Annotated in this window: 55 protein-coding genes and 1 rRNA gene (1 of these 56 running past the window's edge); 30 read left to right on the forward strand and 26 right to left on the reverse strand. The window is 72.3% G+C overall.

The window, feature by feature from the left end:
- From rrf to ASH01_RS06285, 3 genes are all read left to right on the forward strand, one after another.
- Positions 1-88: ribosomal RNA gene (gene rrf, locus ASH01_RS06275) — 5S ribosomal RNA — on the forward strand; the annotation flags it as partial.
- Between the two features lie 160 nt (positions 89-248).
- Positions 249-644, forward strand: coding sequence for a cupin domain-containing protein (locus ASH01_RS06280; RefSeq protein WP_056773071.1), 396 nt, complete (start codon positions 249-251; stop codon positions 642-644).
- Complete coding sequence (locus tag ASH01_RS06285; protein WP_056773074.1) at positions 641-1798, forward strand: adenosine deaminase; 1158 nt, start codon at positions 641-643, stop codon at positions 1796-1798. Before ASH01_RS06280 ends, ASH01_RS06285 begins: the two co-directional genes overlap by 4 nt.
- A gap of 96 nt (positions 1799-1894) precedes the next feature.
- Here the strand turns inward: ASH01_RS06285 and ASH01_RS06290 are convergent, their stop codons facing one another.
- From ASH01_RS06290 to deoC, 5 genes are read right to left on the reverse strand one after another with little or no spacing between them, the layout of a single operon-like run.
- Entirely contained in the window at positions 1895-2590 is a 696-nt protein-coding gene (locus ASH01_RS06290; RefSeq protein WP_056773075.1) for an aspartate/glutamate racemase family protein, read from the reverse strand.
- Positions 2587-3303: a uridine kinase family protein gene (locus ASH01_RS06295; RefSeq protein ID WP_235509547.1), complete on the reverse strand. Its 717-nt coding sequence runs from the start codon at positions 3301-3303 to the stop codon at positions 2587-2589. The genes ASH01_RS06290 and ASH01_RS06295 overlap by 4 nt, the downstream gene beginning before the upstream one ends.
- A gap of 32 nt (positions 3304-3335) precedes the next feature.
- Positions 3336-4223, reverse strand: coding sequence for an aldehyde dehydrogenase family protein (locus ASH01_RS06300; RefSeq protein WP_056773078.1), 888 nt, complete (start codon positions 4221-4223; stop codon positions 3336-3338).
- Positions 4220-5692, reverse strand: a complete 1473-nt coding sequence (locus tag ASH01_RS06305) for an aldehyde dehydrogenase family protein (protein WP_056773080.1) — start codon at positions 5690-5692, stop codon at positions 4220-4222. The genes ASH01_RS06300 and ASH01_RS06305 overlap by 4 nt, the downstream gene beginning before the upstream one ends.
- 60 nt (positions 5693-5752) lie before the next feature.
- Positions 5753-6739, reverse strand: a complete 987-nt coding sequence (gene deoC / locus ASH01_RS06310) for a deoxyribose-phosphate aldolase (protein ID WP_082619521.1) — start codon at positions 6737-6739, stop codon at positions 5753-5755.
- A gap of 55 nt (positions 6740-6794) precedes the next feature.
- Between deoC and ASH01_RS06315 the strand changes: the two genes are divergently transcribed.
- Entirely contained in the window at positions 6795-7448 is a 654-nt protein-coding gene (locus ASH01_RS06315) for a PH domain-containing protein (RefSeq protein ID WP_056773083.1), read from the forward strand.
- Positions 7449-7552: 104 nt separating this feature from the next.
- Here ASH01_RS06315 and ASH01_RS06320 read toward each other — a convergent pair whose 3' ends face one another.
- Both ASH01_RS06320 and ASH01_RS06325 read right to left on the reverse strand, forming a co-directional pair.
- On the reverse strand, positions 7553-9238 hold the full coding sequence (locus tag ASH01_RS06320) for a phospho-sugar mutase (RefSeq protein WP_056773086.1): 1686 nt from the start codon (positions 9236-9238) through the stop codon (positions 7553-7555).
- Positions 9238-10071, reverse strand: coding sequence for a purine-nucleoside phosphorylase (locus tag ASH01_RS06325; RefSeq protein WP_056773089.1), 834 nt, complete (start codon positions 10069-10071; stop codon positions 9238-9240). The genes ASH01_RS06320 and ASH01_RS06325 overlap by 1 nt, the downstream gene beginning before the upstream one ends.
- Before the next feature lie 101 nt (positions 10072-10172).
- Between ASH01_RS06325 and ASH01_RS06330 the strand changes: the two genes are divergently transcribed.
- Complete coding sequence (locus tag ASH01_RS06330) at positions 10173-11576, forward strand: NAD(P)H-quinone dehydrogenase (RefSeq protein ID WP_056773093.1); 1404 nt, start codon at positions 10173-10175, stop codon at positions 11574-11576.
- Between the two features lie 91 nt (positions 11577-11667).
- Here the strand turns inward: ASH01_RS06330 and ASH01_RS06335 are convergent, their stop codons facing one another.
- On the reverse strand, positions 11668-11889 hold the full coding sequence (locus ASH01_RS06335) for a hypothetical protein (RefSeq protein WP_056773095.1): 222 nt from the start codon (positions 11887-11889) through the stop codon (positions 11668-11670).
- Positions 11890-12009: 120 nt separating this feature from the next.
- Here ASH01_RS06335 and ASH01_RS23580 point away from each other — a divergent pair, with 120 nt between their 5' ends.
- A complete protein-coding gene (locus ASH01_RS23580; RefSeq protein ID WP_056773096.1) occupies positions 12010-12546 on the forward strand; it encodes an antitoxin in 537 nt (178 codons plus the stop codon).
- A gap of 88 nt (positions 12547-12634) precedes the next feature.
- Here the strand turns inward: ASH01_RS23580 and ASH01_RS06345 are convergent, their stop codons facing one another.
- On the reverse strand, positions 12635-14419 hold the full coding sequence (locus ASH01_RS06345) for an acetyl/propionyl/methylcrotonyl-CoA carboxylase subunit alpha (protein WP_056773106.1): 1785 nt from the start codon (positions 14417-14419) through the stop codon (positions 12635-12637).
- A 118-nt stretch (positions 14420-14537) separates the two neighbouring features.
- Between ASH01_RS06345 and ASH01_RS06350 the strand changes: the two genes are divergently transcribed.
- From ASH01_RS06350 to kynA, 3 genes are read left to right on the forward strand one after another with little or no spacing between them, the layout of a single operon-like run.
- Positions 14538-15380 carry an aldo/keto reductase gene (locus ASH01_RS06350; RefSeq protein WP_056773220.1) on the forward strand — a complete coding sequence of 281 codons (843 nt, stop codon included), beginning with the start codon at positions 14538-14540 and terminating at the stop codon, positions 15378-15380.
- 39 nt (positions 15381-15419) lie between these two features.
- Positions 15420-15932, forward strand: a complete 513-nt coding sequence (locus tag ASH01_RS06355) for a DUF3806 domain-containing protein (protein WP_056773111.1) — start codon at positions 15420-15422, stop codon at positions 15930-15932.
- A gap of 22 nt (positions 15933-15954) precedes the next feature.
- Entirely contained in the window at positions 15955-16830 is an 876-nt protein-coding gene (gene kynA, locus ASH01_RS06360) for a tryptophan 2,3-dioxygenase (RefSeq protein ID WP_056773122.1), read from the forward strand.
- Between the two features lie 97 nt (positions 16831-16927).
- On the opposite strand, the gene ASH01_RS06365 is transcribed toward kynA, so the two are convergent.
- The 4 genes from ASH01_RS06365 to ASH01_RS06380 all read right to left on the reverse strand — a co-directional run bounded on the left by ASH01_RS06365 (position 16928) and on the right by ASH01_RS06380 (position 19746).
- Positions 16928-17626 (reverse strand): helix-turn-helix domain-containing protein, encoded by a 699-nt coding sequence (locus ASH01_RS06365; protein ID WP_162263865.1) that lies wholly within the window; start codon positions 17624-17626, stop codon positions 16928-16930.
- Between the two features lie 306 nt (positions 17627-17932).
- Positions 17933-18388: a SufE family protein gene (locus ASH01_RS06370; protein WP_056773129.1), complete on the reverse strand. Its 456-nt coding sequence runs from the start codon at positions 18386-18388 to the stop codon at positions 17933-17935.
- Between the two features lie 25 nt (positions 18389-18413).
- The gene (locus ASH01_RS06375; RefSeq protein ID WP_056773135.1) at positions 18414-19292 is read right to left on the reverse strand and encodes a sulfurtransferase; all 879 of its coding nucleotides are present in this window, start codon (positions 19290-19292) and stop codon (positions 18414-18416) included.
- A 31-nt stretch (positions 19293-19323) separates the two neighbouring features.
- Entirely contained in the window at positions 19324-19746 is a 423-nt protein-coding gene (locus ASH01_RS06380) for a MerR family transcriptional regulator (protein ID WP_056773138.1), read from the reverse strand.
- A gap of 85 nt (positions 19747-19831) precedes the next feature.
- Here ASH01_RS06380 and ASH01_RS06385 point away from each other — a divergent pair, with 85 nt between their 5' ends.
- From ASH01_RS06385 to ASH01_RS06395, 3 genes are read left to right on the forward strand one after another with little or no spacing between them, the layout of a single operon-like run.
- Positions 19832-21010 carry an acyl-CoA dehydrogenase family protein gene (locus ASH01_RS06385; protein ID WP_056773141.1) on the forward strand — a complete coding sequence of 393 codons (1179 nt, stop codon included), beginning with the start codon at positions 19832-19834 and terminating at the stop codon, positions 21008-21010.
- A complete protein-coding gene (locus ASH01_RS06390) occupies positions 21007-22614 on the forward strand; it encodes an acyl-CoA carboxylase subunit beta (protein WP_056773143.1) in 1608 nt (535 codons plus the stop codon). The genes ASH01_RS06385 and ASH01_RS06390 overlap by 4 nt, the downstream gene beginning before the upstream one ends.
- Complete coding sequence (locus ASH01_RS06395; protein WP_235508756.1) at positions 22568-23875, forward strand: hypothetical protein; 1308 nt, start codon at positions 22568-22570, stop codon at positions 23873-23875. The genes ASH01_RS06390 and ASH01_RS06395 overlap by 47 nt, the downstream gene beginning before the upstream one ends.
- Here ASH01_RS06395 and ASH01_RS06400 read toward each other — a convergent pair.
- The 6 genes from ASH01_RS06400 to ASH01_RS06425 form a co-directional block, all read right to left on the reverse strand.
- Positions 23866-24543 (reverse strand): Maf family protein, encoded by a 678-nt coding sequence (locus ASH01_RS06400; protein WP_056773222.1) that lies wholly within the window; start codon positions 24541-24543, stop codon positions 23866-23868. The two genes, ASH01_RS06395 and ASH01_RS06400, sit on opposite strands and share 10 nt — an antisense overlap.
- A gap of 94 nt (positions 24544-24637) precedes the next feature.
- A complete protein-coding gene (locus ASH01_RS06405) occupies positions 24638-27094 on the reverse strand; it encodes a carboxypeptidase regulatory-like domain-containing protein (RefSeq protein ID WP_056773148.1) in 2457 nt (818 codons plus the stop codon).
- Positions 27095-27244: 150 nt separating this feature from the next.
- Entirely contained in the window at positions 27245-28939 is a 1695-nt protein-coding gene (locus ASH01_RS06410) for a DUF885 domain-containing protein (protein ID WP_056773151.1), read from the reverse strand.
- Positions 28940-29013: 74 nt separating this feature from the next.
- Positions 29014-30699: a Stk1 family PASTA domain-containing Ser/Thr kinase gene (pknB, locus tag ASH01_RS06415; protein WP_056773154.1), complete on the reverse strand. Its 1686-nt coding sequence runs from the start codon at positions 30697-30699 to the stop codon at positions 29014-29016.
- 54 nt (positions 30700-30753) lie between these two features.
- Complete coding sequence (locus tag ASH01_RS06420; protein WP_056773157.1) at positions 30754-30981, reverse strand: acyl-CoA carboxylase subunit epsilon; 228 nt, start codon at positions 30979-30981, stop codon at positions 30754-30756.
- Positions 30978-32642, reverse strand: coding sequence for an acyl-CoA carboxylase subunit beta (locus tag ASH01_RS06425; RefSeq protein WP_056773224.1), 1665 nt, complete (start codon positions 32640-32642; stop codon positions 30978-30980). Before ASH01_RS06425 ends, ASH01_RS06420 begins: the two co-directional genes overlap by 4 nt.
- 24 nt (positions 32643-32666) lie before the next feature.
- Here ASH01_RS06425 and ASH01_RS06430 point away from each other — a divergent pair, with 24 nt between their 5' ends.
- The 8 genes from ASH01_RS06430 to purE all read left to right on the forward strand — a co-directional run bounded on the left by ASH01_RS06430 (position 32667) and on the right by purE (position 39839).
- A complete protein-coding gene (locus ASH01_RS06430) occupies positions 32667-33557 on the forward strand; it encodes a biotin--[acetyl-CoA-carboxylase] ligase (RefSeq protein WP_056773227.1) in 891 nt (296 codons plus the stop codon).
- Between the two features lie 7 nt (positions 33558-33564).
- Positions 33565-34713: an adenylate/guanylate cyclase domain-containing protein gene (locus tag ASH01_RS06435; protein ID WP_056773160.1), complete on the forward strand. Its 1149-nt coding sequence runs from the start codon at positions 33565-33567 to the stop codon at positions 34711-34713.
- Positions 34714-34733: 20 nt separating this feature from the next.
- Positions 34734-35579 (forward strand): enoyl-CoA hydratase/isomerase family protein, encoded by an 846-nt coding sequence (locus tag ASH01_RS06440; RefSeq protein ID WP_200961764.1) that lies wholly within the window; start codon positions 34734-34736, stop codon positions 35577-35579.
- Between the two features lie 108 nt (positions 35580-35687).
- Positions 35688-36365 carry a response regulator transcription factor gene (locus tag ASH01_RS06445; protein WP_056773162.1) on the forward strand — a complete coding sequence of 226 codons (678 nt, stop codon included), beginning with the start codon at positions 35688-35690 and terminating at the stop codon, positions 36363-36365.
- Positions 36366-36367: 2 nt separating this feature from the next.
- Positions 36368-37396: a sensor histidine kinase gene (locus tag ASH01_RS06450; RefSeq protein WP_056773164.1), complete on the forward strand. Its 1029-nt coding sequence runs from the start codon at positions 36368-36370 to the stop codon at positions 37394-37396.
- 41 nt (positions 37397-37437) lie between these two features.
- Positions 37438-38091: a GtrA family protein gene (locus ASH01_RS06455; RefSeq protein WP_056773166.1), complete on the forward strand. Its 654-nt coding sequence runs from the start codon at positions 37438-37440 to the stop codon at positions 38089-38091.
- A gap of 21 nt (positions 38092-38112) precedes the next feature.
- Complete coding sequence (locus ASH01_RS06460; protein ID WP_056773171.1) at positions 38113-39309, forward strand: 5-(carboxyamino)imidazole ribonucleotide synthase; 1197 nt, start codon at positions 38113-38115, stop codon at positions 39307-39309.
- Entirely contained in the window at positions 39306-39839 is a 534-nt protein-coding gene (gene purE / locus ASH01_RS06465) for a 5-(carboxyamino)imidazole ribonucleotide mutase (protein ID WP_056773176.1), read from the forward strand. Before ASH01_RS06460 ends, purE begins: the two co-directional genes overlap by 4 nt.
- A 55-nt stretch (positions 39840-39894) precedes the next feature.
- Here purE and ASH01_RS23345 read toward each other — a convergent pair whose 3' ends face one another.
- The 3 genes from ASH01_RS23345 to ASH01_RS06475 all read right to left on the reverse strand — a co-directional run bounded on the left by ASH01_RS23345 (position 39895) and on the right by ASH01_RS06475 (position 41044).
- A complete protein-coding gene (locus ASH01_RS23345) occupies positions 39895-40038 on the reverse strand; it encodes an alpha/beta fold hydrolase (RefSeq protein ID WP_200961765.1) in 144 nt (47 codons plus the stop codon).
- A 63-nt stretch (positions 40039-40101) separates the two neighbouring features.
- Positions 40102-40572, reverse strand: coding sequence for an alpha/beta fold hydrolase (locus ASH01_RS06470; protein WP_200961766.1), 471 nt, complete (start codon positions 40570-40572; stop codon positions 40102-40104).
- A 7-nt stretch (positions 40573-40579) separates the two neighbouring features.
- On the reverse strand, positions 40580-41044 hold the full coding sequence (locus ASH01_RS06475) for a CoA-binding protein (RefSeq protein ID WP_056773179.1): 465 nt from the start codon (positions 41042-41044) through the stop codon (positions 40580-40582).
- 74 nt (positions 41045-41118) lie between these two features.
- Between ASH01_RS06475 and ASH01_RS06480 the strand changes: the two genes are divergently transcribed.
- On the forward strand, positions 41119-42138 hold the full coding sequence (locus ASH01_RS06480; RefSeq protein WP_056773183.1) for an LLM class F420-dependent oxidoreductase: 1020 nt from the start codon (positions 41119-41121) through the stop codon (positions 42136-42138).
- A gap of 86 nt (positions 42139-42224) precedes the next feature.
- Here the strand turns inward: ASH01_RS06480 and ASH01_RS06485 are convergent, their stop codons facing one another.
- The 3 genes from ASH01_RS06485 to ASH01_RS06495 are packed head-to-tail and all read right to left on the reverse strand — an operon-like array spanning position 42225 to position 44832.
- Positions 42225-43013 (reverse strand): SDR family oxidoreductase, encoded by a 789-nt coding sequence (locus tag ASH01_RS06485; protein WP_056773184.1) that lies wholly within the window; start codon positions 43011-43013, stop codon positions 42225-42227.
- Entirely contained in the window at positions 43010-43795 is a 786-nt protein-coding gene (locus ASH01_RS06490) for an acylneuraminate cytidylyltransferase family protein (protein ID WP_056773186.1), read from the reverse strand. Before ASH01_RS06490 ends, ASH01_RS06485 begins: the two co-directional genes overlap by 4 nt.
- Positions 43792-44832, reverse strand: a complete 1041-nt coding sequence (locus ASH01_RS06495) for a Gfo/Idh/MocA family protein (RefSeq protein ID WP_235509548.1) — start codon at positions 44830-44832, stop codon at positions 43792-43794. Before ASH01_RS06495 ends, ASH01_RS06490 begins: the two co-directional genes overlap by 4 nt.
- 100 nt (positions 44833-44932) lie before the next feature.
- Here ASH01_RS06495 and ASH01_RS06500 point away from each other — a divergent pair, with 100 nt between their 5' ends.
- The 9 genes from ASH01_RS06500 to ASH01_RS06540 all read left to right on the forward strand — a co-directional run bounded on the left by ASH01_RS06500 (position 44933) and on the right by ASH01_RS06540 (position 56124).
- On the forward strand, positions 44933-46369 hold the full coding sequence (locus ASH01_RS06500) for a lipopolysaccharide biosynthesis protein (RefSeq protein WP_056773233.1): 1437 nt from the start codon (positions 44933-44935) through the stop codon (positions 46367-46369).
- A gap of 66 nt (positions 46370-46435) precedes the next feature.
- Positions 46436-47854 carry a hypothetical protein gene (locus ASH01_RS06505; protein WP_235509549.1) on the forward strand — a complete coding sequence of 473 codons (1419 nt, stop codon included), beginning with the start codon at positions 46436-46438 and terminating at the stop codon, positions 47852-47854.
- Positions 47851-48495, forward strand: a complete 645-nt coding sequence (locus ASH01_RS06510) for a NeuD/PglB/VioB family sugar acetyltransferase (protein WP_056773192.1) — start codon at positions 47851-47853, stop codon at positions 48493-48495. Before ASH01_RS06505 ends, ASH01_RS06510 begins: the two co-directional genes overlap by 4 nt.
- A complete protein-coding gene (locus ASH01_RS06515) occupies positions 48492-49550 on the forward strand; it encodes an N-acetylneuraminate synthase family protein (RefSeq protein WP_056773196.1) in 1059 nt (352 codons plus the stop codon). Before ASH01_RS06510 ends, ASH01_RS06515 begins: the two co-directional genes overlap by 4 nt.
- 8 nt (positions 49551-49558) lie before the next feature.
- Entirely contained in the window at positions 49559-50779 is a 1221-nt protein-coding gene (gene neuC, locus ASH01_RS06520) for a UDP-N-acetylglucosamine 2-epimerase (protein ID WP_056773199.1), read from the forward strand.
- On the forward strand, positions 50776-51831 hold the full coding sequence (locus ASH01_RS06525; RefSeq protein WP_056773201.1) for a nucleotidyltransferase family protein: 1056 nt from the start codon (positions 50776-50778) through the stop codon (positions 51829-51831). Before neuC ends, ASH01_RS06525 begins: the two co-directional genes overlap by 4 nt.
- A 68-nt stretch (positions 51832-51899) precedes the next feature.
- Complete coding sequence (locus ASH01_RS06530) at positions 51900-52997, forward strand: SDR family NAD(P)-dependent oxidoreductase (protein ID WP_235509550.1); 1098 nt, start codon at positions 51900-51902, stop codon at positions 52995-52997.
- On the forward strand, positions 52994-54175 hold the full coding sequence (locus ASH01_RS06535; RefSeq protein WP_056773204.1) for a DegT/DnrJ/EryC1/StrS family aminotransferase: 1182 nt from the start codon (positions 52994-52996) through the stop codon (positions 54173-54175). The genes ASH01_RS06530 and ASH01_RS06535 overlap by 4 nt, the downstream gene beginning before the upstream one ends.
- Positions 54176-54237: 62 nt before the next feature.
- Positions 54238-56124: a Na+/H+ antiporter gene (locus ASH01_RS06540; protein WP_056773206.1), complete on the forward strand. Its 1887-nt coding sequence runs from the start codon at positions 54238-54240 to the stop codon at positions 56122-56124.
- 13 nt (positions 56125-56137) lie between these two features.
- Here the strand turns inward: ASH01_RS06540 and recQ are convergent, their stop codons facing one another.
- Positions 56138-56675, reverse strand: the 3' end of a protein-coding gene (recQ, locus tag ASH01_RS06545) for a DNA helicase RecQ (RefSeq protein WP_082619486.1). 1430 nt of this gene lie beyond the right edge of the window; 538 of the gene's 1968 nt are visible here — the last part of the coding sequence; its start codon lies beyond the right edge, outside the window; it ends in the stop codon at positions 56138-56140.

The following is a 56675-nucleotide window of genomic DNA, read 5'->3' on the forward strand; positions in this document are numbered from 1 at the left end:
CGGCTCCATTCCGAACCCGGAAGCTAAGCCCTTCAGCGCCGATGGTACTGCACTGGTGACGGTGTGGGAGAGTAGGACGCAGCCGGACAACCATTCACGACAACCCCGCCAACACCGTTGGCGGGGTTGTCGCATTTCCATGCCCTTTTGACGGTGTGGCTCTGCCGTTCCGACACCGGTCCGATCCCCGTCGGGCCGCTCACCGCCAGGGGATGGGGCGTCCGAGTCGGAGGGACTAGGGTTGGTCCGTGCCTGAACTCATCCCCTCCCCGACCCGCATCCCCGTTCCCGGTGGCAAGGTCATCGACGAGCACATCGGTGCCGTCAACACTCCTGACGCCCGTCTGCAGGGCTCGGTCTCGGTCGCTCGCATGGTGGCGCCGGCCGGATGGTCCGAGCCCTTCCAGGCCCCCGAGTTCGACGAGATCACGCTCGTCCTCGCCGGCACGGTGCTCATCGACCACGACGGCGGCACGCTCGAGGTGGGCGCGGGCCAGTCGGTGATCACGCGCGGCGGTGAGCGCATCCGCTACTCGTGCGGTCCCGAGGGCGCGGAGTACGTCGCCGTCTGCCTGCCGGCCTTCAGCCCGGACTCGGTCCATCGCGAGGAGGACGCCGACACGGCGGCCGGGGATGCGTCGTGAGCTCGGATGACGTGCTGCGCGCTCCCAAGGTCCTGCTCCACGATCATCTCGACGGCGGCCTGCGCCCCCAGTCGATCATCGAGCTGGCCGCGGACGTCGGCTACGACGCCCTGCCCGAGACCGAGGCGGCCGCCCTCGGCACGTGGTTCCGTGAGAGCGCCGACTCGGGGTCGCTCCCGCGCTACCTCGAGACCTTCGACCACACCCTGGCCGTCATGCAGACGCGCGAGGGCCTGTTCCGGGTCGCGAGCGAGTGCGCCCAGGACCTGGCTTCCGACGGCGTGGTCTACGCCGAGAGCCGCTATGCGCCGGAGCAGCACCTGACCCGGGGTCTGACGCTCGAGGGAGTCGTCGAGGCCGTCAACGCCGGTCTGCGCGACGGAGAGGCCAAGGCGGCGGCCGCCGGTCACCCGATCCGGGTCACCTCGCTGCTCACGGCGATGCGCCACGCGGCGAAGTCGACCGAGATCGCGGAGCTCGCGATCCGCTACCGCGACGAGGGCGTGTCCGGCTTCGACATCGCCGGCGCAGAGGCCGGCTATCCGCCCACCCGTCACCTCGACGCGTTCGAGTACCTCCGCCGCGAGAACTTCCACTTCACGATCCACGCCGGGGAGGCTTTCGGTCTGCCGTCGATCTGGGAGGCGATCCAGTGGTGCGGCGCGGACCGTCTCGGTCACGGTGTCCGCATCGTCGACGACATCACCATCGACGGCGCACCCTTCGCGCAGTGGGTCGAGGGGAACAAGGACGAGGCCGACGCGCTGACGTCGCTCGAGCTGGGCCGCGTGCGTCTGGGGCGCCTGTCGGCCTACGTGCGCGACAAGCGCATCCCCCTCGAGATGTGCCCGAGCAGCAACCTGCAGACCTCCGCGGCGCCGTCGATCGCGCTGCACCCGATCACGCTGCTGCGTCGCCTGCGCTTCCGCGTCACGCTCAACACCGACAACCGGCTCATGAGCGACACGTCGATGAGCAAGGAGGCGGCCCTGCTGCGCGACGAGGCCGGCTGGACCCTCGAGGACCTGCGTTGGGTGACGATCAACGCCATGAAGTCGGCCTTCATCCCCTTCGACGAGCGTCTGGCACTCATCGACGACGTCATCAAGCCAGGCTACGCAGCCCTCGGCTACCAGGCCCCGCCCATCGCCTGAGAGCGTCCGTACCTCGCCCGGTCCGAGGTGACCGTGACGCCCGCTGGGGGCGCGCGATCACCTCGAACCGGCCGTGTGGCGTGAGGGACAGAGGGGTCAGTCGTCCGCGAGCGCGGCGTCGACGGCGGCCTCGACGTGCAGGCGCGTCGTCGGGAAGACCGGCACGTCCGCGTCGGACTGGTCGACGAGCAGCTCGATCTCGGTGCAGCCGAGGATGACACCCTCGGCGCCGGCAGCGACGAGCCGCGCGATGACGTCGCGGTAGGCCTGCCGGGACTCCTCGGTCACGACGCCGAGGCACAGCTCCTCGTAGATGATGCGGTGGACCACCGCGCGGTCGCCGCCGTCGGGCACGAGCACGGTGAGCCCGTGACCAGCGAGACGGTCGCGCAGGAAGTCCTGCTCCATCGTGTAGGAGGTGGCGAGCAGACCGACTCGTACGAGGCCCGCAGCGCGCACCGCCCGCGCGGTCACGTCGCCGATGTGCAGCAGGGGGATCGAGACGGCAGCCTCGATGGCGGGAGCCACCTTGTGCATGGTGTTGGTGCACAGCACGAGCAGCTCGGCCCCGCCGGCCTCCAGTCCCGCGGCCGCCGTCGCGAGCAGCGCGCCGGCCTCGTCCCAGCGGTCCTCCGCCTGGAGCCGCTCGACCTCGGCGAAGTCGACGGAGTGCAGGAGCAGTCGCGCCGAGGCCAGACCGCCGACCCGCTCACGGACCAGCTCGTTGGCGAGGCGGTAGTACTCCGCGCTCGACTCCCAGCTCATGCCTCCGAGCAGACCGACGAGCCTCACGTCGAGGCACCGACCCCGAGGAGGGTGCCGAGCTCGGACTCCGCCTGTCGGGGATGCAGGCAGCGGGCGCCGTCTGCGCGTGCCTGTGCGACGACCCGGGGCTCGTCGCGCCACAGGGCGAGCCCACGCCGCACGAGGATGTGCGGCGGCTTGCGACGCTCTGACAGGTCACGCACGAAGCGGCGCAGGGCCGTCAGGCTGCGGTTCTGGCGCACGCACAGGGCATCGGCGAGCAGTCCCTCCCGGCGCAGCGGCTCGACGAGACGTCCCGCGAAGAGCCCCTCGGCGAGGACGAAGTCGGTGGGGCGGGCCTCCACGACGTGCCGACCCGTCACCGCAGAGGCGCCGATGTCGTAGACGGGCACCTCGACGCGGCCGTCGTCGACCAGCGTCCGCAGCGCCTCGACTGCGGCCTGGGCGTCCCACGAGTCGGCGTGGTCCCAGTCGGGGATGCCCAGGGGGGAGCGGGGCAGCTGCGGGTCGCTGGCCTCGCGGTAGAAGTCGTCGAGCCGCACGACCGGCCACCCGTGGGTGGTGCTGAGGCGTGCCGAGAGCCGGCTCTTGCCGGCTCCGCTCGGTTCGGTCAGGAGGATGACGCGGCGGCGGTCACGGCCGGTCCCGCCGGTCGCCGGCGCACCGGCGGGGTCGGCGCCGGTCCGACCCGCGGGCTGCTCGCCCGCGGTGTCGCCCGAGCGGTGGTCGACCGACGCCACCTCGCCCTCCTCCACCAGGTCCAGGGACCGGGTCAGAGACCCTTGGGGTGCCAGACGGTCTTCGTCTCGACGAAGGCCCGGATGCGACCGAGACCGGGGTCGGCGTTCCAGTCGGGCTCGACGGGAGCGCCGTCGGCCAGAGCCGGTCGGTAGACGCGCTTGAGGTTGCCGGCGGCCTCCGCCTCGAGCGCGGCCCAGTCGACGCCCTCGGCGCCGGCGACACCGGTGAGGTCGATGGCGTTGACGTCGCGGTGCGCCGCGAGCCACGTGGCGACCTCGGCGGTCTGTGCCGTGACGATGTTGACGACGCCACCGGGCACGTCGGACGTCGCGAGCACCTCGCTGAAGGTCACCGCCGGCAGCGGACGAGCGGCCGACGACACGACGACGGCCGTGTTGCCCGACGCGATGACCGGGGCCACGACGGACACGAGCCCGAGCAGCGAGGAGGCTTGCGGCGCAAGCACTCCCACGACACCCGTCGGCTCGGGAGCCGACACGTTGAAGAACGGTCCGGCGACCGGGTTGAGGTTGCCGAGAACCTGGGCGATCTTGTCGGTCCACCCGGAGTACCAGACGACACGGTCGATCGCGGCGTCGACGACGGCACCCGCCGCGCGAGCCGTCAGGCCCTCGCTCGCGGCGACCTCCTCGACGAACTGGGCGCGGCGACCCTCGAGCACCTCGGCGACGCGGTAGAGCACCTGCCCGCGGTTGTAGGCGGTGGCACCAGACCAGCCGGGCAGGGCGGCACGCGCGGCGACGACCGCGTCGCGGACGTCCTTGCGCGAGCCCATGGCCGCGTTGGCGAGGAACTCGCCAGAGGCAGAGACGACCTCGTAGGAGCGCCCGGACTCGCTGCGCGGGAACTTGCCCCCGATGTAGAGCTTGTAGGTCTTGCGCACGTCGAGGCGGCTCATCGGGCGGCTCCCGTCAGGGTCGAAGGGGCGGTGGTGACATAGGCCTCGAGGCCGTGGCGACCGCCCTCGCGGCCGTAGCCCGACTCCTTGTAGCCGCCGAACGGCGAGCTGGGGTCGAAGCGGTTGAAGGTGTTGGCCCAGACGACGCCGGCCTTGAGCTGGTCAGCCATCCAGAGGATGCGCGAGCCCTTCTCGGTCCAGACACCGGCGGAGAGGCCGTAGGCGGAGTTGTTGGCCTTCGCGACCGCCTCCTGGGGCGTGCGGAAGGTCAGAACGGTCAGGACCGGGCCGAAGATCTCCTCGGTCGCGACGCGGTGCGTCTGCGAGACGCCGGTCAGCAGCGTGGGCGGGTACCAGAAGCCCTTGGTGGGCAACGTGCATGCCGGGCTCCAGCGTTCGGCACCCTCGGCGACCCCCGCGTCGACGAGCATCGTGATGCGGTCGAGCTGCTCGCGCGAGTTGATCGCGCCGAGGTCGCTGTTCTTGTCGAGGGGGTCGCCGACGCGCAGCGTCTGCAGGCGCCGCTTGAGCTTGGCGATGACCTGGTCGTGGATGTTCTCCTGGACGAGCAGGCGCGAGCCGGCGCAGCAGACCTGGCCCTGGTTGAAGAAGATGCCACCGACGATGCCCTCGACGGCCTGCTCGATGGGCGCGTCGTCGAAGATGATGTTGGCGGCCTTGCCACCGAGCTCGAGGGTGGCCTTCTTGGCGGTCCCGGCGATCGACCGGGCGATGATCTTGCCGACCTCGGTCGAGCCGGTGAAGGCGATCTTGTCGACGTCAGGGTGCTCGACGAGCGCCTGACCGGTGCGGCCGTCACCCGTGACGATGTTGACGACTCCGGCGGGCAGGTCGGCCTGCTGGCACACCTCGGCGAAGAGCAGCGCACTGAGCGGAGTGGTCTCGGCGGGCTTGAGCACCACCGTGTTGCCGGTGGCCAGCGCCGGCGCCACCTTCCACGCGAGCATGAGCAGCGGGAAGTTCCACGGGACGATCTGTGCGACGACACCGTGCGCGCGGGCCGGCGCGTCCCCCGGAGCACCCAGCCCGGCATACTCCAGCTTGTCGGCCCAGCCTGCGTGGTAGAAGAAGTGCGCGGCGGCGGTCGGCACGTCGAAGTCGCGGGTCTCCTTGATCGGCTTGCCGTTGTCGAGCGACTCGAGGACGGCGAACTCGCGGGCGCGCTCCTGCAGGATGCGGGCGATGCGGAAGAGGTACTTGCCGCGCTCGGCGCCGCTCATCCGGCCCCAGACGCCCTCGTAGGCGCGGCGGGCCGCGGCGACGGCCTTGTCGACGTCCTTGGGGCCGGCCTGGCTCACCTCGGCGAGGACCGTCTCGTCGGCGGGGTTGACGGTGGGGAAGGTCGCCTTGGGACGCGTGAACGCACCGTCGATGAAGAGACCGTAGGACTTCTCGATCGTGACGATGGCGCGCGACTCCGGCGCTGGGGCGTACTCGAACTTCGGCATCAGGGTGTCTTTCGTGGGCGCTGTCGTGTGAGGCGCGGTCGGTCAGTCAGGCAGTCACAGTCAGTCGATCGTCACGTAGTCGGCGCCGGAGTAGGCACCCGTGGCGAGCTTCTGACGCTGGAGGATGAGGTCGTTGAGCAGGCTCGAGGCACCGAAGCGGAACCACTCGGGCGAGAGCCAGTCGTCGCCGGCGATCTCGCTGACCATGACGAGGTACTTGATGGCGTCCTTGGTCGTCTTGATGCCACCGGCCGGCTTGACGCCGACCTGGCTGTCGGTGAGGTCGCGCCAGTCGCGCACGGCCTCGAGCATGATGAGCGTGACGGGCAGGGTGGCGGCGGGCTGCACCTTGCCCGTGGAGGTCTTGATGAAGTCACCGCCCGCGAGCATCGAGAGGTACGAGGCGCGGCGGACGTTGTCGTAGGTGACGAGCTCGCCGGTCTCCATGATGACCTTGAGGTGCGCCGTGCCGCAGGCCTGCTTGACCTCGGTGATCTGGTTGAAGACGGTGAGGTAGTCACCCGAGAGGAACGCACCGCGGTCGATGACCATGTCGATCTCGTCGGCGCCGGCCTCGACGGCGTCGCGGGTGTCGGCCAGCTTGACCGGCATGCTGGCGCGACCGGACGGGAAGGCCGTCGCCACCGCGGCGACGTGGATGCCGCTGTCGCCGAGCGCGGCCTTCGCGGTCGCGACCATGTCGCCGTAGACGCAGATGGCGGCGGGACGCGGCGTCGTGGGGTCGAGCGGGTCGGGCACGAGGGCCTTGGCGCACAGGGACCGGACCTTGCCGACCGTGTCGGAGCCCTCGAGAGTGGTCAGGTCGATCATCCCGATGGCGGTGTCGATCGCCCAGGCCTTGCTCGTCGTCTTGATCGAGCGGGTGCCGAGGGACGCGGCCCGCGCCTCGCAGCCGACCTGGTCGACTCCGGGCAGGCCGTGCAGCCAGGAGGTGAGGGCATGGTTCGTCAGGCGCGACACCCCGAGGACGTCCCGCGCCTGCGCGGTGAGGTCCTGCGCGGTGCGCGTCGTGGTGCTAACTGTCACCACGGGAGTCTATCCACCTATCGAGACGGCCCGTGACGCGTGAGAGAGTCTGTCCGTGAGCCCCGACGTGTCCCCGCTGCCCTCCGACTCACCCGCCGAGGAGCATCCCGAGCGCGTCGCCCTGCGCGATGCCCGCACGCTCCGGCCCGGCTCGTCGGTCACCGTCGGCGTCATCGGCGCGGCGGCCGGCGTCGCCCTGCTCGTCCCCGGAGTGCTGACCGAGCCGCGCAGCTGGACGCTCATCTCGACCGTGGTGCTCGCACTCGTGCTCCTGTGGCTCTTCGTCGTGCGCCCCTGCGTCGTCATCCACGCCGAGGGGATCCGACTCGTCAACCCGCTGCGGGTCGTCGACGTCACGTGGCCGGCCATCAGCGAGGTCAGGTCACGCTGGGCGCTCGAGGTCGTGGCGGACGGCCGCCGCTACACCGCGTGGGGGGTGCCGGCCGACCCCGGTCGTCCGAGGTACGGCCGCGGCATGCTGACCGTGGGCGCCAACAAGGTGCGGGGCAAGGGGACCACCGAGGAGCCGGCGAAGTCGAAGGTCGAGGCGCAGGCCGTCGCGGCCGAGGTCGAGGCCCGGATGAGCGCCGACCGCAAGCGCAAGGACGGTCGGACGCCACGCATCGCGCACCAGGTCTGGGACCCGGCGTCCGTCGGCCTGCTCCTCGTCGGCCTCGCGTTCTTCGTCATCGGCACGTTCGTCGTCTGACGGGGCCCGCTCTGACGGGGCCCGCTCTGACGGGGCCCGCTCCGACGGGCCAGGGTGACCCGGCCCCACGCGTACGCCGTCGATGGCGTACGCGTGGAGCGGCGTCACAGGGACGTGAGGCGTTCCAGGTCGGCCCGGACCCGGGCGAGGCGCGTCTCGGCGACCGCACGGGACTCCCCGAGCGACGCCGGACCGGCCACCGGCTCGATGACCTCGAGGTAGACCTTCACCTTGGGCTCGGTGCCGCTCGGGCGGACGATGACCCGCGAGCGGTCGGCGAGGTGGTAGCGCAGTCCCTCGGTCGGCGGCAGCCCACCGTCGCCCTCCGCGAGGTCGTCGACGCGGGCGACGTCGACGCCGGCCACGGTGGTGGGTGGCTCGGCGCGCAGGCGGCCCATGAGGGTGTCGGTCTGGGCGAGGTCCGAGACGCGCACCGCAAACGAGTCGGTCGCGTGGACGCCGTGCTCGATCGCGAGGTCGTCGAGCAGGTCGATGAGGGTGCGACCCTGCGCCTTGAGGCCGGCCGCGAGCTCGGCGAGCAGGAGGGCGGCGCTGACGCCGTCCTTGTCGCGGACGAGCTGCGGGGCGACGCAGTAGCCGAGCGCCTCCTCGTAGCCGTAGCGCAGCCGGTCGACGCGGGAGATCCACTTGAAGCCGGTCAGCGTCTCCTCGTGGGCGAGCCCGGCCGCCTTGGCGATCGACGCGAGCAGGCGCGAGGACACGATGGAGTTGGCGAAGACGTCGCGGCGCGAGACACCTCGCTGCACGATGTGCGCGCCGAGCAGTGCCCCCACCTCGTCGCCGCGCAGCATCCGCCAGTCGCCGAGCGCCGGGTCGAGCACGGCGGCGGCGCAGCGGTCGGCATCGGGGTCGTTGGCGATGACGAGGTCGCAGCCGACGGCGCGCGCACGGGCGAGCGCGAGGTCGATCGCACCCTTCTCCTCGGGGTTCGGGAAGGCGACGGTCGGGAAGTCCGGGTCCGGCACGGCCTGCTCGTCGACGACGACCGGGGCCGCGAAGCCCGCCTGGACGAAGGCCGTGTGCACCGTGCCGTGGCCGACGCCGTGCAGGCTCGTGTGGACGATGCGCAGGTCGCGCGGTGAGTGCGGGTCGACGACGCTGACGACGGCGTCGACGTAGTCCTCGAGGAGGTTGTCGCCCAGCGTTTCCCAGCCCTCCGACACGCGGGGCACGTCGGCCACCCGTTCGACGCGACCGATGTGGGCGGCGATCTGGGCGTCGGCCGGCGGCACGATCTGGCTGCCATCGCCGAGGTAGACCTTGTAGCCGTTGTCCTGAGGCGGGTTGTGGCTCGCCGTCACCATGACGCCGGCATCGGCGCCGAGGTGGCGGATCGCGAACGCGAGGACCGGCGTCGGAAGGGGCTGGGGCAGCAGCAGCGCCCGACCGCCGGCCGCGACGACGACCGCGGCCGTGTCGCGGGCGAAGACGTCGGAGTTGTAGCGCGCGTCGAAGCCGACGACGACGGTCGGCGCCTCGCCGGCGCGCCCCTCGTCCTTGAGGTATGCCGTGAGGCCGGCTGCCGCGCGGATGACGACGCTGCGGTTCATCCGGTTGGGGCCGGCGCCGAGGGCCCCGCGTAGGCCCGCGGTCCCGAACTCGAGCAGGCCCGCCATGCGGTCGGCGAGGTCGGCGGCGGCCTCCGCGTCTCCCGCGGCGGCCCGCCCGAGGACGGCATCGAGCTCGTCACGCGTCGTCGGGTCGGGGTCGTCGTCGCGCCACGCGCGCGCCGCGGCATACAACGTCTCGGTCGTGTCGACGGTCGTCATCAGAGACGCCCCACGACTGCTGCGAGCAGACGGCCGCACCGTTCGGCGGCGGCCTGGCCGGCCTCGAGCACCTCCGCGTGGCTCAGCGGCTGGTCCGAGATGCCCGCGGCGAGGTTGGTGACGAGCGAGATGCCGAGGACGTCGAGCCCGGCCTGACGCGCGGCGATCGCCTCGAGGCTCGTCGACATGCCGACGAGGTCGCCGCCGATGACCTTGGCCATCTGCACCTCGGCCGGGGTCTCGTAGTGGGGGCCCCGGAACTGGACGTAGACGCCCTCGTCGAGGTCGGGGTCGACCTCGCGGGCGAGGTCGCGCAGCCGCGGGGTGTAGAGGTCGGTGAGGTCGACGAAGTTCGCACCCTCGATGGGGGAGTGCGCGGTGAGGTTGATGTGGTCGCGGATGAGGACCGGGGTGCCGGGCGCCCAGGCCGGGTTGAGGCCGCCGCACCCGTTGGTCAGGACGATCGTCGAGCAGCCCGCGGCCTTCGCGGTGCGCACACCGTGGACGACCGCCCGCACGCCGCGTCCCTCGTAGAAGTGGGTGCGGGTGCCGAAGACGAGGGCCCGACGGCCGGTGTCGCCGATCGCGACCGAGCGCATGCTGCCGGAGTGGCCGGCGACGGCGGCCTTGTGGAAGCCGGGGACGTCGGCGTTGTCGACGGTCGCGAGCGTCTCACCGATGAGGTCGGCGGTCTGGCCCCAGCCCGAGCCGAGCACGAGCGCGACGTCGTGGTGGTCGACGCCGGTGCGCTCGGCGATGACGGCGGCGGCGTCGGCGGCGACGTCGAAGGGGTCGGTGGAGGGGTCGCTGAGATCGCGGTGGGAACTGGTCACGCTCAGGACTCTAGCGAGGTCGTCGCGGCGCAGGAACCGCTCCCCGGGCGGCGGCTCGGGGGCCGGCCGGGCCTCGGCGCGGGGGATGGTTGGATGGTCCCGTGATCACGCGCGAGACATCCGTTGTCATCATCGGCGGCGGCCCCGGCGGCTACGAGGCGGCCCTCGTCGCGGCCCAGCTCGGGGCGCGGGTCACGATCGTCGAGAAGGACGGCCTCGGCGGCGCGGCGGTCCTCACGGACTGCGTGCCGAGCAAGGCCCTCATCGCGACCGCCGACTACATGTCCGACTTCGAGACGGCCTCGCGCCTCGGCGTGCGTCTGCAGGACGACGACGGTGACGAGGTGTCCGACGCCGTCGCCCAGGCGCACACCGTCAACGACCGGATCCTCGAGCTCGCGGCCGCCCAGAGCGCTGACATCCAGGGCAGCCTCGAGCAGGTCGGCGTCACGGTCCTGCGCGGCACCGCCCGGCTCGCCGGTCGCGAGCGCGTCGTCGCCGAGCTCGCCGACGGCACGACGCGGGAGCTCACCGCCCACGTCGTCCTCGTCGCCACGGGCGCTGCGCCCCGCGTCATGGACACGATGCGGCCCGACGGCGAGCGCATCCTCACCTGGCAGCAGATCTACTCCCTCGAGGAGCTGCCCGAGCGCATCATCGTCATCGGCTCCGGTGTCACCGGCGCCGAGCTCGCCCAGGCCTACCTCGGCCTCGGCTCCCAGGTCGTCCTCGTCTCCTCCCGTGACCGGGTGCTGCCCGGCGAGGACGCCGACGCCGCCACCGTCATCGAGGACGTCTTCCGCAAGCGCGGCATGGAGGTCCTCAACAAGTCGCGTGCGGCCTCGGTCGAGCGCACCGCCGACGGCGTCGTCGTGACCCTCGTCGACGGCCGCACGGTCGAGGGCTCGCACGCGCTGCTCGCCGTCGGGTCCGTGCCCAACACTGCGGGCCTCGGCCTCGAGGAGGCCGGCGTCGAGCTCAGCCCCTCCGGACACGTCCAGGTCGACCGCGTCTCGCGCACCAGTGCCGGCGGCGTCTACGCGGCGGGCGACTGCACCGGGGTGCTGCCCCTCGCGTCGGTCGCGGCCATGCAGGGCCGCATCGCCATGTGGCACGCGCTCGGCGACGCCGTGTCGCCGCTCAACGTCCGGGGGGTCGCCGCCAACATCTTCACCGAGCCCGAGATCGCGACGGTCGGCATCAGCCAGAACGCCGCCGACGAGTCACCCGAGGTCGAGTCGGTCACCCTGCCGCTCGCCCGCAACCCGCGCGCCAAGATGCAGGGCATCAGCGACGGCTTCGTCAAGCTCTTCTGCCGCAAGGGCTACGGCACGGTGCTCGGCGGCGTCGTCGTCGCGCCGAAGGCCTCAGAGCTGATCTACCCCGTGGCGCTGGCCGTGCAGAACCGGCTCAGCGTCGACCAGGTGTCGAGCACCATCACGGTCTATCCCTCGCTCTCCGGCTCGATCGCCGAGGCGGCGCGCCAGCTGCACCAGTCCGACTGACACCCGCGCGGGACGACGCGGGACGACGCGGGACGAGGCGCAGGCCAGCGTCGCCGCGGGACCCGGGCGGACGGCATACGCCGTCGGTGGCTCAGGGCTGCTCGTCGCCCGGCGCCGGCCGGTCTGCCGGACCGCGCTCGAGGTCTGCGCGCCGGTCCTCCTCGGCCCACCGCTCGCGTCGGCGGCGCGAGACCACCTGGCGCAGCTTCTTCTGGAGCGGGTAGAGGATCGCCGCCACGACGATGAGGATGACGAGGTTCGCCACGGAGAAGACGGGCTGCTCGGCCGTGGCAGTGGTGAGGGTCGCAAACACACGTGCAGTGTGCCAGAGGCGTAGCGTCGGGACGGTGGCGGCGTCGTCGCCACGTCAGGGAGGTCGCCCGGGCCGCGGGTCGGACGTTCCTGGGCAGGTCGGACCGTGGAGGCACACGCAGTGAGCGACTGGATCCAGAAGGCCAAGGACTTCGTCAAGGGTCACCCCGAGCAGGCCGAGCAGGGTCTCGACAAGGCCGAGGAGCTCATCAACGAGCGCACCGGCGGCAAGTACGCAGACCAGGTCGACCAGGGCACCGACACGCTCAAGGAGAGCCTCGGGCTGCCAGCCGACGCGGAGGGCACTCAGCCGCCCGGCGCCCCTGAGCCGCCGGCCCCGCCCGCGCCGGCGCCGAGCCCCGCCCCGGCTCCGACGCCCGAGCCGGCTCCGACCCCGGCGCCTGCGCCCACACCGGAACCCGTGCCCACCCCGACCCCGGCGCCCGCTCCGGGACCCACCGAGCCGAGGCCCCCGGTCGACCCGACCGACCCGGCCCCCGTCGACCCCCACCTGCCCGGTGGACCAGGACCGTCGGAGATCCCGCCAGCCGGCGAGCCCGCGGGTGAGCAGGACCTGCCCGGCGTCCCCGACCCCAACCTGCCCGGATCGGGCGAGGGTGACATCACCCTCGGCGACCCGCCCGCCAGGCAGGGCTGACGCGAGCGCCGCTCACCCGGGGGCGCACGCACGAGGGCCGACCTGCCTCGCGGCAGGTCGGCCCTCGTCGTTGTCCGTTCTGCGTCGTTCAGGCCTCGACGACGTCCGCGATCTCGGCGAGCACGGCGCCCGACGTGACGGTCTCGCCGACCTTCGCGGTCAGGCCGGAGACGACACCGGCCTTGTGGGCGGTGATCGGCTGCTCCATCTTCATCGCCTCGAGGACGATGATGAGGTCACCCGCCGCGACGGTCGCACCCTCCTCGACGGCGATCTTGACGATGGTGCCCTGCATCGGGGCCGTGAGGGAGTCGCCGGAGGCGGCGCCACCGGACTTGCCACCGCCAGACCGCTTGGGCGCCTTCTTCTTCGCCGCGGAGGCGCCCCCGCCACCACCGAGCGAGAGGCCGCCCGGGAGCGAGACCTCGAGGCGCTTGCCGCCGACCTCGACGACGACGGTCTGGCGCTCCTCCGCCTCGGCCGTGTCGGCCGCCGGGCCGGCATACGCCTCGATGGTGTTGTCGAACTCCGTCTCGATCCAGCGGGTGTGGATCGTGAACGGCGCGCCGTCGGCCGGTGCGAAGGCCGGGTCGGCGACGACCGCGCGGTGGAAGGGGACGACGGTCGGCATGCCCTCGATGGTCAGCTCGGCCAGCGCCCGACGGGAGCGCTCGATGGCCTGCTCGCGGGTGCGGCCGGTGATGACGAGCTTGGCGATCATGGAGTCGAACGCGCCGGCGACCGTGTCGCCCTCGACGATGCCGGCATCCCAGCGCACGCCGGGGCCCTGCGGCACGACCATGCGGCTGACGGTGCCCGGGGCCGGGAGGAAGCCCCGGCCGGCGTCCTCGCCGTTGATCCGGAACTCGATCGAGTGGGCGTGGGGCTCGGGGTCGCCGTAGTCGAGGGACTCGCCGTTCGCGATGCGGAACTGCTCGCGCACGAGGTCGATGCCGGTGACCTCCTCGGTCACGGGGTGCTCCACCTGCAGGCGCGTGTTGACCTCGAGGAAGCTGATGTCGCCGGCCGGCCCGACGAGGAACTCGCACGTGCCGGCGCCGACGTAGCCGGCCTCCTTGAGGATCGCCTTGCTCGCGCGGAGCAGCTCGGTGTGCTGCTCCTCGGTGAGGAAGGGTGCGGGGGCCTCCTCGACGAGCTTCTGGTTGCGGCGCTGGAGCGAGCAGTCGCGGGTCGAGACGACGACGACGTTGCCGTGCTGGTCGGCGAGGCACTGGGTCTCGACGTGGCGTGGGTGGTCGAGGAAGCGCTCGACGAAGCACTCGCCACGGCCGAACGCCGTCACGGCCTCGCGGACGGCCGAGTCGTAGAGGTCGGGGATCTCCTCCATCGCGCGGGCGACCTTGAGGCCGCGTCCGCCGCCGCCGTAGGCCGCCTTGATCGCCACGGGCAGGCCGTGCTCCTTCGCGAACTCGACGACCTCGTCGGCCCCGGAGACGGGATCCTTCGTGCCGGGCACGAGCGGTGCGCCGGCCTTCGTGGCGATGTGGCGCGCCTTGACCTTGTCGCCCAGCGAGTCGATGGCCTGCGGTCCGGGGCCGATCCAGACCAGCCCGGCGTCGATGACGGCCTGGGCGAACGACGCGTTCTCGGCGAGGAAGCCGTAGCCGGGGTGGACCGCGTCCGCCCCGGCCTGACGGGCGACGTCGAGCAGCTTCTCCTGGACGAGGTAGCTCTCACCGGGGGTCGAGCCCCCGAGGGCGTACGCCTCGTCGGCGACCTTGACGTGCAGGGCATCCCGGTCCGGGTCGGCGTAGACCGCGACCGAGGCGATCCCACTGTCCGCGCACGCCCGCGCGATGCGGACGGCGATCTCACCACGGTTTGCGATCAGTACCTTGCTGATGGGTGCCATGGATCGGACTCTATCGGGCTGACGTCACGTCAATTCGGCGTCCTCCGGCGTATTCCCGGTCGTCTCGGAGTGAGGTCGCGCACACCGCCTCGGTCCGCCTCGACCTAGCGTGGACGGCATGACGACACACGAGTCCGCCCCGACCCTCGACCTCGGCCACGCCTCCACCCCCGGCCTGGCCATCCCGCAGATCGGCTTCGGCGTCTGGGAGGTCCCGGACCGTGCCGTCGACGCCGCCTTCGGGCAGGCCCTCGACGACGGCTACCGCCACATCGACACCGCCCGGATCTACGGCAACGAGGAGGGCGTCGGCCGGGTCCTCGCCCGCGAGGACGTCGACCGCGACGGCGTCTTCGTCACGACGAAGGTCTGGAACGACGACCACACGAACGTCCCCGCCGCCTTCGACGCGTCGATGCAGCGCCTCGGCATCGAGGTCCTCGACCTCTACCTCATCCACTGGCCGGCGCCCCAGCAGGACGCCTACGTCGACGCGTGGCGGGCGATGCTCGAGCTCCAGGGCGAGGGCCGGGTCCGCTCGGTCGGTGTCTGCAACTTCCAGGTGCCCCACCTCCAGCGCCTGCTCGACGAGACCGGAGTCCTGCCGTCGGTCAACCAGGTCGAGCTGAGCCCCTACCTCCAGCAGCGTGAGCTGCGCGCCTTCCATGCCGAGCACGGCATCGTCACCGAGGCCTGGAGCCCGCTCGCCGTGCGCGCCGGCCTGCTCGACGACCCGGTCGTCCGCGACCTCGCCGCCAAGCACTCGGTCACGCCGGCCCAGCTCGTGCTGCGCTGGCACGTCGAGCTCGGCAACGTCGTGCTGACGCGGTCGGTCACCCCGGCCCGCATCGCGGAGAACGTCGAGATCTTCGGTTTCCGCCTCGGCGACGACGACCTCGAGGCCCTCGCGGGACTCGACCGGGGCACGCGCACCGGCCCCGACCCGGACACCTTCGGCTGACCTGACCCGGGGTGGGTCCGAGCCACTAGATTGGCGGGCATGGGACTGTTCTCGCGCAAGGGCAAGGACGACACCGACGAGCCCGCGGGCCTGGAGCCCGGCGTCGGCGAGGACCCGGACGACGCGCTCAGCCCCGACGTCACCGGGCGCCCGGTCGCGGTGCCGCTCGGTGACGAGGAGCGCGACCGCATCGCCTCGGCGCTCGAGCACGCCGCCGCTGAAGGGGTGGACGTCGACGACCTCGCGTCGATCGGCGCCCACTACGACACGGCCTACCGCCGCTGGGCCGACGAGGGTGGCTCGGGAGAGGGGCCGGACGTCGTCGTCGAGACGTATGCCGTGGCCATCGGCGAGCACCTCGCGCGCCACAGCGCGCGGGACTGGGCCGTCGTCACCGACGTCTTCGGCACCGACCTCGGCCTCGTGGCGGCACGTGCCGACACGGTGGTCGTGCCGCACAACCTCGTCGGTGCGCGGTGGATGCGCGGCGAGACCGGCTGGGTGCCGGGCGTCGTGTCCCACCTCGTCAGCATCCGTCCGCGGTCGCGCTGACCCCACCCCTAAGATCGCCGGCATGGACAGTGCCGCCCCGGGAGGGCCCGACCGACGCAGCAAGCGCGACCTGGAGGAGGGGATCCAGCGCGACTTCACGCGCAAGATGTCCTACGGCGACTACCTGCGGCTGGACACCCTTCTCAGCGCGCAGCAGCCGCTGAGCGAGCCGCCCCAGCACGACGAGCTGCTCTTCATCATCCAGCACCAGACGTCGGAGCTGTGGCTCAAGCTCCTCATCCACGAGCTCCGTTCTGCCAGAAGCCTGCTCAGGGACGACGAGCTGGCGCCGGCGCTCAAGAGGCTCGCCCGCGTCAAGCACATCCAGCACACCCTGACGGACCAGTGGTCGGTGCTCGCGACGCTGACGCCGAGCGAGTACGCGCAGATCCGCCCCTTCCTCGCCGCGAGCTCGGGCTTCCAGTCGGCGCAGTACCGCGAGGTCGAGTTCCTCCTCGGCAACAAGAACGCCGACATGGTGGCCGTGTTCTCGCATGACGAGGGCGCCCGCTCGGCGCTCGACGCGCTGCTGCACGAGCCCAGCCTCTACGACGAGTTCCTCGCCTACCTCGGTCGACGTGGGTATGCCGTCCCGGCAGGCCTGCTCGACCGTGACTGGACCCAGCCCTACCGCCACGACGAGGGGCTCGTCGACGTCTTCGCGGCCGTCTACGCCGAGCCGAACGAGCACTGGGGCGTCTACGAGACGTGCGAGGAGCTCGTCGACCTCGAGGACAACTTCCAGCAGTGGCGCTTCCGCCACCTCCAGGTCGTGCAGCGCACGATCGGGCAGAAGACCGGCACCGGCGGCTCGACGGGAGTCGACTTCCTGCGCCGCGCCCTCGACCTGACCTTCTTCCCCGAGCTCTACGAGGTGCGCACCCGCATCGGGGGTTGACCCACGCGTCGTCCGTTGCTCCCGCGCTCTGGTGTTGCCTGAGGGGGTCGGTGTGCCCGAGCGCCGCCAGACACCGTGGGCGACGATCATCCGAGCACTACACGATGGGCGGCGGAGTGCCGAGGCGCCCCGCCGGGCCCAGGCGCGCGTCGTCGCCTTCGTCTTCGCCGGGGAGCGCGAGGCGTCTGCGGACCCTGAGGCCGCGCGGCTCGCACTGGCAGGGACATGCAGCGGTGCACAGCTCCTCGAAGCAGACGTCGAGGCACGCGCACTCGACGTCGGCCATCGGTGGTGCGTCGATACGAGGCTGCCGCCCTCGCATGAGGCGATGGCGCAGCGTGAGCGCCGCCTCAGTCGGATGGTCGGTCGGGCGTCCTCTGAGGGGTGCGGCCTCGGCCAGCTCGTCCCGGGCGGCCCGGTGGCGGAACCAGCCCCGAGCCTCGGGCCGGTCGTAGCGCGGGAAGGCCCAGCGTTCGAAGGGCACCTCGTCCGGAGGGGCGACGTCGAGGTGGGCAGGGAACCGTCGCCCCTGGTTGTCCCGCACGGTGTCGACCGGCACGGGCATCACCTCGTTCCCGTCACCGTCGACGACGGCGAGGTGGAGCCCCGCGAGCGCGAGGATCTCCGCGAAGATGCCGAAGCCAGGCGCCACGGAGCCGGTCTCGTAGCGACCCACGGTGCTCGACGAGACTCCCACCCGTGCTGCGAGCTCGCGCTGGCTGAGGTCGGCGAGTCGGCGTGCCCGCACGACGTAACGCGCAACCACGTCCTCTGCCTGCATCCGTTCCGGGCTCATGGTCGTGATCATCGGCGTCGGTGCCGACACTGCAGCGAGGTCGTACGTTCACGATCCACAGGCGAGCGACACGTCCCGGGGGGTGTGGACAGATCGCCACGTCACTGCCCCGCCCCGTGGGGCAGTGACGTAGCGAGCGCGGGTGGTTGCCCAGCAGGTGGCCGGGCTCGGCGGCTACGTCAGTGCCCCGCTGGGTGGGGCACTGACGTAGCGCGTGCGGGTGGGTGCCCGGCGGGCGGTGGGGTTGGCGGCTATGTCAGTGCCCCGCTGGGTGGGGCACTGACATAGGGGCGGTGAGTGGCGGGGTCAGACGGCGGTCTTGGCGCGTACCTGGCGCTTGATGCGGCCGAGCATGGCCACCATCCCGCGCATGCGCAGGGGTGACACGGCCTCGGCGAGACCGAAGCGCATCGGGGCGTCGTCGGGGACGCCCAGCACCTCGGCGGCCGAGAGGCCGTCGAGACCCTCGTGCAGGATGCCGGCGAAGCCGCGGGTCGTCGGGGCCTCAGCGGGTGCGTCGAAGAAGAGGCTGACGACCCGGTCCTCGAGCGAGGGGCCTTCGGCGACCTCGACCGTGAGGAAGAGCGGCGACTGGCACTCGTCGACACGTTCGAGCTGGTCGAGGTGGCCGGCATAACGCTCGGGCAGTCCCGGTAGCTCGTCGCTGAACTCCAGCAGGAGCTGCAGCTTGAGGTCGTTGCTCGCCGAGCGGAAGTCCTCGGCGATCTCGGCCAGGGAGGCCGGCAGCGGGGTGTCGCTCACGAGGGGCTCCTGTCTCGCGTCGGGGTCATTTCTCGATGGGCACGCGCACGGCGTTGCCCCACTCGGTCCACGAGCCGTCGTAGTTGCGCACGGCCTCGAAGCCGAGCAGGTGGGTCAGGACGAACCACGTGTGCGACGAGCGCTCGCCGATGCGGCAGTACGCGACGACGTCGTCGGACGGCGTCAGGCCCTGCTCCTCGAGGTAGATCGCCTCGAGGTCCTCGCGCGACTTGAACGAGCCGTCCTCGTCGGCAGCGCGCGCCCACGGCACCGACTTCGCGCCGGGGATGTGTCCGCCGCGCATCGCCCCCTCCTGGGGGTAGTCGGGCATGTGGAGCAGCTCACCGGAGTACTCGCCGGGGGAGCGGACGTCGACGAGGGGCTTGCCGAGGTGCGCGAGGACGTCGTCCTTGAACGCGCGGATCGGGGCGTCGTCACGCTCGGCGACGGGGTAGTCCACGGCCGTCGGGGACGCCACCTCGCGAGTCAGCTCGCGGCCCTCCGCGACCCACTTCGCCCGGCCACCGTCGAGCAGCCGGACGTCATCGTGGCCGAAGAGGCTGAAGACCCAGAGGGCGTAGGCCGCCCACCAGTTGCTCTTGTCGCCGTAGATGACGACGGTCGTGTCGCGGCTGATGCCGCGCTGACCCATCACCTCGGCGAACCGGGCGCCGTCGACGTAGTCGCGCGTCACGGGGTCGTTGAGGTCGACGTGCCAGTCGATCTTGAGCGCGCCGGGGATGTGACCGGTCTCGTAGAGCAGGACGTCCTCGTCGGACTCGAGCAGCACGATCCCGTCCGGGCCGCCGATGCCGCCGGCCGAGACCTGCTCCGCGAGCCACTCGGTCGTGACGAGCCGCTCGGGGTGGGCGTAGGCGGAGATCTTCGTGTCTTCAGCGCTCATGTCCCCATCGTGTCACGCGGGGCCCGGCCCCTCACACGTGGTCGAGGCGCCCGAGGTCGTCGCGACAGCGGCGCTCGAACTCGCCGAGCTCGGCGATGGCGTCCTGCACGTCCCGCAGCCGCTGCTCGAGGTCGGTGCGGCGCTCGTCGATCTGGTCCAGGACGTACTCGAGCTGGGTGCGACGACCGCGCGGGGCGTCGAAGAGGTCGATGATCGTGCGGATCTCCTCGAGCGGGAAACCGAGCCGCTTGCCGCGCAGGATCAGGCCGAGGCGCGTGCGGTCGCGGCGGTGGTAGACGCGCTGCGTGCCGCGACGCTCGGGGGAGATGAGCCCGAGGTCCTCGTAGTGGCGCACCGTCCGGTGGGTGACGTCGAACGCCTCGGCCACCTGGGCGATGGTCCACGTCTCGCCGGTCCGCGAGGACCGGTGCGTGGTCGAGGTGTCACTTGTCATGGGGTCGATAGTGCTTTACGTTTACGTCAACGTCAAGCACGCGTCACGAGCGCGTGATGGCCGCCACCCCTTCAGGAGAACAGCGATGTTCGAGCTCAGCCAGGACCACGAGGACTTCCGGATGGTCGTCCGCGACTTCGCCGAGAAGGAGGTCGCGCCCCACATCGCCAAGTGGGACGCCGCCGCCTACTTCCCGGCCGACCTCGTGCCGAAGATGGGTGACCTCGGGCTGTTCGGCCTCGTCGTGCCGGAGGAGTACGGCGGCGCAGGGGAGTCCGGCGACTTCACCAGCCTCTGCGTCGCCATCGAGGAGCTGGGCCGCGTCGACCAGTCGATCGGCATCACGCTGTCCGCGGGCGTGGGGCTCGGCATCAACCCCATCCTCACCTACGGGACCGAGGAGCAGAAGCAGCGCTTCCTGCCCGACCTCGTCGCCGGCCGCGCCCTCGCCGGCTTCGGCCTCACCGAGCCCGAGGCCGGCTCCGATGCCGGTGCGACCCGCACGCGAGCCGTCCGCGACGGCGACGAGTGGGTCGTCAACGGCGCCAAGGCCTTCATCACGAACTCCGGCACCGACATCACGTCCGTCGTCACCGTGACCGCGCGCACCGGCACGAACGAGGACGGCTCGCCGCAGATCTCGGCGATCATGGTGCCCGCCGGCACCCGGGGCTTCGTCGTCGAGCCGGCGTACCACAAGCTCGGCTGGCACGTCTCCGACACCCACGGCCTCACGTTCGAGGACTGCCGCGTCCCCGCCGACCACCTCCTCGGCGCGGAGGGGGAGGGCTTCAAGCAGTTCCTCAAGACCCTCGACGACGGGCGCATCGCCATCTCGGCACTCGCCGTCGGCTGCGCCCAGGCCTGCCTCGAGCTCGCCACCGACTACGCGAAGACCCGCGTCGCCTTCGGCCGCCCGATCGGCGTCAACCAGGGCGTCTCGTTCCAGTTGGCCGACCTCGCGGTCATGGTCGAGGGCGCCCGGCTGCTGACCTACAAGGCGGCGTGGCTCAAGGACGAGCTCCACGCCGGCAAGCGCTCCGTCAAGGAGGTCAAGCAGGCTGCCGCCATCGCCAAGCTCTACTCGACCGAGGCGGCCGTCACGGCCACCCGGATCGCGACGCAGGTCTTCGGCGGCAACGGCTTCATGGAGGAGTACCCCGTGGCCCGCTTCTACCGCGACGCCAAGATCCTCGAGATCGGCGAGGGCACGTCCGAGGTCCAGCGCATGCTCATCGCCCGCGGGATGGGTCTGCCGGCATGACCGGGACCGCACCGAGCACCACCCCCGGCACCACGCCGAGCCCTGACCCGCACGGCGACCCGCACGGCGACCCGCGCGTCGCCGACGTCCGGACCCGTCTCGCGGCCGCCCACACGGCGTCCGCCAGCGCGCCGGAGAAGGCCCAGGCCAAGCTCGACGCGCAGGGCAAGATCTACGTCCGCGACCGCATCGCGCTGCTCTTCGACGAGGGCTCGTTCGTCGAGGACGGCCGCTACGCCAACGCCCTGGCGCCGGGTCTCCCGGCCGACGGCGTCGTCACGGGACGCGGCACCGTCGACGGACGAGCGGCGATCGTCATCGCCAACGACCCGACCGTCAAGGCCGGCTCCTGGGGCGCCCGGACCGTCGAGAAGATCGTCCGCGCCACCGAGATGGCACTGCGTGAGGAGCTGCCGGTCTTCTGGTTCGTCGACTCGGCAGGCGCCCGCATCACCGACCAGGTCGAGATGTTCCCCGGCCGCCGCGGCGCCGGGCGCATCTTCCACAACCAGGTGGCGCTCTCGGGCAAGGTGCCGCAGATCTGCTGCCTCTTCGGTCCGAGTGCCGCGGGCGGCGCCTACATCCCCAGCTTCTGCGACCTCATCATCATGGTCGAGGGCAATGCGTCGATGTACCTCGGAAGCCCGCGCATGGCCGAGATGGTCGTCGGCGAGAAGGTCTCCCTCGAGGAGATGGGCGGCGCCCGGATGCACTGCACGGTCTCCGGTGTCGGTGACCTGCTCGCCCACGACGACGCCGAGGCCATCGAGCTGGCCAAGCTCTACTTCTCCTACGTCCCCGGCAGCTGGCGCGACCACCCGCCCACGTATGCCGCCGAGGAGCCCGCGACGCCGCTGACCCGTGCGACCGTGCCCGAGCGGGAGTCGGTGCCCTTCGACGTCCACGAGGTCATCGACGGGCTCGTCGACGACGACTCCTTCTTCGAGCTCAAGCCCCTCTGGGCCGGCGAGCTCGTCATCGGCTTCGGCCGTCTCGAGGGCCAGACCGTCGGCATCGTCGCCAACAACTCGATGGTCAAGGGCGGCGTGCTCTTCACCGACAGCGCCGACAAGGCCGCGCGCTTCATCTGGCTGTGCGACGCCTTCAACATCCCGCTCGTCTACCTCGCCGACGTGCCCGGCTTCATGATCGGCTCCGAGGTCGAGCGCGGCGGCATCATCCGTCACGGCGCCAAGATGGTCAGCGCCGTCTCGTCCGCGACCGTGCCGCAGTTCTGCGTCGTCGTCCGCAAGGCCTACGGGGCGGGGCTCTACGCCATGGGCGGACCCGGTTTCGGACCTGACGCCACGATCGCGCTGCCGACTGCGCGCATCGCGGTGATGGGGCCGGAGGCTGCCGTCAACGCCGTCTACGCGAACAAGATCGCCGAGATCGCCGACCCGGACGAACAGGCACGATTCGTGGCAGACCGGCGGCGGGAGTACGAGGAGGACGTCGACATCGAGCGTCTCGCGGCCGATCTGGTCCTCGACTCCATTATCGAGGCGGATGAGCTGCGCTCGGACCTGGTGCGCCGACTGGCTTATGCTTCCCGGCGTGACCGTCACTTCAGCGAGCGCCGACGCTCCGTCCCGCCGGTCTGAGCCGCGCCTCGGTCACAGGCTCGAGCACCCCGACCGGGACCTCGAGCGGAAGCAGCCGTTCTGGCGCCGCTTCCCGGTCTGGTTCCCGTTCGCGGTCTTCGCCGTCTCGCGTCTCTTCGTCTGGGTCGCCGCGACCTACCTCTCGCGCTACCAGATCCCGCTGCCCATCGGCACGGCCAACATCCGCATCTTCTACCCCTCGCCCGCCGACCCCGGCTACGCCGCGGTCATGACGGGCTGGGACGGCCAGTGGTACCGCGTCATCGCCGAGCAGGGCTACCCCGCGGTGCTGCCCCGGGTCGGCTGGGGCGGCATCGACATGAACCCGTGGGCCTTCTTCCCGGTGTTCCCGATGACCGCCGGACTCATCATGAAGGTCACCGGCCTGCCCTTCGCCGTCGTCGCGCCGACGCTGTCGATCGTCATCGGCTTCGCCGCGATGCACGTCCTCTTCAAGCTCGTCGACCAGGCCGTCGGTCGCTGGGAGGCGATCGTCGCCGTCGTCGCCACGTGCTTCTTCATCGCGTCGCCGGCCTTCTCGGCCTCCTACACCGAGTCGACGGCCCTGCTGGGCGTCGTCACCGTCCTGTGGCTGCTCCGCAAGCGGCAGTACTGGTGGGTGGCTCTGGCGCTCCTCGTCCTGTCCCTGAGCCGCAACGTCGTCATCGCGATGGTGCCGGTCATCATCGCCCACGCGGTCGTCCGGTGGCGGCAGGGTGACGAGGGCGAGCACCCGGTGCGTCTGCGCGTCGGGTTGGCGGCGCTCGCCGCATACGCGGGGGCCCTGACCTTCCTCTGGCCGACGATCGTCACGATCGCGACCGACACGCCCAACGCGTACAACGACACGATGCTCGCCTGGAACATCGAGACGAAGATCAAGCTCTACCTGTGGTGGAACCTCCTCTACGACTACTGGGGGGTCGTCGGGCAGGTCGCGGGCGTGTTGGGCATCGCCGCGTTCACGTGGTTCATGCTGACGAAGAACTCGTGGCGCTGGGGCCCGGAGATCTGGGGCTGGGCGGGCGCCTATCCGGCGTACATCATCCTCGTGACGAGCACGACGCCGAGCCGCGTGCGCTACGCCCTGCTCGCGTTCCCGATGACGCTCGTCATCGCGTGGTTCCTCAAGCTGCGCTGGTGGCGGCGCTACCGCTACTGGCTGCTCGGGCTCATCGTCGTCATCGGCGCGGCCCAGATGTGGTGGTGGACCGAGCACTACCTCGTCATCGAGAACCTCACCGACGACCTCTACCCCTGACCGTCGCCCCTCGCGACCCCGCCGACGACGTCGAACCACTCGACCCCGGCATCGGCCAGGAGGTCGCGCAGCAGCGGCAGGGACAGGCCGACGACGTTGTGGTGGTCGCCCTCGACGGCCGTGACGAACGCGCCGCCGAGACCGTCGATGGTGAAGGCCCCGGCCACGGTGAGCGGCTCGCCCGTGGCGACGTAGGCCTCGATCTCCTCCTCGGAGAGCTTCGCGAAGTGGACGGTCGTGGACGCCGTCGCGCCCAGCGTGGCGCCGCCGCTGCCGCGCTCGTCGACGAGCCAGTGGCCCGTGTGCAGCACCCCTGACCGGCCTCGCATCCGGCGCCACCGGGACACGGCCTCCGCGGCGTCACCCGGCTTGCCGTGGACCTCCCCGTCGAGCTCGAGCACCGAGTCGCAGCCGAGCACGACGACGCCAGCGTCGACGCGGGCCGCGACGTCCTCGGCCTTGGCGCGGGCCAGCAGCAGCGAGATGTCGGCCGGCTCGAGCGGGCCGTAGCGATCCGTCGCCTCGGCGACGGTCAGGTCCTCGTCGACCTCGCTCACGACGACGACCGGCTCGACGCCGGCGGAGCGGAGGGTCGCCCGTCGAGCCGGGGAGGCGGAGGCGAGGACGAGCTGGACGGCGGGCACGTCGGGGAGGGGACTCGGCGGCATGACGCCATGGTAGGCGGCGCGGTCGCTGTCGGGAACGCCGACGGCGCCGCCCCCGGGGAGGCAGCGCCGTCGATCGCCCACGTGGGACCGAGCGTCAGCCGATGGCTGCCGTCTGCGTCGAGTAGACGGACCTCGTGAGGTAGCCGGACTTCGCGCCGGTGACGCGGACCTTGACGTACGTGCCCTTGTCGGTGCTCGTGAGCTTGTACGTCTTCGCGGTGGCCCCCGAGATCGCCGCGCCCGACCGGTACCACTGGTAGGTCAGGGTCGTCGGGGCCGGGCTCCACGTGCCGGGGTTGGCCGTCAGGGTGTAGCCGACCCGCTGCGTGCCCGACAGGGTCGGGGTGGGCGCCGTGAACGAGCCGAGCACCGCGGTCGTCGCCGCAGACGTACGGGCGACCGTCGTGTAGCCGGGCTTCGTGCCCGTCACCCTGACGGTCATCGTTTTGGTCTGGTCGGTGGCCGTCAGCTTGTACGTGCTCGCCGTGGCGCCGGAGATCGCGACGCCCGAGCGGTACCACTGGTAGGCCAGCGTGACCGGCGCCGGGCCCCACGTCCCGGGGACCGCCGTGAGGGTGTAGCCGACGGCCTTGGTGCCGCTGATCGTCGGCGTCGGGGCGGTGAGCGTGCCCGCGGCGACGGCCGTCGTGGCCGCAGACGTCTTCGACGTCGAGGCGTAGCTCGCCTTGGAGCCGGTGACCTTGACGGTCATCGCCTTCCCCAGGTCGCTGGCGGTCAACGCATACGTGGTCGCCGTGGCACCCGAGATCGCGACGCCCGAGCGGTACCACTGGTAGGCGAGGGTGACTGGAGTCGGGCCCCACGTGCCCGCGGCCGCGGTGAGGGTGCTGCCGACCTTCGCCGTGCCCGTGACCGTCGGTGTCGTGCCGGAGACGGTGCCGGCCAGCACGACCGGACCGGTGGCGTTCACCTGCAGCGTCGCGCCGTCGAGGTAGGCGCTCATCCGCAGCGTGATGCGCTGGCCCACCATGGCGCTCGTCAGGGCCAAGGGGGACAGGCCGCCCCACATGGTGTCCTGCGGCACGCCCCCCACGACCCAGGTGTAGCTCGGCGACCAGTCGCCGGCAGGCGAGATGGCGCCGTGCGAGGCGTTGAGCGACGTGCCTGCGACGCCCGATCCGGTGATCGTCAACGGGCTCGCCAGCGTCGGCGCCGTCGACCGGATCTCGACGCCGTTGGAGTAGTACTGGGCGCTGCGGTAGCCGCTCAGCGTCCCGGTGACCCGGGCGAAGACGTACGTCCCCAGCAGGTCGCTGGTCACGGTGAACGTGCGACCGGTCGCACCCGGGATCGCGACGAAGCCGGTGCCGGCGCCGTTCGGCTTCATCCACTCGTAGGTGAGAGCCACGCCGGAGGGGGCCCACGTGCCCGGGTCGACCGTGAGGGTGCTGCCGACGGTGGGGGTGCCGCTGACGAAGGGCTCACGGGCTGTGAGGCCCTTGCCGGCGACGGGGAGGACGATCGTGAGATCGCGTCGCCGTGTCTCGGTCGTCACGGTGAACGGGGTGGCCGTGGCCTCCGTCGTCGCCCCGTCCCAGCAACGGTCCTGGTACCGGGTCGCGGGTGCCCAGTTGTCGTACCACGTGTCCGAGACGCAGAACTTGTACGTCGTGCCGACCTCGGTGCCCACGGCGACGGTGCCGCCTGCGGAGGTGAGCTTGGGGCCGTACTGCTGGCCCAACCAGTCGCCCTCGGCGGGACGGTACTCGAGCAGGTCCCAGTTGATGTTCTGCAGGGGGTTGCCCGCGGAGTCGGTGACCTTGACGACGACGCCGGTCCACGGGTCGAGGACGAAGTTCACGCCGGTGACCGTCACGCCCGCGGGCACCGACCAGTCGACGTAGTCGGGCGTGCTCGCGGTGCCGTTCCAGGACTCGTTCTCGTAGAGGTTCTGGCCCGAGGTGTCCTCGGCCATGAGGTTGCTCGGACCGGCCTCGACGCCGGTCAGCGTGAAGGTGCCGTCGGCTGCGGGCCTGGCCGTGACGACGTCGCCCCCGGTCGACTTCGAGATGCTGATCTCGGAGGCCGTGATCGGCTGCCCCGAAGTGTTCTTCACCGTGCCCTTGATCGTCGAACGGCGGTCGAGCCGGATGTCGGCGACCGTCGCGGTGGTGCCGGCCGTGACGGGTGTGGCGCTGTCGAAGGCGCCTTGGTTCGCGTACCACTCGATGCCCCACTGGGTGGCGCACGTCATCGTGCCCCAGCAGCCGGCCTGGATGCGGTACGGCCCCGGTGCCGAGAAGGTCGCGGTGTAGGTGCCGTCCGACGCGTAGGCGATGGTGCCGGCGTCGTCGTAGTTGGCGTCGTAGACCCAGACGCCTGCGTCAGGCACCCCGACGACGGTGCCGGTCGAGCTGAGTCCGGTGACTCGACCCTTGATGGTGTAGGTGGCGGCGCTGGCGGCCGGGGCTGCCAGTGGCAGCACCCCGAGCGCGACGGTGGCGGCGGTCAGCACGGTCAGGAGGCGGCGCGCAGCACGGCGCGCGATCGTCCCCCGGGCCCGGCCGACCGCAAGGCGGTGGCTGAACACTGTTGTCTCCCCTGTATGAGCTGTGTCGGCGTCCGCGCTCTCGTCGGACGCGACGTCAGCATAGGTGCGCGCCGACGCGGTGACCATGGGGAGCGGTGCCCGGGACGGAGGAGGCCCCCGACCGCTGGGGTCGGGGGCCTCCCGAGTCCATCAGATCTCCTGCAGAACCGCGCCGCGCAGGGTGTCGAGACCCACGCCGCCGATGTCGAGGGCACGGCGGTGGAAGGCCTTGAGGTCGAACGCGTCCCCCTCGCGCTGCTTGACCTCGTCGCGCAGCTGCAGCCACAGGCGCTCGCCGATCTTGTAGCTGGGCGCCTGGCCCGGCCAGCCGAGGTAGCGGTTGAGCTCGAAGCGCAGGATCTTCTCGTCCATGAAGCCGTAGCGGGTCAGGTAGGTCCACGCCTTGTCGTAGTCCCACGCGCCGCCACCGACCTCCTCGGGGGCGTCGAACCCGCAGTGCACGCCGATGTCGATGACGACGCGCGCGGCCCGAAGGGACTGTCCCGCAAGCCAGCCCATTCGGTTGCCCGGGTCGTCCATGTAGCCGAGCTCGGCCATGAGCCGCTCGGCGTAGAGGGCCCAGCCCTCACCGTGGCCGGACGTCCACGCCTCGAGGCGACGCCACTTGTTGAGCAGCTCGGAGCGGTAGACCGTCTGCGCGACCTGCAGGTGGTGGCCCGGAACGCCCTCGTGGTAGACGGTCGTCAGCTCGTTCCACGTCCGGAACTCGGTGTTGCCCTTGGGCACCGACCACCACATGCGGCCGGGCCGGCTGAAGTCGTCGGACGGGCCGGTGTAGTAGATGCCACCGGTCTGCGTCGGGGCGATCATGCACTCGATGCGCTGGACCGGCTCGGGGATGTCGAAGTGGACGTCCGTCAGGTCGGCGATGACCTCGTCAGCCCGCTCCTGCATCCAGGCCTTGAGCGCGTCGGTGCCGTGCAGGGCGTAGCGGTCGTCGGCGTCGAGGATCTCGACCCCTCGCTGCACGCTCGCCCCGGCCTCGAGGCCCTCGGCGATCTCGCTCATCTGGGCGTGCAGGCTCGCCACCTCCTGCTGGCCCCAGCGGTAGGTCTCCTCGAGGTCGACCGTGGCGCCGAGGAAGTAGCGCGACTCGAGCCGGTAGCGCTCGATGCCGCAGGCGTCGGCCTCGGGGGCGTGCGGCAGCAGCTCGCGCTCCAGCCAGTCGGCGATGTCGGCGTAGGCCGCCGAGGCCACCTTCGCGCCCTCCGCGAGCTGGTCCCTGACCTCGCCCGCGAGCGGCGTGTCACCCACGGTCGCGTCGGCCACGACCTTGGCGAAGTAGCCGTCGTCCGCCACGAGGTCGCGCGACTGCTCGGCGCAGGCCTCGACCTGGCGGCGCGGAGAGACCTGTCCGCGCTCGCGGGCGAGGAGCAGCGACTCCTGGTACCCCTCGAGCGCGGCCGGGATCTTCGTGAGGCGGACGGCGAACGTGCGCCAGTGGTCCTCGGTCTCCTGCGGCATGAGGTCGAAGACGTCGCGGACGGCCTGGAGCGGGGACGCGAGGACGTTGAGGGACATCTCGTCGAGCCCGGCGGCATACCGGTCCTCGGAGAGCCGGAGGCGCTCGGTCATGGCGTCGACGGTGACCCGGTCGACGTCGTCGGTCGGGCTCGCGGCGGCGAGCCGGGCCAGCGTCGTCCGGCGCAGCTCCGAGGCGGCGGCGTTGCCGGCGGGGGAGAGGTCGTCGAGCTCCTCCTCGGCGCCGGGGACGCCGAGGAAGGTCGCGTTGATGGGGCTGAGGGCGACGGACGCGTCGAAGTAGGTCTCCGCGATGCGGTCGACGTCGGTCTGGGGTCGCGCGGTCTGGGTGTTGGCGGTCACCCGGCGAACGTAATCCAGCCCGCGGTCACGTGCCAGTGCATTGTGGGCGCCGGTTCGCGACCCCGGCCGGTGGCTCAGCCGTCGCCGTCGGACGAGCCGCCCTTGGCATCGCCCGACACGACGAGCACGACGATCCCGTCGGCGGTCTGGGCGCCCGCCGACGGCCAGGTCGCGAGGACCTGACCGCTGTCGCCGTCGGACGGGACGGTGACCCGTGTGACGCGGACGTCCTCGCCGCCGAGGGACTTCTCCGCGTCCTTGGCGCTCGTGCCGACGAGACCGTCGGGCACGACGAAGGAGGAGTTGACCCGGTCAGGGGCGTGTCCGCGGCTGACGACGAGCGCGACGGTCTGCCCCTTCGCCATGGGCTGCCCCTCGGCGGGGTAGCTCCCCATGACCGCGCCGTCCGGCTGCGTCGAGCGCACGAGCACCCAGCGCACGTTGACACCGAGCCCGATCAGCTCGTTGACCGCGGCGTCGCGCTGCTGGCCGACGAGGCCGCCGGGGACGGTGCTGCCGTCGGACGGCGGGGCGGTCGTGGACGGTGCGGGCGTCGGCTTCTGGGAGGTCGCCGACGGGCGCGTGCCGGGAGCGGCGGACGTCGGCGCATCCGAACCCGACAGCAGGACGTAGCCGAGGATCCCGACGAGTGCCACGACGGCGACGAGGAGCACCCAGACGACGGGGCTCGGGCCGGACCGGCGGCGGCTCGCCGCTTTCGAGCGTCGGGTGACGGCCGGCCCGCGAGGGACGGGCCGGGCCGAGGCCGTGGCATCGGCGTACGCCGTGGGCGCCGGGTGGACGGCGGTGCGCTCGCCGCCCGCGAGGACACCGACGGTCGGCATCATCGCCGTGCTGGCGCCGCCGGCGCCGAGGTCGAGCACCGAGGTCGCCTCGCCGGCCGGCAGGGCCCGGGTGGCGGCGTCGGCGCGCATCTCGTGACCGACCAGCGCGGCAGCCATGGCGTCGGCATCGGCGTAGCGGTCGGCCGGTGACTTGGCCGTGGCGCGGACGACGACCTCGTCGAGGTTCGCGGGCAGGTCGGCGACGCGCGAGCTGGGCAGCGGCACCGGCTCGTCGAGGTGGCGCATCGCGATCGCGACCGGGGTGTCGCCGTCGAAGGGCACCGAGCCGGTCAGCATCTGGAAGAGCAGGATGCCGAGCGAGTAGAGGTCGGACGACGGCGTCGTGGCCTCGCCCCGGGCCTGTTCGGGAGCGACGTAGGCGGCCGTCCCCATCACGGTGCCGGTATCGGTGAGCGACGCCTGCCCGAGCGCCCGGGCGATACCGAAGTCGGTCACCTTGACGGTGCCGTCGGGACGGATGATGACGTTGCCGGGCTTGACGTCACGGTGGACGACACCGGCGCGGTGGGCGGCGCCGAGCGCTGCGCAGACCTGCTCGGCGACGCGGACCGCGTCGCCGGGGGTGAGCCGGCCGTGCTCCCGGATCACGTGGGCGAGGTCCTGGCCCTCGGCATACTCCATGACGATGAAGTGGGAGTCGCCGTCGACGCCGTAGTCGTAGACCTGGGCGATGTTCGGGTGGGAGAGCGCGGCGGCCGTCAGGGCCTCACGGCGGAAGCGCTCGACGAAGTCGGGGGAGTCGGCGAACCCAGCGGCGAGCACCTTGACGGCGACGAGCCGGCCCAGGCGGTCGTCGGTCGCGAGGTGCACCTCACCCATGCCGCCGACGGCGATGCGCTCACGCAGGGAGTAGCGCTCGGCGATCCGGACGGTGGGGCTCGACTCGACAGACATGGGCAACGAGCGTAGGGCAGCAGGCCGGGTGACGGCCAACCGAAGCGTCTCGCGTCAGCGCGGCAGACCGGTGCGGCGCCACCCGCCGTGGCGAGCCGAGGGCCCGACGAGCCGCCATGACGGGTCGGACCACGCCGAGCGGGCGTGCTCGGGTGCGGGCTCGTCCCCACCGAGGGCGGACAGCACGGCGACGAGCGCCGCGACCTCCTCGGGGGTGGGGTGACCCGAGATGCGGATCGTGGGCGCGACGTCGGCGGCCTCGGGGGTCGTGGGATCGGTCACAGCGGGATGTTCCCGTGCTTCTTGGGCGGGAGCGTCTCGCGCTTGTTCTGCAGGGCCCGCAGGGCGCGCGTGACGTTCATCCGCGTGTTGGAGGGGCTGATGACGGTGTCGATGTAGCCGCGCTCGGCCGCGACGTACGGGTTGGCGAGCGTCTCCTCGTAGTGGGCGATGAGCTCTTGGCGCTGTGCGTCGACGTCGCCGCCCCGCTCCGCGGTGTGCTTGAGCTCCTTGCGGTAGAGGATGTTGACGGCGCCCTGCGCGCCCATGACGGCGATCTGCCCGGTCGGCCACGCGAGGTTGATGTCGGCGCCCAGGTGCTTGGAGCCCATGACGTCGTAGGCGCCGCCGTAGGCCTTGCGCGTGATGACGGTGATCTTGGGGACCGTGGCCTCGGCGTAGGCGTAGATCAGCTTCGCGCCGCGGCGGATGATGCCGTCCCACTCCTGGCTCGTGCCGGGCAGGAAGCCCGGCACGTCGACGAGCGTCAGGACCGGGACGTTGAAGCAGTCGCACGTGCGCACGAACCGCGCGGCCTTCTCCGACGCGTGGATGTCGAGGCACCCCGCGAACTGGAGCGGCTGGTTGGCCACGATGCCGACCGACATCCCGTCGATGCGGGCGAAGCCGGTGAGGATGTTGGGCGCGAAGAGGGGCTGGACCTCGAGGAACTCGCCGTCGTCGACGAGGTGCTCGATGACCTGCTTCATGTCGTAGGGGACGTTCGGCGAGTCCGGGATGCACGTGTCGAGCCAGCGGTCGTCGTCGGTGACCGGCAGGTCGGCCTCGCCCTCGCCGTACGAGGGCGGGGTCTCGAGGTTGTTGCTCGGCAGGTAGGACAGGAGGGCCTTGACGTAGTCGATGGCGTCCTGCTCGTCGGTGCCCATGTAGTGCGCGACGCCCGACTTGCTGTTGTGCGTCAGCGCGCCGCCGAGCTCCTCGAAGCCGACGTCCTCCCCCGTGACGGTCTTGATGACGTCTGGGCCGGTGATGAACATGTGCGAGGTCTGGTCGACCATGACGGTGAAGTCGGTGATGGCGGGGGAGTAGACCGCCCCGCCCGCGCACGGGCCCATGACGAGGGAGATCTGGGGGATGACGCCGGAGGCGCGGACGTTGCGGAAGAAGATCTCGCCGTAGAGGCCGAGCGAGACGACGCCCTCCTGGATACGGGCGCCGCCGGAGTCGTTGAGGCCGACGACGGGGCAGCCGATCTTCATGGCGAAGTCCATGACCTTGACGATCTTCTCGCCGAAGACCTCGCCGAGGGATCCGCCGAAGACGGTGAAGTCCTGGGCGAAGACCGCCACCTGGCGGCCGTCGACCATGCCGTAGCCGGTGACGACGCCGTCGCCGTAGGGGCGGTTCTTGTCCTGGCCGAAGTTGTTGCTGCGGTGCCGGGCGTACTTGTCGAGCTCGATGAAGGTCCCCTCGTCGAGGAGCATCTCGATGCGCTCGCGGGCGGTCTTCTTGCCGCGGGCGTGCTGCTTCTCGACCGCGCGCTCCGAGCCGGCGTTGGCGACCTCGGCGACGCGCCGCTTGAGATCGGCGAGCTTGCCGGCGGTGGTCGTGAGGTCGGGCCCCGGGGCCGCCTCCGCCTGTGGTGTGGCGCTCTCCGGCGACGTGCTGGTCGGCTGTTCTGCGACGGCGTGATCGGTGGCCATGCTCGGCACTCTAGCCTTGTGGACGTGCGCGATTCGCTCGACATCGAGACTGTGAGTGCGGCCTTGGTCACGTCCGGACGGCCGTGGCGCGAGGTGGAGTTCCACCCGGCCCTGGGGTCGACGAACACCCGGCTGCGGGAGCTGCTGACCGGGACGGCGGGGCAGACGGGGGCGTATGCCGCCGCGCGGGCTCTCGAGGACCGCGGACTGTGGTGGGTCGTCCTCACCGACCACCAGACCGGAGGACGCGGCCGCCTCGGCCGGGCCTGGACGGTGCCAGACCGGGCCTCGCTCGCCGTCAGCGTCGCGGTACCGGTCGCCGACCCCGCCCAGGCGGGTTGGATGCCGCTGCTCGCCGGCCTCGCGCTGTCGCGAGCGGTGCGCCGGGTGACCGAGGCGACCGGCGCCGCGCTGACGGCCCGGCTCAAGTGGCCCAACGACGTGCTCCTCGCCGAGGACGGCGACCGCAAGCTGAGCGGCATCCTCTGCGAGCTCGTCACCGTCGGCTCCGGTCAGACGGTCGTCGTCGGGACCGGCGTCAACATCGACCAGACCCGGGAGGAGCTGCCCGTCGACACGGCCACGTCCCTGGCGCTCGCCGGCGCCCGGGTGAGCCGGGAGGACCTCCTCGTCGCCTACCTCGACGAGCTCACGGCCGTCCTGGCCGGAGCCGGAGTCGGCACCGACGCGGCGGGTGCGTCCGGCGCAGCGGAGGTGCGAACGGCATACCGCGCGGCCTGCTCGACCATCGGGCTGACGGTGCGGGTGCACCTGCCGACCGGTGACGCGGTCGAGGGAACCGCTGTCGGCGTCGACGACGACGGCGCCCTCGTCGTGCGCACCGACCACGGCGTTCGGACCTTCGCGGCCGGTGACGTCGTCCACGTCCGGCCCGCGGCCGGTGGACTGGCATGATCGGGCCATGACCGAGCCGGGCACCCGAGGCACCCAGGGCGCCGACAGCCCCGAGCCCGTCGCGCGGGTGAGCGAGGACTACACGGAGCGGCTGCTGGGGCGTCCGCTCGAACTGCGCCGCCGCGAGGTGAGCCGCGGCGCCGAGGTCTCCCTGCTGTCCGCACGCAAGTTCTGGCACGCGCTGGGCTTCCCCGTCGTCGACACCGACGACGAGCTGTTCACCGAGGCCGACCAGAAGGCGCTCGCCGCCGTCGCGGGCATCGTCCGGGACGGGCTGCTCGACGAGCCGACGGCGCTCGCGATGACCCGCGCCTTCGCCCGGTCGGCCGACCGTCTCGCAGGCTGGCAGTCCCAGCTCATCGCCGAGGCCGTCGAGAACCACATGAGCGCGGTCCTCGCCGACGAGGCCGACGACGACGAGCACGAGTCCCGCTCGGTGCCGAGCCTCGAGACCGCCACCGAGACGGCGAAGCGCCTCGCGGTCCTCACCGACCGCCTCGAGCCTCTCCTCGTCTACGCCTGGCGCCGGCACCTGTCGGCCACCGTCGCGCGCATGCTCGCCGACGCCGACCCCGAGTCCTACGGCATGACGAAGATGCGCTCGGTGGGCTTCGCCGACCTCGTCAACTTCACGGCCCTCGTCCGGCGGATGTCCGAGCGCGACCTCGCGCGGCTCGTGTCCCGCTTCGAGGCGCTCTCGGCCGACGTCATCACCGCGCACGGCGGCCGTCTCATCAAGACCGTCGGTGACGAGGTGCTCTTCACGACGATGGGCGCCGCGCCCGCAGCGGCCATCGCGCTCGACCTCGTCGAGACGATGACCGACGACGACGTGCTGCCCGACGTGCGGTGCGGGATGGCGCGCGGACCGATCATCTCCCGCCTCGGCGACGTCTTCGGCACCACGGTCAACCGCGCCTCGCGCCTGACCGCCGTGGCCCAGGCCGGGAGCGTCCTGGTCGACGCGACGATGGCGCGCGAGCTCGCGAGCCTCTCCGGCTTCGAGCTGACCGGCCAGCGCCGCCGCATCCTGCGCGGGGTCGGCCCCGTGACCCCCTCGCTGCTGCGCCGGGCGACGTCCGCCGGCCGCCGCTCCGTCTCGGGCGAGCCGCTCCCCGACACCACCCACCGAGCCACGTCGCGTACCGACGCGTGACCCCCGAAGGAGACCTTCGTATGCCGTCAACGCCGACCGCAGCCGACGCCACCGCGAGCGCGGGGCCGGGTGAGCCCACCCTCGTGCGCGTCGAGCGCTTCGAGGACCCGGACCTCGCGCACGTCGCCGAGATCGTCCTCGACCGGCCCGAGGCGATGAACGCCGTGTCAACGGCGATGGCCCGCGCCATCGCTGCGGCCACGGCCCGGGTCGCGGCGGACGAGTCGGTGCGCTGCGTCGTGCTGACCTCGAGCCACGCGAAGGCGTTCTGCGTCGGCGCCGACCTCAAGGAGCGCAACGGCTTCTCGGACGCGGACCTCATGGAGCAGCGCCCGGTCGCCCGGGCGGCCTACACCGGAGTCCTCGACCTACCGGTGCCGGCCATCGCCGCCGTCGACGGCTTCGCGCTCGGGGGCGGCTTCGAGCTGGCCCTGTCGTGCGACCTCGTCGTCGCGGGGGACGGCGCCGTCGTCGGCCTGCCGGAGGTGAGCGTCGGGGTCATCCCTGGTGGGGGCGGCACCCAGCTGCTCGTGCGCCGGGTCGGGTGGTCGCGGGCGGCCAGGGCCATCTTCACGGCCGCGCGTCTCCCGGCCCGCGAGGCCCTCGAGCTGGGCGCCGTCGACGAGGTCGTCGCTGCCGGGACGGCACGTGAGCGGGCCCTGGAGCTGGCCCGGACGATCGCGGCCAACTCGCCCGTCGGGCTGCGGAACGCCAAGCGCGCCATGCGTCTCGGCGCCGACGTGGGTCTCGATGCGGGCCTGGAGATCGAGGACGGCTGCTGGCGCGCGACGGCCTTCTCGGGCGACCGCCGCGAGGGTGTGGCCGCCTTCGCGGAGAAGCGGCGCCCGGTCTGGCCCGGTCGCTGAGGCCCCATCTGCCGTGTCGCAGGGGCGTCAGGGTGCAAAACGGGTGGTTGTCGATAGGCTCACGACGGTCGGTGCACCCCCGGGCCGGCAGATCCTGAGGACGGTGACATGACCCGAGTGCTCCTGGCGGAGGACGACCCAGCCATCTCCGAACCGTTGGCGCGTGCGCTGCGGCGAGAAGGCTACGACGTCGACGTGCGCGAGGACGGTGTCGCTGCGCTCGACGGTGCCAAGGAGAACCCCGACCTCGTGCTCCTCGACCTCGGCCTGCCGAAGATCGACGGGCTCGAGGTGTGTCGCCGCATCCGGGCCGAGGGCCGCGCCATCCCCGTCCTCATCCTCACGGCCCGCGCCGACGAGGTCGACACGGTCGTGGGGCTCGACGCCGGCGCCGACGACTACGTCACCAAGCCGTTCCGCCTCGCCGAGCTGCTCGCACGGGTGCGGGCCCTGCTGCGGCGCACCCCCACCGAGGCCGTCCCGTCCGGTGAGCTGGTCCGCATCGACTCCGACGGCCGTCGCGCCTGGTTCAAGGGCGAGGAGCTGCAGCTGACGGCCAAGGAGTTCGACCTGCTGCGGGTGCTCGTGCGTGAGCAGGGCAAGGTCGTCTCGCGCGAGCAGCTGATGCGCGAGATCTGGGACACCGCGTGGTTCGGGTCGACGAAGACCCTCGACATGCACATCTCGGTGCTGCGCCGGAAGCTCGGCGACGACGCGACGTCCCCGCAGTACATCGCCACCGTCCGTGGCGTCGGCTTCCGCTTCGAGCGCCCCCAGGTCGACTGACCGTGCGCCGGGTGCTCGACCGGATGGCGCTCGTCGTGGCCGTCGTGTGCGCCGGGCTCGTCGTGCTGCTGTCGACGGCGGTCGTCGCCTGGGCCGTGACGCAGCAACCCGGCACCGTCACCGCCTGGATCGCCTCCGACCCGTCCGTGGGGATCGCCCGGTTCGGGGCCGTCATGCTCGGGATCGGCGCGCTGAGCGGTGGCGCGGCCTACGTCGCCACCCTGGGCACCCGGGCGCACGTCGAGCAGTCCTCCCAGGAGCTCGTCCACCTCGCCACCCGCTTCGCCGCGGGGGAGGCGCGCCTGACGCCGGTGCACTCGGACATCGACGAGATCGACCACGTGTCGGGCGTCATGACCCGTCGGGCCCACGACATGACGAAGTCGCTCGCGGCCGAGCGCGACTTCGCCGCGGACGCCTCGCACCAGTTGCGCACCCCGCTCACGGCCCTGCTCATGCGGCTCGAGGAGATCTCCGAGACCGACGACGCCGCGGTCGTCAAGGAGGAGGCGACGATCGCGATCGCCCAGGTCGAGCGGCTGACCCGCGTCGTCGACGACCTGCTCGGTCGCACCCGCGGCTCCGGTGGGCCGTCGCCGGCCGTGTCGCTGGACTCCGTCATCGCCGCCCTCCAGCGGGAGTGGCAGCCCGCCTTCGAGCAGGCCCGCCGCTCGGTGCGGGTCCGTGGCGAGCGCGGCCTCTTCGTCCGGTCGACGCCAGTCGCGCTCTCGCAGGTGCTCTCGACGCTCCTCGAGAACTCCCTCGTCCACGGACGGGGCACCGTCGACGTGCATGCACGTCGTTCGGGCCCGTCGGTCATCGTCGAGGTCAGCGACCAGGGCGACGGCGTGCCCGCCGCCATGGCCCCGCACATCTTCGAGCGCTCGGTCAGCAGCGGAGCCGGGGGCAGCACCGGACTCGGGCTGGCCCTCGCCCGCGACCTCGCGGAGTCCAACGGTGGTCGCCTCGACCTCGTCCAGGCCCAGCCGGCGCGCTTCGCCCTCTTCCTCTCCGAGGCCGAGACCGACTGAACGCCGACGGGACCCCCTGTCTGCCGGGGTAGGGTGCCCCGGTGAGGCGCCTGCATGAGTTCCTGTTCGTGCGCCACCGGCACAACTGGCTGCTGCTGCTCCGGTTCGCGGCCGTGGGCGTCTCGGGCGTGCTCGTCAACCTCCTCACCCTCGTCGTCGTCAAGAAGCTCGGGCCGAGCTTCGACCAGGCGATCGTCGGCGTCCCGGGCACGGAGTTCAACGTCCGCTGGTACCACGTCTACTCGACCATCGCCTTCCTCGTCGCGAACCTCTGGAACTTCCAGCTCAACCGCACGTGGACCTTCCGCACGACCAAGCACGCCCGCTGGTGGCACGAGTACTGGCCGTTCCTCGCCGTGGGCCTGCTCGGTCAGGTCATCGGCCTCGTGCTGCTGACGCTCCTCATGCACCTCGACTCACCGATCCACCTCTCGCCGACGGTCTTCGACGACTCCACGGGATTCCGCACCCGGCTCTACTGGGCGCAGCTCATCGTCATCGCCGTCGTCACGCCCGTGTCGTTCGTGCTCAACAAGCTGTGGACCTTCGCTGCCGTGCGTGCCCACCACCCCGACCTCGCCGACCCCAGCCACGTCGAGGCGGTGCTCTCCGACGAGGGGGACGAGGCCGCCGGCTCGAGCGACGCGGACTGGTGCGCCGAACCGGTCCCGGGGCGCCACGACCCGCTCCGCTGACGGCGACTACGCTTGGGCGTCGTGACCCAGCCGAAGCGCGCCCCCGGAGGATTCCCCGTCGTCGGCGTCGTCGGCGGCGGACAGCTCGCCCGCATGATGCAGGGCCCCGCCGTCGAGCTGGGCGTCCAGCTGTCGGTGCTTGCCGAGAGCGACACCGCGGCAGCGGCCCTCGTCGTGCCGAGCTCACCGGTCGGTGAGCACACCGACCTCGAGACGGTCCGCGCCTTCGCGCAGCACTGCGACGTCGTCACCTTCGACCACGAGCACGTGCCGCCGGCCGTCCTCGAGGCGCTCGAGGCCGACGGGGTGGCCATCCACCCCACGCGCGCCGCCCTCAACTTCGCCCAGGACAAGCTCGCGATGCGCGAGCGCCTCACCGCCCTCGGGATCGCGTGCCCCCGGTGGGCGCGTGCCACCTCCGCCGAGGAGGTCACCGCCTTCGGTGACGACGTCGGCTGGCCGATCGTCGCCAAGACCCCGCGCGGCGGCTACGACGGCAAGGGCGTGGCGGTCGCCTCCTCGGCCGACGACCTCGCGGACTGGATCTCGCGGATCGGCGAGCCCGGCCCGCTCGAGCACGGCCTGCTCCTCGAGGAGAAGGTCGACTTCGTGCGGGAGCTCGCCGTCCTCATCGCCCGCAGCCCGTCCGGCCAGGCCGCGGCGTGGCCCGTCGTCGAGACGGTCCAGACCGACGGCGTCTGCACCGAGGTGCTCGCCCCCGCCCCGGCGATCGACCCGGACCTCGCGTCGGTGGCCACCGAGGCCGCACTGCGCATCGCCGGCGAGCTCGGCGTCACGGGCGTGCTCGCCGTCGAGATGTTCGAGGTGCGCCCCGGCACGGGCGGCACGTCGGCCTACGTCGTCAACGAGCTGGCGATGCGTCCGCACAACAGCGGTCACTGGTCGATGGACGGAGCCGTCACCGGACAGTTCGAGCAGCACCTGCGTGCCGTGCTCGACCTGCCCCTCGGCGACCCGCGCCCCCGGGCGCCGTGGACCGTCATGGCCAACGTCCTCGGCGGCGACTACGAGCACCTCTACCCCGCGTACCGCCACATCATGGCCCGCGACCCCGGCGCCAAGGTGCACGTCTACGGCAAGGGCGTGCGGCCCGGCCGCAAGATCGGGCACGTCAACGTCAGTGGAGCCGACCTGGACGACGCCCGCGAGCGCGCCGGGCACGCGGCCGACTACCTCAGAGGAGTGATCACCGAATGACCGAGAGCACCGAGCCCGTCGTCGGCATCGTCATGGGCAGCGACAGCGACTGGCCCGTCATGCGCGAGGCAGCCCGTGCGCTCGAGGAGTTCGGGATCCCCTACGAGGCCGACGTCGTGTCGGCCCACCGGATGCCCGACGAGATGATCGCCTACGGCCAGGACGCCGCCCGGCGCGGCCTCCGCGTCGTCGTCGCCGGCGCCGGGGGAGCCGCGCACCTGCCCGGGATGCTCGCGTCGGTGACGCCGCTCCCGGTCGTCGGGGTGCCGGTGCCCCTGAAGTACCTCGACGGCATGGACTCGCTGCTCTCGATCGTCCAGATGCCGGCCGGCGTGCCGGTCGCGACCGTCTCGATCGGCGGCGCCCGCAACGCGGGCCTGCTGGCGGCGCGCATCGTCGGCACCGGCTCCGACGAGCTCGCCGCCGACGTCCGCGAGCGCATGATCGCCTTCCAGGCCGACCTGCGCGACGAGGCGCACGCCAAGGGAGCGTCGCTGCGCGAGCAGGTCGCCCGCGGCCTCACCGACTGAGCCGGCGCCGCTCCCACGGGCGACCAGGGACCGGGCAGACGGCATACGCCCTCGGTCAGCCCGGCGGCGCGAGGAAGCCGCGCACGGCCGCCGTGAACACGACGGGCTGGTGGGCGTGGACGAGGTGCCCCGCGTCGATGCGCACGAGGCGACCGTCGGCGACGGTCTCGGCCATCTCGGCGGCGTGCTCGGCCGGCATGGGGCTGCTCGGGCCGCCCCAGACGACGAGGGTCGGGGCGGTGACAGCGGCGACGACCTGCGGTCACCCCGGGTCCGGCTCGTCGATCTGCGCGCGCACCTGGAGCACCGCCTCCCAGTCGACGGCGAGGTCGCCGTCGGGGCGCTCCGGCGGGCGGGGGTCGCGAGGGTGGGGGACCGGCACGTCCTCGAGGACGAGGCGCCGGACGAGGTCGGGGCGACCGCTCGCGAGGACGCAGGCGACGAGGCCTCCCAGCGAGTGGCCGACGACGTCGACCGGACGGCCCTGCTCGGCCGCCACGGAGTCGGCCACCATGACGACGTCCTCGGCCAGCTCGGCCAGCGCATAGCTGCCGGGCCAGGGGCTCTCGCCGTGCCCGCGCAGGTCGACGGCCACGACGAGGCGGTCGACGGCGAGACCGGCCGCCACGTCGGCCCAGTCCGCCGACGTGTCGCCCGTGGCGTGCACGAGCAGGACGGAGGGCAGCCCGCTCGGCACGCCCCAGCGCTGCTCGTGGAGGACGACCGCCGCCATCGTGGCGTCAGTCGGTGACGGCCGAGGCGCCGTCCCCCGGCTGGATGCGCGGGTACTCGATCTTGGGGCAGGTGTCCATGACGACCGCGAGTCCGGCCGCCTCCGCGCGAGCGGCGGCCTCGTCGTCGATGACCCCGAGCTGCAGCCACAGCGCCTCGATGCCGAGCCGCTCCCGCTCGGCGATCGCCTCGTCGACGACCTGCCCGACGCGGCCGCTGTTGACGAAGCAGTCGACGACCTTGACGACGGTGCCGTCCGGGATGTCGGCCACCGTCGCGTAACCCGTCGCGCCGTGCACCGTCGCCGCGCTCGGGTGCACCGGCACGAGGCGGATGCCGAGCTCGCGCTGGAGCCACAGGGACACGCGGTAGGCGGTGCGGTCGGGGTTGTCACCGAGACCGACGACGGCCCACGTGGCCGGGGTGTGGAGCAGGTCCCGGATGACGTCGGGGTCGTTGTGGTGCGGACTCATCCCGTCATCTTCACACGTCGGCGTGCCGGGATCGCGCCCCGACGGGGTCCAGCCGACCGTGGTTGGATGGCGGGATGCGATTCGGAATGTTCGTTCCCCAGGGCTGGCGTATGGACCTCGTCGGCATCGAGCCGGCCCAGCAGTGGGAAGCCATGGTCAACCTCGCCAAGCACGCCGACGACGGAGACGTCTTCGAGTCCATCTGGGTCTACGACCACTTCCACACCGTGCCGCAGCCCTCGGGCGAGGCCACGCACGAGGCGTGGTCGCTCATGGCGGGCTTCGGCGCCGCCACGAGCCGGGTGCGGCTCGGGCAGATGTGCACGTGCATGGCCTACCGCAACCCCGCCTACCTCGCCAAGGTCGCCGCGACCGTCGACGTCATCTCCGGCGGCCGCACCGAGATGGGCATCGGCGCCGGCTGGTACGAGCACGAGTGGCGCGCCTACGGCTACGGCTTCCCCAAGGCTGGCGACCGCCTCGGCGCGCTCCGCGAAGGCGTCCAGGTCTTCCGCGACATGTGGACGAAGGGCTCGGCGACGCTCGACGGGAAGTACTACCAGGTCGACGGCGCCCTCTGCGCGCCCCGTCCCCTGCAGGGCACGAGCCACCCGGGCAGCGCGCTCAACGGCATCCCGATGTGGATCGCCGGCGGCGGCGAGAAGGTGACGCTGAAGATCGCGGCGGAGTACGCCGACTACACGAACTTCGACGGCAGCCCCGAGGGCTTCGACCACAAGAGCGCGATCCTCAAGGGCCACTGCGACGACCGCGGTCGCGACTTCGGCGAGATCGTTCGCTCGGCCAACTACAACGTCGTCATCGGCGAGACCGACGCCGACGTCGAGGACCGCCTCCAGTTCTACGGCGAGCTGCTCCGCAAGGGCGGCGTGGCCGACGACAAGGCCGCCGCTGCCGTCGAGGACCTCCGCAAGCAGCCCGCCGTGGGGACGCCCGACAAGATCGTCACGATGCTCAAGGACATGGAGGCCCGCGGGATGACGTATGCCATCACCTACTTCGCGGAGGCCGCCTACGACCGCTCGGGCATCGAGCTCTTCGAGCAGACCGTCGCTCCCGAGCTCACGGCCTGACGCTCCCGCACCGAACCCGCCGTTCGAGGTGATGCCGGCACCCACGTGGGTGCCGGCATCACCTCGATCCGGGACGGAAGGGTGGCCTACCAGGCGGTCCAGCCGCCGTCGACGGCGACGACCTGGCCGGTGACGTAGGCGGACGCGTCCGAGGCGAGCCACGTGACGACGCCGCGGAAGTCGTCCTCGGTGCCCATCCGGCCCAGCGGCGTGAGCCGCTCGTAGCGCTCGACGAACGACTCGTCCTGGCCGCGCGCGATGCCCCCGGGGGCGAAGGCGTTGACCCGCACGTCGGGCGCGAGCACCGTCGAGAGGTAGCGCGTCAGCTGGGCGATGCCTCCCTTGCTCGCCGCGTAGGCCGCGGGGTTGCCCATCCGGGTGCCCTCGTAGAGACCCATGTTGGGCCCGACGAGACCGTAGATGCTCGACACGTTGACGACGCTCCCGTGACCTGAGGCGGCAAGGAGGGGTGCGAGCTGCCGGGTCAGCGAGAAGGGTGCCGTGAGGTTGAGGGCCAGCGCCATCGCGAAGGCGTCGTCGGTCTGCTCCTCGAAGGGAACGGCATACCCGGGGACGCCGGAGGTGCCGGTGAACGCGGCGTTGTTGACGAGGACGTCGCAGGCGCCGAGTCCACGGACGACGTCGACGACGCGCGAGATCCCTTGCGGGTCAAGAAGGTCGGCGCCGACGGGGACATGGTCGCTGCCGGGGAGCGCAGCGGCGGCTGCCGCGCAGCTCTCCTCGTCGAGGTCGACGACGACGACGCGGGCACCCGCCCTCGCCAGGGCGTCGGCGAGCACGCGGCCGAGCGGTCCGGCGCCCCCGGTCACGACGGCCGTGCGTCCGGTGAGCGCCGTCGTGGGCGTGGTCGTCATCGTGGGTCCTCCGTCTGGGCGATCGGGGCGGCGACGTCGAGCCACGGCAGCGTGATGAGCCCGGCGCCGATGAGGGCCTCGATGAGCCGGAACTCGTACTCGTCGTCGATGGAGAAGGCCTGGGCCTCGGGGATCTCGAGCCCTTCGTGGGTGCCCTCGTCGAACCACGAGCTCTCAAGGCGGCGCACGAAGTCGGCCCGCCAGAGGTAGAAGTTGCCGTTGATCCGCAGGAACCTGCCGACGTCCTGCCGTCGGGTGACGCCCGTGCCCGCCTCGAAGTAGCGGGAGAGCGCGCCGTCGCGGGACCCGTCGGGGCGCACGCCCACCCACACCGGGTTGAAGGTGGGTTCGGAGACGCTGATGACGCCGTCGAGGGCGGGCGTCGTGGCGAGGCGTCGGACGGCCTCGGCCAGCTGGGACGGCACCCGGGCGGGACTCGTCGGGTCGAGGAGGAGCACCGCGTCGTAGGAGCCGCCCTCGTCGCTCTCGACCCACTCGAGGGCATGACCCACGACCGGAGCCATGGGGGTGTCGTCGGCCGCGAGCTCGGCCGGGCGCAGGAACGGGGCTTCTCCACCGTGGGCGCGCACGACCTCGGCGATCTCGGCCGAGTCGGTCGTCACGACGCAGCGGGTGACCTCCGGCGTCATCGCCGCAGCACGGATGCTGTGGGCGATGAGGGGCAGGCCCCACATCGGACGGATGTTCTTGCCGGGCAGGCCTTTCGAGCCGCCACGTGCCGGGATGACCGCGAGGACGCGGGGCGGGGTGTGGTCGGTCACGAGCCGTCCTCGGTGTCGGGGTCGGGGTGGGGGCCCTGCGACGCCAGGGCCCTGGCCTCGTCGCAGAGACGGACGGCGTCGATGCCGTCGCCCAGGGTGGCCGGCGCTCCCCGGGCGATCCGCTGAGCCGCGGGGGACCACGGTTTGAGGTCGAGGGCCGCCCGCGCCTGGGTGCCCATGACGATGTCGCGGTCCAGGTCGTGCTCGAAGACCTGCTCGCTCACCTCGCCGTCGGAGGTCGTGTGCCGAACCATCGCGCGCGTGACGTCCCACTCGAGGATGCCGTCCGAGGTGTGGATGACGACCCCGCGCGACGTCGGGCGGGTGACGTAGTCGAGCCGCGCGGTCACGGTGAAGCGGTCGCGGGTGGTCCAGAGCAGCGTGGCGGCCTGCTCGGCCTCGATGTCGAGCGGACCGCTCGTCTCGAGGAACGAGCCGACGAGGTCGGGGCGGCCGAAGAGCACGCCGGCGTAGTCGATCTCGTGGACCATGTCGCGCAGCACACCGCCCTCGTCGCCACGGGCGGAGTAGGACTCGCGGTAGTCGCGGTCGGGCCGCCAGTCCGGCAGCCACGACTGCGAGCGCACGTGGGCCGAGGCCGGTCCGTCGATGCGGCCGACGAGCCGGCGCAGGTGGCGGAAGGCCTCGTGCGCCCGGAGCGGCGCGGCGACCCAGATGTCCTGGGCTCGCGGGTGGGCGCGGAGCACGGCCGCGTCGTCGGCCGACCCGGCGACGGGCTTCTCGACGAGGACCGACGCCGCACCGGCGTCGAGCGCCAGGACGGTGTCACTGACGTGCCGGGCGGTGTCTGTCGCGACGACGACGAGCGCGCCCGGCAGGGCGCCCGGGCCCGTCGCGTCGTCGAGCAGGCGCGCGCCGGTGACGTCGTCGACGGCGCCCGACCCGAGCCCGCGGTCGCGGACCGGCCAGAGCGCGACGTCGGCGCCCTCCTGCCGGAAGACCCGCGCGTGCCGCTGCCCGATGGAGCCGGAGCCGCGCACGACCACGGGCATCGACGACGGAGACGGGCTGGGCACACCTGCAGGCTAGAGGACGGCGCCGCGCACCGCTCAGGTCGCCGGGCACGACGCGGGTGGCTGAGCGGTGGGCCCGCCCCGCACCGGTACCTTCGAGCCTGTGACGAGCACGCCCGAAGGCACCGCGCCCACCGCCGCCCCCGCGAGCGGCTCGCTCGGAGCGCACTCGGTGGTCTACCTCGTCGGCACGGCGGTGCAGGGCCTCGGCGTGCTCCTCGTCCTGCCCTTCGCCACCCGGGTGCTCGGCGCCGTCGAGTTCGGTCGCGTCGCAACAGGTCTCGTCGTCGTGCAGATGGTCGGCACCATCGCCGCCGCCGGACTGCCGCAGGTCGTGCTCCGCGAGCACCACCGCGGTGCCGAGGGCCCACGGGTCGCGCGGGCCCTGGCCGGGACGATGGTGCTGCTGGCCCTCGGGCTCGGTGTCGTCGGCCTCGCGCTGGCCCTGCTGCTCTCCGCCACCGGGCACGCGGACCTCCGACAGTGGGTGCCGCTCGTCGTCGCCGCGGTGGCCCTGACGACGGTCGTGGCCGGCCAGACCCTGATGCGGGCGCGCCTCCAGCCCTGGGGCTTCCTCGCCCTCGCCGTGCTCGCCACCGTCGGGGCACAGCTCGCGGGACTCCTGGCGGCGCGGGGCGAGCCGACCGCGGGGACGTACCTCACGGCATACGCCGTCGTCGTCGTGCTGGCTGCCGTCCTCGCCCTCGTCCTCGGCCGTCCGCTGCCGCCCACGGTCGAGCGCGAGCGGGTCAGGGCGGGCATCCGCCTGGCCACGCCCCTCCTGCCGCAGGCGGCCGCGATGCTCGGCCTGCTCTCCGGGGACGTGCTGCTGGCCAGGGTCCTCGTCGGCGAGGCCGGGGCGGGCAGCTACCAGGTGGCGCTGCAGCTCGGGAACATGCCGTTCGTGCTCGCCGTCGCCCTCTTCAACGCGTGGGGGCCGCTCGTGCTCTCGCACCCCATCGACCGCCGCTGGGCGTGGACGGCCCGCACGGGCACCGCCCTGACGACCGTCGTCGCGGCGGGCGCGGCGGGGGTGGCGCTGCTCGGGCCGTGGCTCGTCGCCGTCATGGCCGACCCCGGCTTCGACCACGTCGCCATGGTCGGCGCGCTCGGGATCATCTGCACCGTGTCGGTGTCGTACATGCTCTACCAGGGCTCGTCGCTCGCCGTGCTCGACGCCGAGCGCACCGGCCGGCTCGCCTGGGCCGCGCTCATCGCGCTCGCGGTCGTCGTCCTCGTCGCGCTCTGGCTCGCGCCGCGGTCGGGCGCGACGGGTGGGGTCGTCGGCGTCGCGATCGCCAAGGCCGTGGGCTACGTCGTGCTCATGGCCCTGACGACGTGGTTCGCGCGGACCCACTCGCCGCTGCGCTGGCCGCCGCGGGTGGCCGTCGTGGCGCTCGCCGGTGTCGCGCTCGCCCTCGTGGGTGCGGTGCTGCCGCTGGAGGGGCCGGCTGCGTGGGTGCGCGTCGCACTCGCCGCCCTCGTCGGGGCGGGCGCCGTGGCCGTCGCGCCGCGGATCCTGCGCGTGCTGCGCGGATAGGATGGGGCGCTCGCCCGGCTCGCCTCGATCCGGCACGCACCGACACGCAGGAGAGACGCTTTCGTGGTGACACCGCTCGTCCACATGGGGTTGGGCTACGACGACCTCCTCGTCCCGGCCCTCGTGCACGCGGGTTTCGAGACGAAGGACCTCATCCTCGTCGTCCGCACGGACGCCAACCTCGCGTGGGTGCGCCGGCACGCGCCGCGCGCCACGACCGTCCGGCTGCCGTATGCCGCCGCGCGCAAGGCCAACGTCGTCAGTGGCCTCGCGCCCCACGCCGCCCTCAAACGGGCCTGCGCCGGGGTGGGTCTCGACCCCCTCGACCTGCTCGTGTCCGAGCGGGCGCTGCGCCGCAACCGGGTCGACACCGCGATGAACTTCCTCAACCTCGCCGCCGAGGAGCTCGAGGCGGCCATCGAGGGTCGCGGCCCCGTCCTGGCCCTCGTCGAGTTCACCGTGACGTCCGAGCTGCTCACGGCCGGCCTCGTGACCCACCACGGTGGCCTCGCGACCTGGCCGCGCGGCATACGCCTCCCGTCCGACCGCTTCGGACTCATCGGCGCGCCCAAGGGGATCACCCTGTGGGAGCGGCAGGTCCAGGACCCGTCGGCCCTCGCCGCCGGTCAGGCCTTCATCGACACGTGGCGGGCCGAGCACGGCCGGCCGATGGGCTTCGCCCGCAACCTCCAGGTCGAGACCGGCCAGGAGATCTGGCGGCTCGCGAGCGACCGCATCAAGGAGTTCGCCGTCGACCGGGGTGCGAACCTCCAGCTTCCCCGGCCCTCGGACTACGCCCGGCTCCCGTGGCTCAACCCCGTCAAGGCGCGGCTCAACCTGCGCGAGTACCAGGACCGTCGCTGGGACCCGGTGCCCGAGAAGTTCGTCTTCCTGCCGCTGCAGGTGCAGCCCGAGTCGAGCGCCGACGTCATGGGCCAGGAGTGGCGCGACCAGGCCTACACCGCCCGCGTGCTCGCCGAGGCGCTCGCACCACTCGACATCGGGGTCGCCGTCAAGGAGCACGCGCACTTCATGTGGCGCCGCGACCCCGACTACTGGCCGCAGTTCGACGCGCACCCCAACATCGCCACGATCGACCCCTTCGCCGACTCGCGCGAGCTGATGAAGCAGGCGGTCTTCACCGTCACCGCCACCGGCACGGTCGGCCTCGAGGCGGGGCTCCTCGGCCTGCCCGTCGTCACGGGCGCCGAGATGCCGTGGAGCGGCCTGGGCAACGTCGCGCAGCTCGAGTCGCCCGACGACCTGACCCGGTTCGTCGCCGACCGCGGCTGGGAGTCGCTGCGGGCCGACCAGGCCTCGATCGACGAGTGGTTCGTCCACGACTACGTGCGCAACTCGTGGGAGGGCCTCGTGCTCGACCCGCCGCGAGTGCCCGCCGTGCTCGAGCCCGACAACATCCGCAAGGTCGGCGGCGCGCTCGGCGAGGCCGCGGCCTCGCTCGGCCACCGGGGCGGACCCGCATGACGGGCGACGGCACCGGCTGGGTCGTCCTCGGCGCCGGCGGCCACGCGCGCTCGGTCGTCGACGTCCTCGAGCGCGCTGGTCACGCCGTCGTCGCGGTCTCGGGCGCCGTCCCGGCAGGCGCGTCCTGGCACGTCGACGTGCTCGTCGACGACCGTCAGGCCTTCGAGCTCCTCGCGGCGCAGGGACTCCACGCGGTCGTCGCCATCGGTGTCAACCGGGTTCGCGCGCGGCTCGTGCGAGAGCTCGTGGCACGCGGGATCTCGGTCCCGCCCGTCGTCGCCGCGACCGCGACGGTCTCTCCCCGCAGCGTCCTCGGGGCCGGTTGCGTCGTGCTCGAGCACGCGCACGTCGGACCCTCGAGCACCCTCGGTGAGGCAGTGGTCGTCAACACCGCGGCGGTCGTCGAGCACGACTGCACCGTCGGCGTCGGCACCCACGTCGCGCCCGGGGCGGTGCTCCTCGGTGCCGCGTCCGTGGGCGAGCTGACCCTCGTCGGCAGCGGCGCACGCGTCCTTCCCGGCCTCACGGTCGGGTCGGGCGTCACCGTCGGGGCCGGCGCCGTCGTCACCACACCCGTCGCCGACGGCGTGACCGTCGTCGGCGTCCCCGCAGCCACGCGCCCGACCGGAGGCACCGCATGAGCGACCACCTGAACGCCGTCCACCCGGTCGCGATCGGCGATGTCGAGGTCCCGACCCCCGGGGACGTCTACGTCATCGCCGAGGCCGGGGTGAACCACAACGGCGACATCGAGCTGGCCCACCGCCTCGTCGATATCGCGGTCGCGTCCGGCGCGGATGCGGTGAAGTTCCAGACGTTCTCACCCGACAAGCTCGTCTCGTCTGCGGCCGCGACGACGCCCTACCAGCGTGACCGCGGGGGTAGCGCCGACCAGCGCAGCCTGCTCGAGGCCCTGACCCTGCCCAAGGAGGCGTGGGTCGAGCTGCGCGACCACGCGACCGAGGGGGGGACGACCTTCCTCTCGACGCCCTTCGACCTCGACAGCGCCGAGATGCTCGTCGATCTCGGGCTGCCCGCGCTCAAGGTCAGCTCTGGAGAGCTGACGAACCTGCCCTACCTGCGTGAGATGTCCCGACTCGGGGTCGTCCTGCTCGTCTCGACGGGCATGGGCACCCAGGACGAGGTCGAGGCGGCCGTCGAGGCCTGTGCTGACGCGCCGGGGCTCGTCCTCTTCCACTGCGTGTCGGCCTACCCGGCACCGGTGGAGGAGTGCAACCTGAGGGTCATCCCGCGCCTGACCGAGCTGCACGGCATACCCGTGGGGTGGTCGGACCACACGCCCGGGCTGACGACGGCGCTCGGCGCCGTGGCGCTCGGTGCGCCGATCCTCGAGAAGCACTTCACGAGCGACCGCACCCTCCCCGGCCCCGACCACCTCGCCAGCCTCGAGCCGGACGCCCTCACCGACTACGTCGCGACGACCAAGCAGCTCGCCCGCGCGCTCGGCGACGGCGTCAAGGTGCGCATGCCCTCCGAGGAGGAGAACGCCGTCCTCGTGCGTCGCTCCTGGCACGCCGCGCGCGCGATGCCGGCCGGCACCGAGCTCGCGGGCACCGACCTCCAGCTGCTGCGCCCCGAGGGCGGCGTCAGCCCCGCCGTCGACATCCGCGGACGCGTCCTGGCCCGTCCCGTCGATGCCGGGGCCCCCGTGACCGACGCCGACCTCGCCGGCTGACCCGCACGATGACCCCTCCGCCCACGGTCGCCGTCTTCGTCGGCACCCGCGCCGACCTCGGACCGCTGTCGCCCGTCCTCGAGGCGCTGCAGTCGGCCGACGACGTGACCCTGCGCGTCCTGACCGGGGTCATGTATGCCGCTGACGACCTCGTCGCCGCCCTGCCCGCGAGCGCCACGGCGGACGCGTGGCGCGCGGCGGTCGTGCCGCTCGCCGAGCCGATGACCGAGGTGACCGTCGACGCCCAGCTCGAGCAGGGCGCGGTGCTCGCCCGCGCCGCCGGCCGGGCGCTGCGCGACGAGCACGTCGACGTCCTCGTGGTGCTCGGCGACCGGTGGGAGCTGCTCTACGTCGTGCCCGCGGCCGTCCTGCTCGGCGTGCCGGTCGTGCACCTGCACGGGGGAGAGGTGACGGAGGGGGCGCTCGACGAGCGGGTCCGCCACGCGGTCACCAAGCTCGCCGACCAGCACTGCGTCGCGTCCGAGGACGCCGCGGCGCGAGTGCGACAGCTCGGCGAGCCGGCCGACCGGGTCCACGTGACCGGGGCGCCCGGCCTCGACCGGCTGGCGACCGCGTCGCCGATCGCCGACGCCGACCTCGGCGAGCTGCTCGGCACGACCGTCGAGCGACCGCTCGGCCTCTTCACCTACCACCCGCCGACCGCCCAGCCCGATGCCCCGGTCGGGCAGTGGGCGCGCGAGGCCGCCGAGGCTGCGCTCGCCGCGTGCGGCACCGTCGTAGGCACCCACCCGGGCATGGACGAGGGGCGCGACGAGATCCTCTCGGCGCTGACCGGCCTCGCGGCACGCGAGCCCCGCCTCCGGCTCGTCGCCGCCCTCGGCCGTGACTACCCGCGCGTCCTCGCGGCCGCCGACGTCGTCGTCGGCAACTCGAGCTCGGGCGTCATCGAGGCCGCGACCCTGCACGTGCCGGCCGTCGACATCGGCGAGCGTCAGCGCGGTCGGCTGCGGGGCGACAACGTCGTCCACGCGGCCGAGGGCCGGGAGGCCGTCGAGGCCGCGCTGCGCACCGCCCTCAGCCTCCGCTGGCGGGAGCACTCGGCGCACGTCGCCAACCCCTACGGCACGGGTACGGCCAGCGCCGCCATCCTCGATATCGTTCGGACAGCGGCGCTCGCCCCACGGGCCAAGCACTTCGTGGACCTGCACCCGGCACGGGTGGTGGGCCGGCAACGGGCGCGCCGCACGAACGAGGAGGAAGAGGAGTGACAGCGCGAGACCTGCGCGCGGCGTGCGCGCCGACCACCGCGACGATCCGCGACGCCCTCGAGGTCGTGGACCGCAGCGGCAACCTCGTGTGCCTGCTCGTCGACGACGAGAACCGCCTCGCCGGGCTGCTCACCGACGGCGACCTGCGCAGAGCCTTCCTCAAGGGCACGAGCCTCGACGACGCCGCCCTCGACCACGCCACCCGGACGCCGCACTTCGTCGCCGCCGGGTCACCGCGGGCGCTCGTCCTCGACCTCATGCAGGCCCTGCGCATCTCTGCCGTGCCCGAGCTCGCCGACGACCGCACCCTCGTCGGCCTGCACACCCTGTCGGACGTCGTCGGTTCAGCGCCGCTGCCCAACGTCGCCGTCGTCATGGCCGGTGGTCGCGGCACGCGCCTCGGCGACCTGACCAAGGACACCCCGAAGCCGCTCATGACCGTCGCGGGCCGCTCGATCCTCGAGTGGATCGTCCTCGGTCTCGTCGGTGACGGCATCCGCGAGATCTACGTCAGCGTCAACTACCTCGCCGAGCAGATCGAGGAGCACCTCGGGGACGGTTCCCGCCTCGGGTGCACGGTCCGCTACCTCCGGGAGGACCCGGAGCGACCGCTCGGCACGGCCGGCTCCCTGACGCTCCTGCGCGACGAGCGGCCCGACCTCGAGCACGCCGTGCTCGTCATGAACGGCGACCTCATGGTCGAGTTCGACGCGAGCGACCTGCTCGACGCCCACCGGCGGACGGGCGCCGCCGTCACCGTCGCGACCCGCACCTACCAGCACGAGGTGCCGTTCGGCGTCGTCGAGAGCACCGACGGGCGCGTCACCGGCGTCTCGGAGAAGCCGACGCTGAGCTTCGACATCAACGCCGCCGTGTATGCCGTCGAGCCGCGGGCGCTCGCCTGGCTGCCCAGCGGGCGCGCCAGCACGATGCCGGGCCTCGTCGAGACGTGTCTCGCGCGCGACGAGCCGGTGACGGCGTGGCCGATCCAGAGCGACTGGATCGACGTCGGCACCCCGAAGGACCTGGCCCGCGCGAAGGGCGAGTCGTGAGCGCCCGCGCGAGCGACGACGTGACCGCCACGGTCACTGCTGACGTGGCAGACGGCATACGAGCACCCATGGACGACGAAAAGGCAGCTGTGACAACACTTTCCGCTCAGAGCACGACCGGTGAGATCCCCGACATCGAGCTGACCGCGCGACCTGTCGAGGGCTCGGTCGCCGGCAAGACCGTCCTCGTCACGGGCTCCGACGGCTTCATCGGGTCGCACGTCGTCGAGCGGCTGCTCGCCGACGGGGCGCACGTGCGCGCCTTCTGCCTCTACAACTCCAACGGCTCGACGGGGTGGCTCGACGAGTCCGACACCTTCCGGGCCGCGGTCCGCGACGGCCAGGCCGAGGTCGTCCTCGGCGACATCCGCGACCCCGAGCACGTCATGGCGACGACCGAGGGCGTCGACGTCGTGCTCCACCTCGCGGCGCTCATCGCGATCCCCTTCTCCTACGTGGCTCCCCGCTCCTACGTCGAGACCAATGTCATCGGCACGCTCAACGTGCTCGAGGCCGTCCGTCGCCACGGCACGCCTCGGATGGTCAACACGTCGACCTCCGAGGTCTACGGCACGCCCGAGTCGGTGCCGATCACCGAGGCGCACCCGCTGCGCGGCCAGTCGCCCTACTCGGCGACGAAGATCTCGGCCGACAAGATGTGCGAGTCGTACGCGTTGTCCTTCGAGACGCCGGTGACGACGCTGCGCCCGTTCAACACGTTCGGGCCCCGTCAGTCGACGCGCGCCGTCATCCCGACCGTCCTGTCGCAGCTGCTCGCCGGTGCGAGCCAGCTCAAGCTCGGCGACGTGACGCCGAAGCGTGACTTCACCTTCGTCGCCGACACGGCCGACGGCTTCGTCCGCGCGGCTCTGGCCGACGTCGCGCCCGGCACGACGATCCAGCTCGGCACCGGGCGCACCGTCTCGGTCCGCGACGTCGTCGAGCTGTGCCGCAAGGTCACCGGCAGCGACGCCGAGATCGTCACCGAGAGCGACCGCATCCGGCCCGAGGGGTCCGAGGTGCAGATCCTGCTGTCCGACCCGTCGCTCGCCAACGAGGTGCTCGGCTGGGCGCCCACCGTGTCGCTCGAGGAGGGCCTCGCCGCCACCGCCGAGTGGCTGCGTCCGCGCGTCGACCCCGAGACGGCCGGGCGGTACCACCGGTGACCACGACCGGGGAGGCGCACGCGCCCGGAGCTCGCGGCCCCGAGGGCACGATCCCGCTCGCGGTCCCCAACATCGGCGAGCTCGAGCGCCGCTACGTCCTCGAGGCCGTCGAGTCGGGCTTCGTCTCGTCCGTCGGACCGTTCGTCTCGGAGTTCGAGCGGCGCTTCGCCGCGCGAGTCGGGTCGAAGCACGCGATCGCCTGCGCGACCGGCACGGCCGCGATCCACATCGGCCTGCTCCTGCTCGGGGTCGGTCGCGACGACGACGTCGTCTGCTCCGACTTCACCTTCGTCGGCTCGGTCAACCCGATCGCCTACTGCGGCGCGCGGCCGGTCCTCGTCGACGCCGAGTGGACGACGTGGAACATCGACCCTGCCCTGCTCGCGGCCGAGCTCGACCGCCGCGCTGCCGCGGGGGAGGCGCAGCCCAAGGTCGTCGAGATCGTCCACGTGCTGGGGCAGCCCGCCGGCATGGGACCGCTCATGGACGCCTGCGACCGGCACGGCATACCCGTGCTCGAAGACGCCGCGGAGTCGCTCGGAGCGACGTGGACGGCAGGCCCCTACGCCGGGCGCCACACCGGCACGGTGGGCCGGATCGGGTGCTTCTCGTTCAACGGCAACAAGATCGCGACGACCGGCGGTGGCGGCATGATCGTCACCGACGACGACGACCTCGCCGCCCGGGCCCGCCACCTGACGACCCAGGCGAAGGTGCCCGACGTCGGCTACCTCCACGACGAGGTCGGCTACAACTACCGCCTCACGAACATCGCGGCCGGCCTCGGGCTCGCCCAGCTCGAGCGGCTCGACGAGTTCGTCGCGGCCAAGCACCGGATCGCGGCCCGCTACGACGCCGCGTTCGCTGACCTGCCGCTCGTCCTGCCGCCGCGCGTCGACGGGCTCGACGCGACGTACTGGCTCTACTCGGTCCTCGTGCCCGAGTCCGACGGGCGCGGGCGTGACGAGTTCCTCGACCACCTCAACGGGCTCGGCGTCGGGGCGCGCGCGCTGTGGCGGCCGCTGCACGACCAGCCGCCGTTCCTGTCGGCGCCCCTCGTGGGTGGCGCTGTGGGTGACGGCCTCTTCGCCCGAGGCCTCTCGCTGCCCTGCGCGACCGAGCTGACCGACGCCGACCAGGACCGCGTCATCGCGGCGGTGCGCTCCTTCTTCGTCTAGGCCTGCTTCGCCCGGGCCGGACGGCCGACGCACCGCGCCACGGGGTGGGGCAGGATGTCGTCGTGGAGATCGCCATCGGGCTGCTCGCGATCGCAGCCACCGTCCTCGGGGGGTCCTGGCTCGCCGACCGCTTCGACCTGCCGCCGCCGCTCGTCCTCATCGTCATCGGCATCCTCGGGTCCTACCTGCCGTTCGTGCCCGAGGTGGCCCTGAGCCCCGAGGTCGTGCTGCTCGGCATCCTCCCGCCCCTGCTGTACGCCGCCGCGATCCAGACGTCGCTCGTGGACTTCCGCAACAACCGGGGCGTCATCCTCAGCCTGTCCGTCGGGCTCGTGCTCTTCACGGCCCTCGGGGTGGCCCTCTTCCTGCAGTGGGTGCTCGGCCTCGAGTTCGGGGTCGCCTTCGCCATCGGCGCCGTCGTCGCTCCGCCCGACGCGGTCGCGGCCACGGCCGTGGGCCGCCGCATCGGGCTCCCACGCCGGCTCGTGTCCATCCTCGAGGGGGAGTCGCTCGTCAACGACGCCACGGCCCTCGTCTCCCTCCGGACGGCGCTGGCCGCGGCGGGTCTTGCGTCGGGGGTCTCGTCCGGCGGGGTGTCCTTCGGTGGCGTCGTGCTCGACTTCGCCTGGGCGTCGGTCGGGGGCATCGCGATCGGCGTCGTCGTCTCGCTCGTCGTGTCGGTGCTGCGCCGGCACTTCTCGACCGAGCCGGCCTTCGACACGGTGCTGTCGTTCATGGTGCCGTTCGCGGCCTACGTCCCGGCGGAGGAGCTGCACGCCTCAGGCGTCATCGCCGTCGTGACGGCCGGTCTCGTCCTCGGCCACAAGTCGCCGCGCACCCAGACCGGCGCCTCGCGCCTCAGCGAGCGCATCAACTGGACCTCGATCCAGTTCCTCCTCGAGAACGCCGTCTTCCTCCTCATCGGGCTGCAGGTCTTCTACGTCATCGCCGACGTCCGCACCTCGAGCCTGTCCGCCGGGCAGATCACGCTGGCCGCGGTCGGCACGCTCGTCGCCGTGCTCGTCCTGCGGCCGCTCTGGATCGTGCCGTTCCGCTTCCTCAGCACGCGGGTGTTCCGCATCGAGGCCCACGCTCCGTGGACGCACACCGTCGTCCTGTCGTGGGCCGGCATGCGAGGCGTGGTGACGCTCGCGGCCGCCCTGCTGCTGCCCCCGGAGACCCCGCACCAGAAGGTCCTCGTCCTCATCGCGGTCGTCGTCACGATCGGCACGCTGCTCATCCAGGGCACGACGCTGCCGGCCTTGGCCCGATGGCTCGACGTGCGCGGGCCCGACCCGCGCGAGGACGCGCTCCAGGCGGCCACCGTGCTGCAGGCCGCGACCCGGTCCGGCCTCGATGAGCTCGACCGGATGGAGGGCGTCGACGACGCGACGCGGGAGACGCTGCGGTCGCGGTCCGAGGACCGGCTCAACCAGATGTGGGAGCGGCTCGGGCCCCGCAGCGGCAACGACGACGAGACGCCGAGCGTCCGCTACCGACGCGCCCGGATGCAGATGCTGCAGGCGGAGCGCGACGAGGTGCTCCGGCTGCGCGACGAGGGGCGGGCCGACCACGTCGTGCTGCGCGTCGTCCTCAGCACGCTGGACCTCGAGGAGACCATGCTCGACCGCATCGACGACCAGGAGAGCCGCCTGGCAGAGAGTGAGATGTTGCCCGTGGACACGATCGAGGCTCCCTGCGAGCACCTCCAGGACACTGACTCGTGCGTCGAACCGCGCACGCCCGAGGGCTGCGAGGAGTGCCTGCGCGACGGCACGACGTGGGTGCACCTGCGCCTGTGCCTCCAGTGCGGGCACGTCGGCTGCTGCGACTCCTCCGAGATGAAGCACGCCACCGCGCACTTCCACGAGACGCAGCACCCCGTGATGCGCTCCATCGAGCCGGGTGAGGCCTGGCGCTGGTGCTTCGTCGACGAGGTCGTCGGCTGAAGCCGAGGATCGTTCAGCCGGCGTGCTCGGCCAACAGGGTCAGGAACGCGGCGCCGTACTTCTCGGCCTTGACCGGCCCGATGCCGTTGACCGTGAGCAGGTCGGCCGTGCTGCCCGGTCGGGCCTTCACCAGCTCCCAGAGCGTGCGGTCGGGCAGCACGACGTAGGCAGGCACGCCCTCGGCGTCGGCGATCGACCGCCGCTGGGTGCGCAGCAGCTCGAAGAGCGCCCGGTCGGCAGGGCTGGCCCCGGCTCCGGCCCCGGCTCCGGCTCCGGCCCCGGCCCCGGACCCGGCCCCGGTCGAGCGCGAGCCCGACGACGAACGGCTGCGTGCCGGCGCGGCCGAGAGCCGACGCAGCTCGACCCTCTCCACGCCGTCGAGAATCGGACGGGCCGCCTCCGTGATGGTGAGGGCGCCCATCCGGCCCGGATCGGGGACGAGGACCGAGCGCGCGACGAGCTGGCGGATGACCGAGCGCCACTCCCGGTCGGCGAGGTCGCTGCCCACCCCGAAGGTCGGCAGCTGGTCGTGCTCCCAGCTCGCGACCTTG

The organism is Terrabacter sp. Soil811 (genome assembly GCF_001429655.1).
Lineage (GTDB): Bacteria > Actinomycetota > Actinomycetes > Actinomycetales > Dermatophilaceae > Terrabacter.

Coding starts and splice junctions, on each gene's coding strand:
- ASH01_RS06300 (WP_056773078.1), bottom strand. CDS start 4,223: ATGAGCCGCCTCGACGTGCGCAAGACCTACAAGCTCTACATCGGGGGC.
- ASH01_RS06305 (WP_056773080.1), bottom strand. CDS start 5,692: ATGCCGAAGTTCGAGTACGCCCCAGCGCCGGAGTCGCGCGCCATCGTC.
- ASH01_RS06320 (WP_056773086.1), bottom strand. CDS start 9,238: ATGACGACCGTCGACACGACCGAGACGTTGTATGCCGCGGCGCGCGCG.
- ASH01_RS06345 (WP_056773106.1), bottom strand. CDS start 14,419: ATGGCACCCATCAGCAAGGTACTGATCGCAAACCGTGGTGAGATCGCC.
- ASH01_RS06350 (WP_056773220.1), top strand. CDS start 14,538: ATGACGACACACGAGTCCGCCCCGACCCTCGACCTCGGCCACGCCTCC.
- ASH01_RS06355 (WP_056773111.1), top strand. CDS start 15,420: ATGGGACTGTTCTCGCGCAAGGGCAAGGACGACACCGACGAGCCCGCG.
- kynA (WP_056773122.1), top strand. CDS start 15,955: ATGGACAGTGCCGCCCCGGGAGGGCCCGACCGACGCAGCAAGCGCGAC.
- ASH01_RS06365 (WP_162263865.1), bottom strand. CDS start 17,626: ATGAGCCCGGAACGGATGCAGGCAGAGGACGTGGTTGCGCGTTACGTC.
- ASH01_RS06375 (WP_056773135.1), bottom strand. CDS start 19,292: ATGAGCGCTGAAGACACGAAGATCTCCGCCTACGCCCACCCCGAGCGG.
- ASH01_RS06380 (WP_056773138.1), bottom strand. CDS start 19,746: ATGACAAGTGACACCTCGACCACGCACCGGTCCTCGCGGACCGGCGAG.
- ASH01_RS06385 (WP_056773141.1), top strand. CDS start 19,832: ATGTTCGAGCTCAGCCAGGACCACGAGGACTTCCGGATGGTCGTCCGC.
- ASH01_RS06390 (WP_056773143.1), top strand. CDS start 21,007: ATGACCGGGACCGCACCGAGCACCACCCCCGGCACCACGCCGAGCCCT.
- ASH01_RS06400 (WP_056773222.1), bottom strand. CDS start 24,543: ATGCCGCCGAGTCCCCTCCCCGACGTGCCCGCCGTCCAGCTCGTCCTC.
- pknB (WP_056773154.1), bottom strand. CDS start 30,699: ATGTCTGTCGAGTCGAGCCCCACCGTCCGGATCGCCGAGCGCTACTCC.
- ASH01_RS06425 (WP_056773224.1), bottom strand. CDS start 32,642: ATGGCCACCGATCACGCCGTCGCAGAACAGCCGACCAGCACGTCGCCG.
- ASH01_RS06435 (WP_056773160.1), top strand. CDS start 33,565: ATGACCGAGCCGGGCACCCGAGGCACCCAGGGCGCCGACAGCCCCGAG.
- ASH01_RS06440 (WP_200961764.1), top strand. CDS start 34,734: ATGCCGTCAACGCCGACCGCAGCCGACGCCACCGCGAGCGCGGGGCCG.
- ASH01_RS06445 (WP_056773162.1), top strand. CDS start 35,688: ATGACCCGAGTGCTCCTGGCGGAGGACGACCCAGCCATCTCCGAACCG.
- purE (WP_056773176.1), top strand. CDS start 39,306: ATGACCGAGAGCACCGAGCCCGTCGTCGGCATCGTCATGGGCAGCGAC.
- ASH01_RS23345 (WP_200961765.1), bottom strand. CDS start 40,038: ATGCCGGCCGAGCACGCCGCCGAGATGGCCGAGACCGTCGCCGACGGT.
- ASH01_RS06470 (WP_200961766.1), bottom strand. CDS start 40,572: ATGGCGGCGGTCGTCCTCCACGAGCAGCGCTGGGGCGTGCCGAGCGGG.
- ASH01_RS06475 (WP_056773179.1), bottom strand. CDS start 41,044: ATGAGTCCGCACCACAACGACCCCGACGTCATCCGGGACCTGCTCCAC.
- ASH01_RS06480 (WP_056773183.1), top strand. CDS start 41,119: ATGCGATTCGGAATGTTCGTTCCCCAGGGCTGGCGTATGGACCTCGTC.
- ASH01_RS06485 (WP_056773184.1), bottom strand. CDS start 43,013: ATGACGACCACGCCCACGACGGCGCTCACCGGACGCACGGCCGTCGTG.
- ASH01_RS06510 (WP_056773192.1), top strand. CDS start 47,851: ATGACGGGCGACGGCACCGGCTGGGTCGTCCTCGGCGCCGGCGGCCAC.
- ASH01_RS06515 (WP_056773196.1), top strand. CDS start 48,492: ATGAGCGACCACCTGAACGCCGTCCACCCGGTCGCGATCGGCGATGTC.
- neuC (WP_056773199.1), top strand. CDS start 49,559: ATGACCCCTCCGCCCACGGTCGCCGTCTTCGTCGGCACCCGCGCCGAC.
- ASH01_RS06530 (WP_235509550.1), top strand. CDS start 51,900: ATGGACGACGAAAAGGCAGCTGTGACAACACTTTCCGCTCAGAGCACG.